Source organism: Nocardioides sp. SYSU D00038, assembly GCF_016924665.1.
Lineage (GTDB): Bacteria > Actinomycetota > Actinomycetes > Propionibacteriales > Nocardioidaceae > Nocardioides.
The window spans coordinates 111,689-168,531 of the sequence record NZ_JAFFJT010000005.1 but is presented as its reverse complement, the minus strand read 5'-3'; the positions used below and the strand labels follow the sequence as shown (position 1 = coordinate 168,531).

The following is a 56,843-nucleotide window of genomic DNA, read 5'->3' as shown; positions in this document are numbered from 1 at the left end:
GTCGCCGGACGGGGCGCCCGGGGAGATGTCCCTGACCAGCGCGGTGCCGGCCGGGGTGCCGTCGGTGCGCCAGAGCTCCTTCCCGTGCGCGGCGGTGGTGGCCTCGAACAGCACCCGCTTCCCCAGCAGGACCGTGCGGAAGGTGCCCATGTCGGGAGGACCGGGGTTGACGTCCTTGACCAGCGACGTGCCGGCGGCCGTGCCGTCGGTGCGCCACAGCTCGTCGCCGTGGACCCCGTCGTCGAGGCGCAGCACGACCAGGCCGTCGCGCACGCGGGTCAGCGCCGTCGGGTCGGCGTACCCACCGTCGGGGTTGACGTCCTCGACGAGCGAGGTCGTGGCCGGCGTGCCGTCGGTGCGCCACAGCTCGGTGCCCTCGGCGACGGTGTAGGCGCGGAAGAGCACCGTGTCGGCGTCCAGGGCGACCATGCCCTGCGGGCCGGAGCTCTGGTCCCCGGGTGCCACGTTCGCGACCAGCGAGGTGGTGGGACCGGTGCCCCGAGTGCGCCACAGCTCGGCACCGTGGGTGCCGTCGTCGGCGGAGAAGTACAGCCAGTCGCCCACGGCCGTCAGGGCCGACGGGTGGCTGCCGACGGCGTTGGGGCTGATGTCGGCGACCTCGTGGGTGCCGGCGGGCGTGCCGTCGGTGACCCACAGCTCCTCGCCGTGCGACGGCGAGGTGGCCGCGAAGTAGACCTTGCTGCCCACTGCCGTGAACCTGCCCGGGTTGCTGCCGGCGGCGCCGGGGCGGACGTCGGCCAGCATCCGGGTGCCGGCCTGGGTGCCGTTGGTGACCCACGGCTCGAAGCCGTGCACCCCGTCGTCGACGTAGAAGACCGTGTACGCCGCCGTGGTGGCCGAGATGTCGCCGGTGAACATGTCGGCGAACGTGCTGAGCGTCTGCGGCACGACGCCGCCGTGGGCCTGGGCGGGGGCAGTGGTCGCGCCCAGGGCGAGCGAGGACAGGGCGACGGCAGCGACGCTGCTGCCGGCGAGGGTGCGCTTCATCGGGACTCCGAGGTGAGGGGCTCGACGTCGAGCCGGTCGTCATTACGTGTCGTAACGTTACGTAACGCAACGATGTCGCGGCAAGGGACGGGCCCGGCTGGTCTAGCGAGGATGAATGCTGAACGACCGGGCTCAGGCCGTGGCGCGCGCCCGCGCCAGCTCGGCCAGCCTGGCGAGCGCCAGCGGGAAGATCTCGGACGGCGGCGTGACCAGCCCGGCGCCGACCTGGCCCACGCCGGCCTCGCGCCCCGCCATCCCGGTGTTGATCTGCGGCAGGATCGCGGTGCGGCAGACCCTGGTCACGTCGATGCCGCTGGGCGTGCCCTGGAAGTCGAGCACGGGCACCGACCAGCGCGGGTTCTCGCCGAGGGTGATCTCGTGCATCCGGCGGGTGGTGGCTAAAGCGTCGGGCACGGTGCCGCCGACGAAGCGGACGATCGCGGGCGCGGTCGCCATCGCGAACCCGCCGATGCCGGCGGTCTCGGTGATGGCGGAGTCGCCGATGTCGGGGTTGGCGTCCTCGGGCCCGTAGTCGCCGAGGAACAGCCCGTCGGCCAGCTGGGCGGGGCCGGTGAACCACTCCTCACCCGTGCCGGCGACCTGGATGCCGAAGTCGGTGCCGTTGCGCGCCATCGCCACGACCATCGTCGAGCCCTCGATGCCGCGGGCGGCGTCGAGGGCGAGCTTGCAGGCCGGCATCGCGAGGTTGAGGAAGAAGTGGTCGTTGCCGCCGACGAAGCGCAGCGCCTCGGCGACGGCGGCGCCGTCGTGGCCGGTGCCAACCATCGCCGGCGCGAGGTCGCGCAGCAGCATCAGCGTGCCGGCCCGGTTGCGATTGTGGGCCTCGTCGCCCATCTGGAGCATCTGGGTCAGGATGCCGGTCACGTCGACGGGCCCGGTGGCGCGCACGGCGGCCTGCAGCAGCGGCCCGAGCACGTCGCCCATCCAGCGCAGCCGCGTGATCACCTCGGGGGAGTAGGCGCCGTAGCGCAGCACCTTCCCGAGGCCCTCGTTGAGCGAGCAGTGGGTGCGCCGGCCGGTCTCGAGGTCCTCCAGGACGAACATCCACATGCTCGGCGTCACGACGCCGGCCATCGGGCCGACGGCGCCGCGGTGGTGGCACGGCTCCAGGCTCACCGTGCGGCCGGACTCGAACAGCGCGACGGCGTCGTCGGGGTCGTCGACCAGCCCCTCGAGCGCGGCCCCGCCCATCAGCGCCCCCCGCAGCGGGCCGGAGGCGCGCGCCCACGCGATCGGCGGCCCCGCGTGCAGGAACTGGCCGGGCTCGAGGCCCAGCGCATTGGCGGCCGGCACCACGTCGACCAGGTGGGCCGTCACGCCGAGCATCGCGGCCAGGGCGCGCTCGTTGGCGTCGCGGCGCAGGGGGTCGGCGGCGACGGTGGCCAGGTCGGCCTCGGTGCCGGGCATCGGCGGGCGCCACTCGACGCGGCTGACGTCGACGGCCTGCCCGGCCACCGCGTCGGCGAACAGGTCGGCGCCCACCGACACGACGGAGGTGGGGGACACGACGGTCATCGGGGGCCTCCGGGGAGCAGCGAGACGGCACGGCGGGTGGCGCCGGCGTTGGACAGGTGGACCTCGGCGCCCGCCTCGACCAGCGCCGCCGCCTGGCGGTCGCGGTCCTGCGGGTCGCCGCCGGTGCCGACCAGGGCCACCACCACCGGCTGGTCGAGTGCCGCCACGGCGGGAGCGAGCAGGGCCGCCGGGTCGGGCTCGGCGCCGTGGCCCAGCACCACGTCGAGAAGGACGACCGCGGTCTCGGGGTCGCGCCCGGCCTCGGCGAGGTGCTCCAGGCGGAGCGTGGGGTCGATCATCGGGTGGGCGCGCCCTGCGGTGTAGGCGTCGTCGCCGAAGTCGACGAAGGTGTGCCCGTCGGACGCCCCGTCCCCGAGCAGGCCCTCGGCGACGATCCGGGCCTCGCTGGCCAGCGTGCCGCCGACGAACAGCCCGCGCAGCAGCTGGCCGCTGGTCGCGGGGGACGCCGACCCGGCGACGGGCCACGCGGGCACCTCGTGGCCGAGAGAGCGCAGCAGCGCCTCGGTCGCCTCGGTGAGGTCGGGGTGGCCGGCGCCGAGCAGGGCCAGGCCGACCGGTGTCGACAGCCCGTCAGCGAAGGCCCGCACCTCGGCCGCCACGTCGTCGGCAGGCGGCTTGGAGACGAGGAGCACCGTCTCGACCGCCGGGTCGGCGTCGAGGCGGCGCAGGGCCTCGAGGGTCGACAGGCCGCGGACCTCCGCGGACAGGTCGTGCCCGCCGACGCCGATCGCGTGGCTGACCCCGACGCCGGCGTGGTCGAGGAGGGCCAGCACCTGCTGGCAGCCGGTGCCGCTGGCCGCGACCAGGCCGACCGGCCCCGGGCGCACCGTGTTGGCGAAGCCCAGGCCCACGCCGCCCAGCACCGCGGTGCCGCAGTCGGGACCCATCACCAGCAGCCCGCGCTCGCTGGCCACCCGCTTGAGGGCGACCTCCTGCTCGACCGGCACGTTGTCGCTGAACACCATCACGTCGTGGCCCGCGTCGAGGGCGTCCATCGCCTCGACCAGGGCGCTGGGCCCGGGCACCGAGACCAGCGCGAGCGCGCCCGGCGCCTCGCGCAGCGCGCGGCCGGTGGTGCGCGCGGGGGCGACCTCCGCCGACCCCGACGTACGGCGGCCCAGGCCGGCCAGTGCCTCGTCGACCGCGGCCAGCGCCCGGTCGAGGGCGCGGTCGGGGTCGCCGGCGTCGTCGGCGAACCGGACCGCGACCACCATGTCGTTGGGGGTGGCGGCGTCGGGCACCTCGAAACCCATCTGCTCGAGCACCTCGACGTTCAGCGGGGTGCACATGGCGACCTGGGCGGCCGCGACCCCCTCGACCCCCTGCACGGTGCGGCTGACCTGGAGCAGCGCGACGGAGTCGGCGTAGGCCCCACCGCGCAGCTCGACGTGGGTGCGGCTCATGCGGCCTCCTCCAGTCCGGCGACGCCGGCACCGGCGCCCAGCGAGAGCAGGGCTCGGCGGGCCCCGGTGAGCAGCCCGGCGCCCGAGGTGTGGCCGACCGCGAGCAGGCGGGCGGTGGCGGCGGTCGCGTCGGCCGTGCCGAGGGCACGCAGCCAGGCCGCGAACTCGTCGAGCACCTCGCCCTGCAGCGCGCAGTCGAGCAGGGTGGCCGAGAGCAGGGTGGTGCGGTGGAGCAGCCCGCGCACCGCGGCGTCGACCTCGGGGGTCGCGACGCCGAGGCCGCGGCAGGCCGCGAGCCAGCCGCAGAGCACGTCGTCGCCCTGCGGGGTCAGCCCGTCGCCCGAACCCACGAGGGCGGCGGCGTCGGGCGGAGTCGCGACGCGGCCGGGGTCACGCAGGTCGCGCCGGTCGGGCACCGCCACCGGGTGCACCCGGCCGACGACCACCGGGTGCTCGTCGAGGTGCAGCACGCCGGCGGCGATCCGGGCCGACGTCACGGGCGGCAGCAGGTCGAGGCGGGTGCGCAGGCCGCACGGCACGGCGGCGGCGTCGCGGGTGAGCACGCCGACGCACCAGCCGGCCAGGCCGACGTAGACCGCCCGGTCGCCGCGGTGGACCACGGGGACGGGTCCGTCGGGAGCACCCCGCAGGGCGTCGAGCACCCGCGGTGGTGCGCTGGCCGGGAAGGGCGCGGCGGGGGTCACGCCCCGACGCTAGCCAAGCCGCCGCGACCTGGCCCATGTGAGGATGTGCCAACAGAACCCGGAGGAGGCTCCAGACCTTGCCAGACCAGCGACCCGGAACCATCGACGCGGCCCATGCGCTGGCACGGGTGGACGCCCTGCACAGCGGGCTCACCCAGATCGTGCTCGAGGGCGGCGACCTCCACGGCATCGCCGCCGAGGTGGCGCGCGTGCTCTCCGTCGGCGTGGTGGTCACCTCGACCGACGGTCGGGAGCGCGCGGCGGCGCTCACCGACGAGCAGCGGGCGCGGCTGCGCGGGGCCGACCTCGTCGACGCGACCGGGCGGCTGCGGGTCGAGCGGGTCACCGGCGGCGGCATCGCCCTCGGCGACGGCGCGCTCCGCACCCTGCGGGTCGCGGCCGGCGGCGTCGACCTGGCCCGGCTGGTCTGCCTGCGCGACGACGGCGCGCTCGGCGACGACGACGTCCACGCCCTCGAGCGGGCGGCCGCCGTCGCGGCGCTGCTGATCACCCGCGAGGAGGCCGTCGCCGCGGTCGAGAACAAGTACCAGGGCGACTTCCTGCGCGACCTGTTCCTGCGGCGGGCGGGCGGCCCGGTCAACGACGAGGACTACGTCGCCGAGCACGCCGACACCTTCGGCTGGGACCTGCACCGCCCGGTCGTCGTGGTCGCGGCCGAGATCGACCCGCCGCTGCCCGAGGAGTCCCCGGTGTCGCGGGCGGTGCGCCGGGGGTGGCAGGAGCGGTTCGCCGCCGCCTGGCGGGTGGTCACCCGCGGCGCCGATCCCGGCGTGCCGTGCGTCGACTTCTCCTCCGAGGTGGTGGCCCTGCTGCCGATCACCGGTGGCGACGGCGAGCCGCACCCCGGGCACGAGGTGGTGCGCCGGGTGGTGATGGCGGTCGCCGGCGACAAGGGTGGCGGGCGGCGCTCGTTCTCGGTGGGGGTGAGCCGGCTGGCGGCCGGGCTCGACGACCTGCCCGAGGCCTACGCCCAGGCCCGCCGCGCGGTGGAGGTCGGACGCCGGGTGCACGGTCGCGGGTCGACGACGTTCTTCGACTCCCTGGGCCTGCACCGGCTGATCGCGCTGATCCCCGAGACCCACGAGCTCCGGGCCTTCTCCCACGACGTGCTCGGCCCGCTGGCCGACACCACCTCGGAGGCCGCCGACCTGCGCGAGACCCTGCAGGTGCTGCTCGACACGAACTTCAACGTCGCGGAGGCCGCGCGGCTGCAGTTCTTCCACTACAACACGATGCGCTACCGGGTCTCCAAGCTCGAGCGGTTGCTGGGCCCCCTCTCCAGCGACCCCCACCTGCGGCTCGACGTCGCCGTGGCGCTGCGGGTGCTGGAGATCACCGGCTGATTGCACGCCGATGACCGTGGCGTTGCCACGGTGCCCGCGAAGCAAGTGGTGCCAGCGGCTCCGGCGTTCCTTCGGCAAACGTCGCCGTGTTGGGTGTCAGATGCGTCTCACTAGGTTGAACCGATCTTGACCACCCGGCGAGGGCCGGGAGAGGGGTGTGTGCACCGTGTCGATGTTCAAGTGGGACGTGGTCGATCCGGGGCCGGGCGAGCCGGTCGCCCCCGACCAGCGCCTAGCCTGGGGCAAGACTGTCGGGATCGGGGCCCAGCACGTGGTCGCGATGTTCGGGGCGACGTTCGTCTTCCCGATCATCATGGGCCTGAACGCCAACCTGGCCATCCTGATGAGCGGCATCGCGACGATCTGCTTCCTGCTGATCGTGCGCGGCAAGGTGCCGAGCTACCTCGGCACCTCGGCCGCGTTCGTCGGCGGCGCCGGCGCCATCTACGCCCAGGAGGGCGGCCCCGCCGACGTCACCGGCGCGATCCTCGTCAGCGGCGTGGTGCTCGGCCTGGTCGGCGTGCTGATCCACGTCGCGGGGCCGCGGTTCGTCAACGCCCTGCTGCCGCCCGTCGTGACCGGTGCGGTCGTGATGATCATCGGCTTCAACCTGGCCGGCGTGGCCACCGACGTCTACATGCCCGCCGACCGCTGGATCGCGATCATCACCATGACCGCCGTCATCCTGATGGCCGTCGGCCTGCGCGGCTTCCTCGGCCGGATCGCGATCTTCCTCGGACTGGTGTTCGGCTACGTGCTGTCGTGGATCTTCGACCTGATCGGGGTCGGCGGGGTCGAGGGCGACCGGGTCAACTGGGACACCGTCAAGCAGGCCGACTGGTTCGGCTTCCCCGACAAGACCGTCGCCGGTCTCGTGGGCAACCAGAACGAGCTCGGCAACATGGCCGAGGTCGGCTGGCACTGGCCGGACTTCTCGCTCACCTTCACGTTGCTCGCGCTGCCCGCCGTCATCGCGCTGGTGGCAGAGAACATGGGGCACGTCAAGGCCGTCTCCGGGATGACCGGCACGGACCTCGACCCCGAGATGGGTCGCGCGGTCGCTGCGGACGGTGTCGGCACCGTGATCGCCACCGCCGTGGGCGGCTCGCCGACCACGACGTACGCCGAGAACATCGGCGTCATGGCAGCCACGCGGGTCTACTCCACGGCCGCCTACTACGTCGCCGCGGTCGTCGCCATCCTGCTCGGGTTCGTGCCCAAGTTCGGGGCGGTCGTCTACGCGACGCCGGGCGGCGTCCTGGCCGGCATCACCCTGGTGCTCTACGGCATGATCGGCCTGCTCGGCGCGAAGATCTGGATCGAGAACCGGGTCAACTTCGCCGACCCGGCCAACCTGGTGCCGGTCGCGGCCGGCCTGATCCTCGGCATCGGCCTCGACACGACCGGCGTCTTCGAGGTGTGGGACGACTTCACCCTCGGCGGCATCGCGCTCGGCACCATCGTCGTCATCGCCGGCTACCACCTGGCTCGGCTCGTGGCGCCCAAGGGTGGGGATGGCACGATGTTGGCCGTGGGCAAGCCGGGGGTGCACGAGGAGCCGTGAAGCCTGCCCCCTTCGACTACCACCGTCCGGGATCGCTGGCCGAGGCGCTGGCGATCCTGGCCGGTGAGCCGGGGGCGAAGGTGCTCGCGGGCGGTCAGAGCCTGGTGCCGCTGCTGTCGATGCGGCTGGCCGCGCCGGCCGCCCTCGTCGACATCAACGGCCTGCCCGACCTCGACGCCGTCACGGTCACCGACGACGGGGTGCGGGTCGGCGCCCTGGCCCGCCACGCCGACGTGCTCGCCTCGACCGCCGCGGCGGAGCGTCAGCCCCTGTTGGGGATGGCGCTCGCCCACGTCGCGCACGCCACCATCCGCAACCGCGGCACCACCGTGGGGTCGCTGGTCCACGCCGACGCGGCCTCCGAGCTGCCGGTGGTGCTGCGGCTGCTGGGCGGCTCGGTCGACGTCGCCTCGGTGGGCGGCACCCGCACCATCGCCGCCGACGACCTCTACCTCGGCCCGCTGGAGAGCTCGGTGGCCCCCGACGAGATCGCGACCTCGGCCTGGTTCCCGGCGCTCGAGCCGGGGGCCGGGGTGGCGTTCGACGAGGTGGCCCGGCGGCACGGCGACTACGCGCTGTGCGGGGTCGCCGCCGTCGTCCGGGTCGAGGGTGACCGGGTGGTGTCGGCGCGGGCCGGGTTCGTGTCGGTGGCCGACCTGCCGACCGTCGTCGACGTCACCGACGCCCTCACGACGGTCGACGCCGCCGCGCTCGCCGACCTCGGCGACGTCGTGCTGCCGCACCTCGACCCGGCCGACGACGTCCACGCCACCGCCGACTACCGCGCCCAGCTGGTGCGGGTGCTGACCGCCCGGGTCGTCGGCACCGCCTACGACCGCGCCCGGGAGAGGGGGACCGCCCGATGAGCGACACCCGCCACGACGTCCGGCTGAGCGTCAACGGCGTGGGCCACGACGTGAGCGTGCCTGCGCGCCGGCTGCTCTCCGACGCGCTGCGCCACGACCTCGGCCTCACCGGCACCCACGTCGGCTGCGAGCACGGCGTCTGCGGCGCCTGCACCGTGCTGCTCGACGGCCGCCCGGTGCGCGCCTGCCTGATGCTCGCCGTCTCCGCGGTGGGCTGCGAGATCACCACCGTCGAGGGGCTGGCCCGCGACGACGGCTCGCTGGGGCCGGTGCAGCAGGCGTTCGCGGAGTGCCACGGCCTCCAGTGCGGCTTCTGCACCCCCGGCTTCCTGACCACGATCACGGCCGGGCTCGCCGACAACCCCACGCCCACCCACGAGGAGTGCCGCGACATGATCGCCGGCAACCTGTGCCGCTGCACCGGCTACCAGAACATCGTGCGGGCCGTCGAGCGCGCCGCCGAGCTGATCGCCGAGGAGGGGGAGGCGTCGTGACGACCAAGCTGATGGGCACGCCCGTGCAGCGGGTCGAGGACCAGCGGTTCCTCCGCGGCCACGGCCGCTACGTCGACGACGTGGCGGTCGACGAGCGCACCCTCCACGCCGCCGTGGTCCGCTCGCCCCACGCGCACGCCCGCATCGTCGACATCGACGTCTCGGCGGTGCTCGACCTCGAGGGCGTCCACGCGGTGTGGACCTACGACGACCTCGCCGGGCTCGCGACGCCGATGGCCGAGCCGCTGCCGCTGCTGATCCCGCACCCGGCGCTGACCCACGGCCGCACCCAGTACGCCCTCGCGCGCGCCGAGGTCAACTACGTCGGCGAGGCGGTGGCCTTCGTGGTCGCCGACGACCGCTACGTCGCCGAGGACGCCGTCGGCCTCGTGCGTGTCGACTACGAGGTGCTGCCCCCGGTGGTCGGCATCGACCGCGCCCGCGCCGCCGATCACCTGGTGCACGACGACGTGCCGGGCAACGTCGGGGCCCGGATGGAGCAGAAGACCGGCGACGTCGAGGCCGCGCTGGCCGCGGCCCCCCACCGCCTCCAGCTCGACCTCACCGTCGAGCGCAGCGCCTGCATGCCGATGGAGGGCCGCGGCACCGTGGCCCGCTGGGACCCCGACACCCACCGGCTCCAGGTCTGGTCGTCGACGCAGACCTCCACGGGCGTCCGCGCCGCGGTCGCGGTGAAGCTCGGGCTCGACCTGGGTCAGGTCGACGTGATCACCCCCGACGTCGGGGGTGGTTTCGGCGTGAAGATCAACCACCCGTGGCCCGAGGAGCTCCTGGTGCCGCTCGCGGCCCGGACGCTGGGGCGCACGGTGAAGTTCACCGAGGACCGTCGCGAGCACTTCATCTCCTCGGCCCACGAGCGCGGCCAGGTGCAGCACATCGAGGTCGGCTTCGACGACGAGGGCCGGCTGCTCGCGCTCGACGTGGAGTTCTGGCACGACCACGGCGCCTACACGCCCTACGGCCTGATCGTCCCGATCATCACCTCGACCCAGCTGCTCGGCCCCTACAAGCCGCAGGTCTACCGGGTGCGGTTCGAGTCGCTCTACACCAACACCGTCATCGTGACGCCCTACCGCGGCGCCGGCCGCCCGCAGGGCTGCTACGCCATGGAGCGCACGATGGACGCGATCGCCGACTTCCTCGACCGCGACCGCGCGGAGGTGCGGGCGGCCAACTTCATCCAGCCCGACGAGTTCCCGTTCGACCAGGGTCTGGTCTTCCAGGACGGCCGCGAGCTCGAGTACGACTCCGGCGACTACCCCGCCTCGCTGGAGAAGCTGAAGGCGCTGGTCGGGTGGGACGACTTCCCGGCGTACCAGGCAGAGATGGCGGCCGCGGGCCGCCGGGTCGGCATCGGCCTGGCCTGCTACGTCGAGGGCACCGGCGTCGGTCCCTACGAGGGCGCTCACGTGCACATCGAGACGTCTGGCAAGGTCAAGGTCGCCACCGGCCTCACCACCCAGGGCCAGGGGCACGCCACCGTCTTCGCGCAGCTGGTCGCCGACGAGCTCGGGGTGCGCATGGAGGACGTCGAGGTCGTGACCGGCGACACCCGGCGGATGCCCTACGCCGTGGGCACCTTCGCCTCGCGCGCCGCGGTGATGAGCGGCTCGGCCATCCACCTCGCCGCCAAGCGGGCCAAGGAGAAGGCGTTGCGCATCGCCGCCGAGGCACTCGAGGTCGACGAGCGCGACCTCGAGATCGTCGACGGGGTGGTGTCGGTGAAGGGCTCGCCCGGCACCTCGATCGACCTCGGCACCGTCTCGGTGCTCTCCAACCCGCTGCGCTACGCCTTCGACGAGGCCTCCAAGGCCGCCACCCAGTTCTCCGTGGGCGACCCCGGCCGGCCGCCGGTGGCCGAGGGCGACGAGCCCGGCCTGGAGGGCAAGGACTTCTACTCCCCGGAGCGCGCGACGTTCGCCTCCGGGATGCACGCGGTGATCGTCGAGACCGACCCGCTCACCGCCGAGATCCGGATCCTCAAGTACGCCGTCGTCCACGACTGCGGCCACCTGATCAACCCGATGATCGTCGAGGGCCAGATCCACGGCGGGGTGGCCCAGGGCGTGGGCGGCGCGCTCTACGAGCGGATGGCCTACGACGAGAGCGGGCAGCTGCTCAACGCCTCGTTCATGGACTTCCTGATGCCCTACGTCACCGAGATCCCCGACGGCATCGACATCGACCACCTCGAGACGCCCTCGCCGCTGAACCCGCTCGGCATCAAGGGCGCCGGCGAGGCCGGGGTGATCCCCTCGGCCGCGGTCTTCGCCGCCGCGATCGAGGACGCCGAGCGGGTGGCCCTGCCCGACCTGACGATCACCGCCATGCCCATCTCGCCGTCCGAGCTGCACGCGCTGCGCCAGCGGCACCCGCAGCCGCGGCCGCACCGACAGGAGCGCTCGTGAAGATCTCCGGGTCCAACACCCTGCCCCACCCGCCGGCCCGGGTCTGGGACGCGCTGCTCGACCCCGCGGTCCTGGTGGCCACGATCCCCGGCTGCTCGCGGCTCGAGTCCACCGGCGAGCACGCCTACGCGATGACGGTGACCGCCGGCGTCGCCGCCATCAAGGGCACCTACGACGGCAGCTGCTCCCTCACCGACCTCCAGCCGCACGAGTCGCTCACCATGCGGCTCACCGGGGCGGGCGCGCCCGGCACGGTCGACGCCACGGTGGACGTCCGTTTCGAGGACCTCGGCGCCGAGGGCACCCGGATCTCCTACGACGCCGATGCGGTCGTCGGCGGCATGGTCGGCGGTGTCGGGCAGCGGATGCTGGCGAGCGTCTCGCGACGGATGGCCGCGGAGTTCTTCGGCAACGTCGGCGACCGGATCGCCGCGCCCGCCGCGTCGGCCGAGCCCCCCGCCTCCGTCACCTCCGCGACGCCCGGCGACCCGCTGGCCCCGGCCGCCGGCGCGGTCTTCACCCCGCCGGCACCGGCGCGGGCCCCGGGCTCCTCGACCGAGTTCCTGCGCGGTGTCGCGGTCGGCGCCGGCCTGGTGGTGCTGGGCGTCGTGGTCGGGTCGCTGTTCGGCCGGCGGCGGTGAGCGACCTCTCGGTCGACTCGACCGCGCGCGAGATGGCCGCCGCCGTCCGCGAGCGGCGGATCTCGGCACGCGAGCTGCTCGAGCTCCACCTGGCCCGGATCGCCGAGCGCAACGGCACGCTGAACGCGATCGTGTCGCTCGACGAGGGCCGGGCCCGCGCCGGGGCGGCCGCCGCCGACGAGTGGCTGGCGCGCCGCGGCGAGCCGGGGGCCCTGCACGGCCTGCCGTTCGCGTTCAAGGACACCCACGCCGTGGCCGGCTGGCGCACGACGTACGGGTCGCCGCTGCTGGCCGACCACGTGCCGGACGCCGACGAGCTCGTCGTCGAGCGGGTGCGCCGGGCCGGCGTGGTCGTGATCGGCAAGACCAACGTGCCCGAGTTCGCCGCGGGCTCGCACACGTTCAACCCCGTCTTCGGCACCACCCGCAACCCGGTCGACCCCACTCGCTCGGCCGGCGGCTCCAGCGGGGGAGCGGCGGCGGCGCTGGCCAGCGGCATGGTGCCGCTCGCCGACGGCTCCGACATGGGCGGCTCGCTGCGCAACCCGGCCGCCTTCTGCGGGGTGGTGGGCCTGCGCCCCTCGCTCGGCCGGGTGCCGGAGTGGCCGCTCTACAACCAGTGGGAGACCACGTCGGTCGCCGGGCCGCTGGCCCGCAACGTCGGCGACCTCGCGCTGCTGCTGTCGGTGCAGGCCGGCCCCGACCCGCGGGCACCGCAGGCGCTCGGCGACCCCGGCTCGACGTTCGCGCCCCCGGTCTCGGGCACGCTCGCGGGGCTGCGGGTCGCGTGGAGCCTCGACCTCGGCGGGGCCTTCGAGGTCGACCACGAGGTCGCCGCGTTGGTCGAGCAGGCCGGCCGGCTGATCGCCCGCCACGGCGCCCGGGTCTTCTCCGCCTGGCCCGACCTTCCGGAGGCCGACGACACCTTCCGCACCCTGCGCGCCTGGCACCTGCACGCCAAGCTCGGCGACCTGCTCGCCGCCCATCCCGACGCGTTCAAGCAGTCGCTGGCCGACAACGTCCGGCTCGGCGAGACGCTGAGCGGGGCCGACGTCGCCCGCGCCTACACCCAGCGCACCGCGCTGTCGGAGCGGATGCGCGAGTTCTTCGGCTCCTACGACCTGCTCGTGCTCCCGGTCACCCAGGTGCCGCCGTTCCCGGCCGAGCAGGAGTGGCCCACCGAGATCAACGGCCGGCCGATGACGACCTACCTCGACTGGATGCGCTCCAACTACCTGATCACCGTCACCGGCTGCCCCTCGCTGGCGGTGCCGGCCGGCCGGACGCCGGGCGGGCTGCCGGTCGGCGTGCAGCTGGTCGGGCCGCACGGCTCCGAGCGCCGGCTGCTGGAGATCGGCGCGGCGTTCGAGGCCGCCCGCGACGCCTGAGCCCGGCGGCCGATCTGGCCCGTTGGTGCTATTCCGGGACCGTCCGGCCAGCCACTAGACAGGGCCTCACCAATCTCGGTTCGAAAGGGAGCCCATGTCCTCGTGTGACCACACCTGCCCGCCCCGGCGTCGCCGCCCGTCGTTCACCACGGTGATCGCGCTGCTGGCGCTGGTCCTCGCCGTCAGCGGCACCAGCTACGCCGCCGGCAAGATCAACGGCAAGAACATCAAGGCGAACTCCATCGCCGGCAAGAAGCTGAAGAACGACACCGTCACCGGTGCGAAGATCAAGGAGAGCACGCTCGGCCAGGTGCCGTCGGCCAAGGTGGCCGACTCGGTCAAGCCGGGCGCCGTCGCGGCGGACGACCTCGCTGCCAACTCGATCGGATCGGCCGCGCTGGGGACGATCACCCAGCGGCAGACGACCCAGTCGGTGGGGGCCAACTCGAGCGAGTTCCAGAGCACCAGCTGCCAGGCCGGCGAGCAGCTGATCTCCGGTGGTGCGTACTGGGAGCTTTCCAGCGGCACCTTCACCGACGCGACCTCCGCCGCGCTCGACCTGGTCTACAGCCACCCCAACAACACCAGCTGGGTGGTCCGTGGCCACAACGGGACCGGCAACAGCCACACCCTGCGCGTCTACGCGCTCTGCCTGGCGCCCTGACCCGCTGACGCTGCACGGCCCGCCTACCGCACGACCGGGAGGCGGGCCGTTCCGCGTCCGGACGCGTCGGGCCGGGGCCCACGGGGGGCGGCGACCAGACCAGCGGCGTTGCCTGGAAATAGGAGAGGGGCCCTTGGGAGTATGAGTCCCAAGGGCCCCTCAGGTGACCGGTACCGGTGACGCTTCCGGTCGACTGCTCCTCGACTCCGGTCCCAGCGGCCTCGTCACCCAACCGCCGCGACGCTGCTCCGGCAAGCCGGCGCCGCGTCGTACGGACCCTCGTCTCCGAGCTGTCCCGCTCTCCCCGAGGGGAGTGCGTGGGAGAAGTTCTATGCCCTGCGATCCCAGCTGCGCAAGGGTTTCCGGGGCTCGTCCGGCGACATTCCCGTGGTTCCACCGGCTCTCCACCGCCGGCCGTCGGTCGTGCACCACGTGGGTCACGCCGTCCACAGGTGGGGCCAGGTTGTGCACACGGAGGCGGCGCCGGTTGTGGACAACGGCGGCCATCGGTCCAGACCACCGCTCGCCGCGCCCTACGATCCCGGGCATGGGCTTCCTGCGCGAGGTGTGGCGGCGGGCGGTGTCCGGCGACGTCCTCACCGACGACGAGCGTGCCGCGGCGACCGCGGAGGGCCTCGAGGTGCTCGCCGAGGGGCTGCCGTGCACCCGGCGGTTGCGCGACTTCCGGGCGCCGGGGAGGAGGTCCGTCCGCCGGGTCACCCGCACCTCCGGCGGGGTGCTCCTCACCCGCAGCCGGCTGGTCGTGTGGGGTGCCGGGGAGCGCCACGTCGACGTCGCCCGCACCGCGCTGCCGCTCGCCGGGCTGACGGCCACCGAGCCGCGCCCCGGCGTCCTCCTGGTCTCCTACGACGCCGCCCGGCTCTTCCCCGACCGCTCGGGCCGGGTCGAGCTCGAGCTGCGCACGCCGGAGGCCGCGCGCGTGGTCGCGGCCGTGACCGGGGGCTGAGCGCAGCACCTGCCGACGGGGCGCAGCACCCTGCCGACGAGGCGCAGCACCTGCCAACGAGGCACGGGGGCGACGGCAACCTCTGCCGTGGTCGGCGCCGTGGCGCGGACGCTTGGATCGAGGCGTGGAGCACGACAGCGCACGCAGCGGCAGGATCCGGGTCGGCATCGACACCGGCGGGACGTTCACCGATGTGGTCGCCCTCGACGAGCGGTCGGGTCGGTTGGTCACGACCAAGACCCCGTCGACGCCGGCCAACCCCGCCGACGGGTTCATGGCCGGCATCGACAAGGTGCTCGGGCTGCTGGGGGTGCCGGCCGGCGACGGCAGCGTGCTCGCCGCGGTCAGCCACGGCACCACCGTCGCGACCAACCAGCTGCTGGAGGGCAAGGTCGACCGGCTCGGCTTCGTGACCACCGAGGGCTACGAGGCGATGCTCGAGATCGCCCGGCAGTCGGTGCCCGACGGCTACGGCAACTCCTACTTCTGGGTCAAGCCCGACCGGATCGTCCCGCGCGACCTGGTCAGGGGCGTCGGCGGCCGGCTCGACTTCACCGGCGCCGAGGTGCGCCCCTTCGACGAGGACGGCGCCCGCGCGGTCGCCCGCTGGTTCCGCGACCGCGGCATCACCACCCTCGGGGTCTGCTTCCTCCACGCCTACGCCAACCCCGAGCACGAGGAGCGGATGCGGGCGGTGCTCGCGGAGGAGCACCCCGACGCGGTGGTCTCGCTGTCGAGCGAGGTGCTGCGCGAGTACCGCGAGTACGAGCGGGCGATGACCACGCTGGTCGACGCCGCGGTCAAGCCCCGGCTCTCGGCGTACGTCTCCAACATCACCAGCCGCCTGACCGCCTACGCCGAGCGCCCGATCCCCTTCTACGTGATGAAGTCCAACGGCGGCGTGCTCAGCGCCGACGAGGTCGTGCACCAGCCGATCACCACCGTGCTGTCGGGGCCGGCGGCGGGCGCCCTCGGTGCCGCGCTGATCGCCCGGGTGGCGGGCTTCGACAAGGTCCTCACCAGCGACGGCGGCGGCACCTCCACCGACGTCAGCGTGGTGATCGACGGCGAGCCCACGCTCACCACCGAAGGCTCGGTGGGCGCCTTCCCGTCGAAGATCCCGATGATCGACGTGGTGACGGTCGGGGCCGGTGGTGGCTCGATCGCCTGGCTCTCGCCCGAGGGCACCCTCAAGGTCGGGCCCCAGTCGGCCGGCGCCGACCCCGGGCCGCTCTGCTACGCCCGGGGCGGCACCGACGTCACCATCACCGACGCCCACGTCGTGCTCGGCCGGATCCCGCCCCACCTGCTGGGCGGGGAGATCCCGCTCGACGTCGACGCCGCGCGCCGCGGCGTCGAGGAGCTGGCCGCCCGGCTCGGGCTGACCCCGGAGGCCTGCGCGACCGGCGTGCTGGAGATCTCGGCCTGGAACCAGGCCAACGCCCTGCGCCAGGTCACGGTCAAGCGCGGCCTCGACGTCCGTGACTTCACGCTGACCACCTTCGGTGGCTCGGGGTCGCTGCTGCTGTGCCGGCTCGTCGATGTGCTGGGCCTGCCCGCGGTGCTGGTGCCGCCCGACCCCGGCAACGTCTCGGCGTTCGGCCTGCTCACGGTCGACGTCAAGAACGACTACGTGCAGACCCACGTGGCGCTGGCCGACGCCCTCGACCCCGCGGTCGTCTCGGGCATCGTCGACGACCTCACCGCCCGCGCCGCGGCGGCGCTGGTGGGCGAGGGGTTCGCGCCGGAGCAGCACCAGTTCGCCCGCACCGCCGACCTGCGCTACTTCGGCCAGGCCTTCGAGGTGCGGGTGCCGGTGCCCGACGGCCTGGTCGACGCCGCTGCGCTCGCCGAGGTCGCCGAGCGGTTCCACGCCGAGCACCGCCGGCTCTACGGCTACGACTTCGCCGGCGACCCCGACCAGCAGGTCGAGTGGGTCAACGTCCGGGTCAGCGGCATCGGCCCGATCCAGCGCCCCGAGATCCGGCGCCACCCCGTCGGCGACGGCTCGCCGCCGACGGTGCGGAGCCGGCGCCCGGTCTGCTTCGACGCCGACGCGGGCTACGTCGACACCCCGGTGCTGTGGCGCCCCGACCTGGCGCCCGGCACGGTCGTCACCGGCCCGGCCGTGATCGAGGAGTTCGGCTCCACCGTGCCGCTGCACCCGGGCTTCACCGCCCGGGTGGACGAGCTCCTCAACATCATCGTGACCCCGGACCCCAGGAGCCAGGCATGAGCACGAGCACGAGCAGGCAGGCCCCCACCCAGTTCCCGTTCGGCCACCTCACCGCCGACGCCGGAGCGAGCGCCGACCCGGTGCTGGTCGAGATCGTGCAGGGGTCGCTGGCGAGCGTGGAGATGGAGGTCGAGACCGCGATCGCCCGCACCAGCCGGAGCCCGATGATCCGCGACGCCCACGACTTCCGCGCCGGCATCCACGACCGGCTGCTGCGCAAGCTCACCGGACGGTCGTACTCCGCGCTGGTCCACCCGGTCGCCCGCGACTTCCCGCTCGAGGAGATGCGCGAGGGCGACGTCTTCTTCCACAACGACGTCTACCGCTCCGAGGGCGGCATCGGGCACCTGCCCGACCTGTGCGTGACGGTGCCGGTCTTCTCGGGCCCGGCCGACCGGCGCCGGGTCGTCGCGTTCGTGCAGGCGTTCGGCCACCACGACGACATCGGCGGCGCGGTGCCGGGCTCGATGCCCTCCCACGCGACCAGCGTCTTCGAGGAGGGGCTGATGGTGCCCCCCATCCGGCTGTGGGACGCCGGCGTGCCCAACCGGGCCGCGCTGTCGATCATGACCCGCAACTCCCGGATGCCCGAGTCGCTCGCGGCCGACCTCGACGCCGAGTGCTCGGCGTGCCTGATGGGCGCCCGCCGGCTCGGCGAGCTCTTCGACCGCTACGGCGTGGAGACGGTCGAGTCGTGCTTCGACGCGATCATCTCGCGCACCACCGAGACCTACCGCCGCGAGATCCTCGCCAAGATCCCGGTCGGCAGCTGGGTCTGGGAGGACTACGCCGAGCACGACGGCGTGGACGAGCCGCGACTGCACGCCCAGCGGATCACCCTGACCCGCACCGCGCCCGACGACCCGGGGGGCGAGCGGCTGGTGCTCGACTTCGACGGCACCTCGCCGCAGGCCAAAGGGCCGATCAACCACTGCGGCGACTACAGCGACGGCGTCTTCCTCAAGAAGTGGCTGGCGCCGATCCTGCGCAACCTCGCCGACACGCCCGAGCGGATGGCCGAGCTCGACGTCAACGAGGGGATCGTGCCCCTCATCGAGATGCGGTTCCCCCCGCCCGGCACGCTGCTGACGCCGGTCTTCCCGGCGCCCACCAACGCCCGGACCTTCGTGATCCTGCGCCTGCTCGGCGTGCTCGCCGGCGTGGTGGCCAAGGCGGTCGACGGCCGGATGCCGGCCGACCAGGAGACGATCCGCTACACCGGCGTCTACGGCGAGGACCTCGACGGCCGGCCGTACCTCATGCGCGAGGTGCTCGGCGGCGGCTCGGGCGGCCGCTACTACGCCGACGGCGAGGACACCATCCACGTGGTGCCCGACTCCCGCAACCTCCCCACGGAGTTCACCGAGGCCAGGTTCCCGTTCCGGGTCGAGTCGCTCTCGCTGGCCGTCGACAGCGGCGGCCCGGGGCAGTTCCGCGGGGGCCTGGGCTACGAGAAGCAGGTGCGGATGCTCAAGGACGCCCACTTCATGTCGATCGCCGACCGGTCGATCCTGGCCTGCTGGGGAGTGCGCGGCGGCCGGGCCGGCACGCCGTTCCAGGTCACCATCGACCCCGGCGGACCCGCCGAGCGCGAGGTCGACGCCCTCGCCGACGCTGAGCCGGTCCGGGCCGGTGAGCTGATCCGGATCCGCACCACGGGCGGCGGCGGCTGGGGCGACCCGCTCGAGCGCGACCCCGCGCTGGTCGTGCGCGACGTCGTGTGGCGCAAGGTCTCCGCGAGCGCGGCCGAGCGCGACTACGGCGTGGTGCTGACCGGCTCGCTCGACGACGACAGCCTGGCCTTCGACGCCGACGCCACCGACGAGCTCCGGTCGCGGCTGGCCGCGACGCGCGGCGAGCCGGCGTTCTTCGATCGCGGGCCCGGCTACGCGCGGCTGGCCGGCGGCGCCACCTCCGCGACCGTCGACGCGGGCTGAGCGGGCCGGACGACGATGGCGTCAGCTCCAGGCGGCGTGGGTGACCGTGCCGATGGTGATGCCGACCAGCGCCAGCACGAGGTAGATCGCCAGCCACCACAGCGGCGGCCGGAGCCGGTTCTCCTTCACCCGGGCGGTCAGGCCCGAGCCGCGACCGACGGGCAGCACGACGTAGAGCACCGGGGCGGCCATCAGCCAGAACAGCACGCCGCACACGATCCAGCCCGCCTCGGCGCTGCCGTCGAAGAGACCGAAGTCCATGAAGTTCCAGCCCAGCGAGCCGAAGAGGCCGACCCACATCAGCGAGAGCAGGTCGGGGGCGCCCAGGCCGATCGCGACCGCGGTGCCGGCGAACGCGGTCAGCATCATCACCGGGATGCCGACCGGCATCATCCACACCCCCTCGGGGCACGGCTGGGCCGAGACGTAGGGCCCGCCGTCGGCGCACGAGCCCCCGACGCCCATCACGTCCCGCATGACCAGGTAGACCCAGGTCATCATCGTCACCAGCAGCACGACCGCACCGACGAGCCACGCGACCCGTCCCACGGGGACCGCCGGGGCGGCCTGGATCTCCACCATGGCCGCACTCTGGCAGAGATCCGGCCGCGATGACGGGCGCGACACGGACCGTCGCGGTGCTCGGCGGCACCGGCAAGACCGGCCGCGCGGTCTGCGCCGCCCTGACCGACCGCGGCGCGGTGGCCCGCCCGCTGTCGCGCCGGCACCGGGAGCACCTGCCCGCCGCGCTGGCCGGCTGCGACGCGGCGTACGTGATCGCCCCCAACATGCACCCCGACGAGCCCGGCCTGGTGGCCGAGGCGTGCGCGGCGCTGGTGGTGACCGGGGTAGGAAGGGTGGTCTACCACTCGGTCGCCGCGCCCTACGCGCCGTCGATGCCCCACCACGTCGGCAAGGCGGTCGCCGAGGACGTCGTGCGCCGCTCCGGGCTGGCCTGGACCGTGCTCCAGCCCGCGCCGTACCTGCAGAACCTCGACCTGACCCGCACCGTCCGGGTGCCCTATCGCGCCGACGCGCAGTTCGGCTTCCTCGACCTCGCCGACCTCGGGCGCGCCGCGGCGACGGTGCTGCTCGACGACGGGCACGTGGGCGCGACGTACGAGCTGGCGTCGCGGCAGGCGACGGTCGCCGTGCTGGCGGCGGAGGCCGGCGTCGGCGTCGAGGTGGTGGGTGCCGGGGAGTGGGCGGTGCGCGAGGGCGCGGACCTCGAGCCGCGGGTGCGCGAGTGGCTGCTGGCGATGTTCGCCCACTACGACGCCCACGGGCTGCCGGTCGGCACCCGGGTGCTCGAGTGGCTGCTGCGCTCGTAGGATTCCGCCGTGCCCGTCGACGTCAGAGCCGCCCTGCCCGCCGACCTGGCCGCCATCGCGGCGATCTGGCACGCCGGGTGGCACGACGGCCACGACGGGCACGTGCCGGAGGCACTGGCCGCGGCCCGCACCGAGGCGTCGTTCCGCGAGCGCGCCGCGGCCCGCCTGCCCGACACCTCGGTCGCCGTCGTCGACGGCGAGGTGGCGGGGTTCGTGGTGGTCGCCGAGGACGAGGTCGAGCAGGTCTACGTCGCCGCCCACCACCGCGGCACCGACGTCGCCCCGGCCGTGCTCGCCGAGGGCGCCCGGCTGGCCCACGACCGGGGCCACGACCGGGCCTGGCTGGCGGTCGCGACCGCGAACGCCCGGGCCCGGCGGTTCTACGAGCGCGAGGGCTGGACCGACGAGGGCCCGTTCGACTATCCCGCGGAGGGCCCCGACGGCCCGATCGTCGTCGCCTGCCACCGCTACGTGCTGACCGCGACCGACTGACCGGTCGCCGGCTCCCGGCCGCTTTGGTGGCGGGCGGCAGCATGGGCGGGTGGACGACGCGCGGCAGGTGCTGGAGGCGGAGCGGGCCCGGACCCTGGCCCGGCTCGCCGACCTGACCGCGGGCTACGACGCCGTGGTCGCCGCCTCGCTCGACACCAACGCCGACGACGAGCACGACCCCGAGGGCGCCACCATCGCCTTCGAGCGCGCCCAGGTGGGTGCCCTGGCCGCGCAGGCGCGCGATCACCTGGTCGAGATCGACGCCGCGCTCGCGCGGGTCGCCGACGGCACCTGGGGCACCTGCGAGCGCTGCGGCCGCCCCATCGCCCCCGGGCGCCTCGAGGCCCGCCCCGTCGCCCGCACCTGCATCGACTGCGCCGCCGCCGGTCGGCCGCGGCGCTGAGGCGGGGGCTCGGGGCGACCGAACCGCGCTTTGCGCCGTTCGTGCGGGTGGTGGGTGCGATCCGGGGGTGCGAATCGCGCCTTTGCGTAGTTCGTGCGGTTGGGGCGCGCTGGCTCCGGGCAGCGGGGGGCGGCCGCGCGCGTAGCAGGCCGAGCCTCGGCGTCAAGGGTTCGCTTCGCCGCTGCGCGCCCTTGACCCCGAGCCTCGTTCGGCCTGCTGGTCGGCGCGCTGCCGGCACGGGCTCCGCCCGCGCCGCCGCTGGCGCGGCCGCCAATGTGCCAGAACCACTCGATTGAGCTGTTCGTGCGGATTGGGGGGTGGCGAATCGACCGGAACCACTCGATTGAGCTGTTCGTGCGGATTGGGGGGTGGCGAATCGACCGGAACCACTCGATTGAGCTGTTCGTGCGGATTGGGGGGTGGCGAATCGACCGGAAGCACTCGATTGAGCTGTTCGTGCGGATTGGGGGGTGGCGAATCGACCGGAAGCACTCGATTGAGCTGTTCGTGCGGATTGGGGGGTGACGAATCGACCGGAACCACTCGATTGAGCTGTTCGTGCGGATCGGGGGCGCGATTCGGTGCCCGAACCACGCCTTTGCGCCGTTCGTGCACCAGCCAGCGACCCCCACCCACACCCCCCGGAACGACGGACCGGGGCCCGGCACCAGTGCGGTGCCGGACCCCGGCCGGGTGGAGCGGGTGGTGCCGGTCAGGTGACCTTGATCTTCACCGTCACCGTGGCGCCGGTGAAGCCGGTGCTCGGCAGGTAGCGCACGACCAGCTTCTTCGTGCCCTTGCCCTGCTTCTTGGGCAGCTGGAGCGACACCTTCCCGCCGGCCAGCGTCCGGGTGCCGACCGACTTGCCGGCGTAGGTCACCTTCACGGCGCCGGTCGGGACCAGCCCGGGCGCGGAGACGGTGACCTTGACGGTCGGCTTCTTGCCGCGCTTGACCTTCTTCGGCGCCTTCACCTTCAGCGTCGCCGTCGCCGGGAGCACCTTGGCCGATGCCGTGGAGGTGGCGGTGCCGGGGGAGTAGCCCGCAGCGGTGCGGGTCTCGGTGACGGTGACGGTCTTGCCGGCGTCGCGCGGCTTGAGCACGTAGCTGGTGCCGGTGCCGACGGCCTTGCCGCCCACCGACCACGCGAACGTGCTCGTGCCCTCGACCGGCCAGGTGGCGGGCGTGATCGTCAGCGTCTGGCCGACCCGGGCCGAGCCGGTGATGGTCGGCGGGGCGGTGGCGACCGGTGCGCCCTGCAGGGCCACGGTGACCGAGGCGGGCGCCTTGGCCGGCAGGTAGTCGGCCTTGCTGCCGGTGACGACGACGCCGATCTTCTTGCCCGCGTCACCGGGCTGGACCACGTAGGTCTCGCCGGTGGCCTGCCAGATCGCCTTGCCGTCCACCTGCCACTGGTAGCTGGTGGAGACGTCGTCCTGCCAGAAATCCGGCGCGACGGCGGTGAGCGTCTGGCCCACGGCCGGGGTGCCGGTGATCGAGGCCGGCGAGGTCGCGGCGACGAACTTGCGCCCCACCTTGAGCACCATCCGGCCCGACGCCTCGTCGGAGTCGACGACCTGGATCACGGTGCCGTTGCCGGCGACCTGGGTGGAGTACCAGCCGCTGATCTGCCAGGTGTCGTCCCAGTAGGCCTCGGGGTCGGTGTCCTCGAAGACCGGCGTGCCGGGGTGGGCGTCGACGTCGTACGACATGCCGCCGTTCGCCTCGGTGGTGAGGTGCAGCCCGTCGGTCTGGTCGACGTCGAACGTCGCGTCGTAGGCGTTGAGCCGGCCGCTCGCGTAGGAGGCGGGGTTGCCGGCGGCGTTGTGCCACAGCTCGTACTCCGGGTTCGCGTCCACCGGGAGCGCCTGCCCGCCACCGGGGTGGGAGCTGGTGTTGTTGTCGGCGTAGCGACCGTTGGCGTACCAGATCAGCAGACCGTCCTGGTAGGGGAACTGGTCGACCTTGTTGGGCGCCGTCACCGGGTAGTCGTGGCTGTACGGGCCCTCGGCCAGGGTGCGGTCGTAGCCGCGGTACTGGCGGTTCTCGGCGACGTAGTAGTGGTCGTAGACGAGCGTGTAGTCCGCGCCGTCCATCACCCGGAAGCCGTCGAGCGTCCAGGTCGGCGCGCCGTCCTCGACGTCGGTGAGCAGGGTGTCGCCGATGGCGATCGTGTCCACCGAGAAGCCGAGCTCGTGGTACGCCGCGTCGTTGTACATCTCGAACTCCACCTTCACCTCGTCCCCGGCCCACTGGGTCAGGTCGGCGGTGAGGTCGGTCCAGGCGTTGTCGCACTCACCGGCGGTGCGGGTGCCGGAGCACCCGGTGATGCCGAAGCCCTCGTTCTGCTGGTTGGGGTCGGTGGTCGTCGAGAGGTTGGTCTCGGTGTAGGTCCAGGTCTGACCGCCGTCGGCCGACACCTTCAGGTAGGCGTAGTCCCAGTCGTCCTCGATCGAGTAGCTGACCCGGGCGGTGAGCGTGGGGTCGTCGGCCGGCACGGTGACGGTCGGGCTGGTCACGGTGGCGACCCGCTCGTCGCCGTTGCCGGAGTAGAAGTAGTGCGTGCCCGGCCCGTCGGGCTCGACGACGTCGATCACCGCGCTGGCCCGGGGGAGCGTGACCGCGACGGCCTGCGCCCCCACGGTGTTGGCGTGGTACGACGGGCCGAGGACGACGTTCTGCGGCGCGTCGCTGCCGTCGACGATCTCGAGGTCGTTGGGGCCGTACCAGCCGAGGAACAGCTTCTCGGTGGCGCCCATGTGGTTGGGCGTGGTGCCGGTGGTGCCCTCGCCGTGGCCCATCCACGAACCCGAGCTCATCAGGTTCCAGAAGCCGGTGGAGTTGTCGCCGTCGACGGTGTCGTAGTAGTCGGGCAGGCCGAGGTCGTGGCCGAACTCGTGGGCGAAGACGCCCAGGCCGCCGTTCTCGGGCTCGGTGGTGTAGTCGCGGATCCACAGGCCGGTGTCACCGATCTCGACACCGCCGTTCTTGTTGCCCTCCGGGCCGACGTCGCCGTTCTGGTTGACCGAGGAGCGGTGCGACCAGATCGCCCACGTGGGAGCCCCGGAGTCCTCGCCCTCGCCGGCGTGGATCGCCTGGAAGTGGTCAATGTAGCCGTCGGCCTCGTTGAAGTCGCCGTCGGCGTCGAAGTCGTAGCGGTCCCAGACGTCGAAGGTCTTGAGGTACTCCGCGATCTCGGCGTCGGACTTGCCGGCTGCTTTCTGGTCCGCGAACCAGGCGTCGGCGCCGTCCTGGATGAACGCGGTCATCGCCTCGCCGGTCTCGTCGCCGATGGGCGGCGTCGCCGGGTCCTCGTCGTCGTCGACGGCGGTCTGGTAGTACGACGCCGGGTGCTCGACCTTCACCCAGTCGGACACGTCGCCCTCGAGGTGGAAGCGCCCGCTCGACATCTCCTTGTAGACGTCGCGGAACGACTCACCGTCCTGGTCGGCCAGGCCGTTGAAGAACATGTCGAGGAAGTGCTGGCGGGAGAAGTCCGCCTCCCAGTACGTCGAGTTGTCGCTCTCGGCGGGCTCCGGGATCTCGTTGTGCAGCGGGCCCGAGGTGTTGTCGGGGAACGCCGGGTTGCCCTCGCCGTCGCCGAACTCGACGAGGAAGGTCAGCAGCTGGGCGGTCTGCGAGACGGGGTAGTCGACCTCGGTGCCGTCGGCGAGACGGATGGCGCGGTCGGGGCCCTTCCCCACGGTCCGGGCCTTGCCGGCCACCAGCTCGTCCACGGCCCGCTGGCGCAGCGCGGTGCGCTTGGCGTGGAGCGGGTCGGGGTGGTTGTCGGGCCTGGCCTGCGGCCCGCTCAACGTCGTGGGTGCGTCGTCGATGTCGGGGGCCGCCTGTGCGGTGCCCTGGACAGCGGTGGCGGCGAGCCCGAGGGCCGCCACCACCCCGACGACGCTGGTGATGCGTCGATTCACGTGGTCCTCCGAGAGAAGATCGAGGCGGGCGCCCGAGTGGTGCCGACTCGACGGACGTCATGGCCCGCAAGGTGCACCTCATCAGAAATCCTGGCGTTGAGGAAGCACCCCGCCGGAGATAGTTGCGACAGGGACCGCCGGGCTACGTCGGCAGCCGCTCCGAGGCCAGCCTGCGGGTCGGCTCCGGCATCCGGGCGCCGTGACGGTCGAGGAAGGTGCGCACGCCGTCGGGGTCGCGGGTCGAGGCGTGGCGCAGGAACACGGCGACCGGCCGGCTCACCAGCGGGTCCTGGTCGCCGGCGAGGGTGGCCGCCACGTCGTAGGCCGCCACGAGGTCGACGTTGCTGCCCTCGGAGACGAAGAACAGCGGCGCGGTGATGGCCGTGCGCCGCCGGAGCGGGTCGGGCGAGACCGACAGCTCGTGCAGCGGGTCGAGGCTCTTGCCGATCAGGTGGCCGCCGACCACCCGCGGCGCGGCCCGGTCGACCATGTCCCACGTCGTCAGCCGGTCGTGGCGGTGCAGGTAGAGGTCGTAGCGGTCCTGGTCACCGATCGCCCGACGCACCTGGAGGTCGAGGATGCAGGCGGCCGCCATCCGGGGCTCGTACGCCGGGTGGTCGAGCAGCCGGTCGACCTCCGCGAGCGGAAGACCGGTGGCCGCCCGGGCAATGTCGAACAGGTCGCCCATCCTGATGCCGGACGCCGGCTCGTCGGGCGACAGCCGACGCCGCAGGGTCGCGAGCTCGGCCGGATCGGCGGCGGCCGCGAGGGCCTCGACCACGGCGGCGGCGGTGGTGTGGTGGGCGGGTTCTGGCATGCCCGCGACTCTAGGGGGCCGGCGCGGGGGTGCGGTTCAGGGCTCGATCAGCCCGGCACGGATGGCGTAGCGCACCAGCTGGGTGCGGTCGCTCATGCCGAGGCGGGCCAGGATGTTGGCGCGGTGGCGCTCCACCGTGCGGGCGCTGATCGTCAGCGCCCGGGCGATCTCGCGGGTCGTCATGCCCTCGGCGACCAGCTTGAGCACCTCGTCCTCGCGCGCGGTCAGCACGGTCTCGGGCACCCGCTCGCCGCGGCGCAGCCGGTCGAGGTAGTCGCGGGCCAGCGCCCCCATCGCGCCGGGGTAGACGAACGCCTCGCCCCGCATCGCGGCCCGGCAGGCGGCGACGAGGTCCTCGTCGGCGACCGACTTGAGCACGTAGCCGCTCGCACCCACCTTGAGCGACTCGAAGAAGAACTGCTCGTTGTCGTGCATCGACAGCATCAGCACCACCGGCGGGTCCCGTCGCCGGCTCAGCTCGCGAGCCGCCTGCAGCCCGGTCATCCGCGGCATCGCGACGTCGAGCACGACCAGGTCGACCTCCACCGCGTCCGGGCCGCGCAGCAGCTCGACCGCCTCGGCCCCGTCGCCGGCCTCGGCGACCACCCGGAGGTCGGGCTCCTGCTCGAGGATCAGCCGCACGCCGCGCCGCACCAGCGCGTGGTCGTCGACCAGCATCACCGAGATCACGGCGCCGCCACCGCGACCGCCACCGGCAGGCCGAGCCGCACCAGCGTGCCGCGTCGGCCGGCCGGCGCCACCTCGAGGCGGCCGCCCACCAGGCGGGCCCGCTCGTCCATGCCGAGCAGCCCGGACCCCGACGAGCCGGGCCGGATGCCCACGCCGTCGTCGCGAACCTCCAGCACCACCTCGCCGCCGACCCGTGCCAGCGTCAGCGACACCTGCGCGGCGAGCGCGTGCCGGGCCACGTTGGTCAGCGCCTCCTGGGCGACCCGGTAGACCACCAGCTCGGCCTCCGGGCGCAGCGGCGGAAGACCCGGCGCGATCGTCTTGCGCACCTGCGGCCCGCCGTGGGCGGAGAGGTCGGAGACCAGCGAGGTCAGCGCGCTGTGCAGCCCGAGCTCGTCGAGCACGCCGGGGCGCAGCCGTCGCGCCACGCGTCGTACGTCGTCGAGCCCGGAGCGGGTGCTCTCGCGCAGCAGCGCCAGCTCGGCGGCCAGCTCGGCCGGCGCCCGGCCCTCGACCTGCTTGAGCCCGAGCAGCACCACGGTGAGCGACTGCCCCACCTCGTCGTGCAGCTCCTGCGCGATCCGGTGCCGCTCGGCCTCCTGCGCCGCGACCGCTCGGGCGTTGCTGGCGCTGCGCTCGGTCTCCAGCCGGTCGAGCATCGCGTTGAACCCCTCTACGAGCCGGCCCGCGGGCCCGGCGACCGCGCCCAGCCGCTGGCCGGGGCGGGTGGGGTCGACGGTGGCCATCTCGCGCACCACCCGGTCGATCGGCCCGATCGTCCCGCGCAGCAGCAGCGCGTTGGTGACCAGCATCAGGCCGAGCCCGACCACCAGCACGACCGCCTCCGAGACCAGGGTCCGGCGCGACACGCTCGCGGGCGAGAGGGCCAGCGCGAGGGTGCCGGCGAGGAAGACGGCGCCGTTGATCAGGCACACCTTCCAGTACAGGGAGAGCGAGCGCGGGTGCACCTCGCCAGCGTGGCCGCTGGGCGTGCGCCCGACAAGGCTGCGGCCCCGTCCAGGCCGGAGATGGGTGCTACCACGCATACCGCCGCACGCCCGCGCGGGCGAGGCTGGAGGCAACGCACCCGAACCGTCGATCCGCCCCCGGAGGAGGACCCGTGGACCAGCACCCCGGCACCCAGGTGTGGGCGGCCACCGGCCCGCTCGTGGTCCTGGTCGTCGCGGTGCTCGGCGTCCTCGGCACGCTGCGCTGGGTGCCCCGGGGCCACCTCGGGGTGCGGCTGCGGCGCGACCGGGTGCGCTCGGTCTCCGGGGAGGGGCTCCAGGTGGGGCTGCCGCTGGTCGACCGCGTCGTGGTCGTGGCCGAGGCGCCCGACCCGGTCGACCTGGTGGTGCGCACCACCACCGCCGACGGCTGCGAGGTGCGCGTCGTCGTCCGCGCCGAGGCCCGGTTGGTCGCGCCGACGCCGATGGAGCGCTACGTCGACGCGCTCGGCGCCGGGCGACTGGCTGCCGAGCAGGTGCTGGCCCGGTGGGTCGCCGGCCACCGGGTGGCCGACCTGCCCGAGGCGCTGCTCGACCAGTGGGCCGAGGTGACGACCGCCGTCGACCGCGAGGCCCGGCTCCGCGGGCTGCGCGTCCTCGACCTCGAGCTGGAGGAGCTCGACGTGCTGCTCGCCGGGCCGGCCCTCCACCGTGGACCCCGCTGACCTCAACGGCGTGCTGCTCGGCGGCACGATCGTGCTCCTCGCCGCGGTCGCGGCCGTCCGGCTCTCCTCACGGGCGGGGCTGCCCAGCCTGCTGGTCTACCTCGCGATCGGACTCGTCATCGGCGAGGCCGGCCTCGGCCTGGAGTTCGAGGACCCCGACCTGACCCAGGTGCTCGGCACCGTGGCCCTGGCCGTGATCCTCGCCGAGGGCGGGTTCACCACCGACTGGAGGGTGATCCGGCCGGTCGCGCCGCTCGCCGGCGTGCTGGCCACCCTGGGGGTCGCGGTGTCGGTGGCGGTCACCTCGGCCGCGGTCCACCTCGTGCTCGACGTCGACCTGCGCACCGCGGTGCTGCTCGGCGCCGTCGCCTCCTCGACCGACGCCGCCGCCGTCTTCGCCGCCCTGCGCACGATGCCGGTCAAGGGGCGGCTGCGGGCCACGGTGGAGGCCGAGTCGGGCTTCAACGACCCGCCGGTGATCATCCTGGTCACCGTCGTGACCTCCGACGCGTGGGGCGCGGCGTCGCCGCTCGGCATCGGGCTCCAGGTCGGCTGGCAGCTGGTCGCCGGGGTCGCGGTCGGCTTCTCCGTGGCGTGGGCCGGCCGCTGGCTGCTGGTGCGCAGCGCGCTGCCCTCGGCCGGGCTCTACCCGATCGCGATGGTCGGCATCGTCTTCCTCGCCTTCGCCGTGGCCGGCACGGCCGCGGCGAGCGGGCTGATGGCCGTCTACGTCGCGGGGCTGACCCTCGGCAACGCCGACCTGCCCCACCGGGGCGCCGCGGCCGGCTTCGTCGAGGGCCTCGCCTGGCTCGCCCAGATCGGCCTGTTCGTGCTGCTCGGCCTGCTGGCGAGCCCGGGCCGCCTGCTCGAGGCGCTGCCGTGGGCGCTGCTGGTCGGCGGGGTGCTCACCCTGGTCGCGCGGCCGCTGTCGGTGGCGATCAGCGCGACGCCGTTCGGCGTGCCGTGGCGCGAGCAGGCGTTCATCAGCTGGGCCGGGCTGCGCGGGGCCGTGCCGATCGTGCTCGCGACGATCCCGATGAGCGTCGGGCTCCCGTCGGCCACCCGGGTCTTCGACGTCGTCTTCCTGCTCGTCGTGGTGTTCACGCTGGTGCAGGGTCCGACCCTGCCCTGGGTCGCCCGCCGTACGGGCGCGACCGCGGCCGCCCAGCCGCTCGGGCTGGCCGTCGAGTCCGCGCCCCTCGACGAGCTGGGTGCCAGCCTGCTCCAGTTCCGGGTGCCCCACGACTCGCGGCTGGCGGGCGTCGAGATCTCCGAGCTGCGGCTGCCCGCCGGCGCCGCGGTCTCGCTGGTGGTGCGCCACGGCGAGGCCAGCGTGCCGTCGCCGACCACCGAGCTGCGCCCGGGCGACCAGGTCCTGGTCGTGGCCCCCCGCGGCGACCGCGCTGCCATCGAACGCCGGATCCGGGCGGTGAGCGACTCCGGCCGGCTCGCCGGCTGGTACGCCGAACCGCCGACCGGGGCCGCCTCCTAGCTCCCCGGTCGGGAGCCGGGGTGTGCGGTCCGGGCCGGGCGGGTACGGGAGTGGCATGTCGAACACACATTCGAACGACGACCGCCCGCTCGGCGCCGCCCGTGACGACGACGCGACCGACGGCTCCCTGGAGAAGGACCCCGAGCAGTGGGTCACCGGCGACGAGCCGATGACCGGGGCCCAGCGCAGCTACCTCGACACCCTGGCCCGCGAGGCGGGCGAGGAGCTCTCGCCCGAGCTGACCAAGGCCGAGGCGTCCGAGCACATCGAGCGCCTCCAGGCCGCCACCGGCCGCGGCGCCGAGGGGAGCTGACCGCTCGTCGCCCCCGCCGGCGCAGGCTGGCAACACTTGCCGTGCCCGAGGGCGCCCGATCGTCGCTGCCGACGGTGCTGCACCGTCGGCCGCGCGCCTAGGTTCGGGGCATGAGGGTCCTGCTCGCGCTCGGCGGCAACGCCATGACGAACGACGAGGGCCGGGCGCGCCCCGAGGACCAGATCGCGGCCGCCCACGTCGCCGCCGAGTCGGTGGCCGACCTCGTCGCCGGTGGCCACGACGTGGTGGTGACCCACGGCAACGGCCCGCAGGTCGGCAACCTGCTGGTCAAGAACGAGGTGGCTGCGGCCGTCGTGCCGCCGGTGCCGCTCGACTGGTGCGGCGCGCAGACCCAGGCCACCCTCGGCTTCGTCCTGATGAACGCCCTCGACCACGCCCTGGCCGCCCGCTCGGTCGAGCGCCGTACCGCCGCCCTGGTGACGCGCACCCTGGTCGCCGCCGACGACCCCGGCTTCACCCGGCCCAGCAAGCCGATCGGCCGCTACCTCCCCGCCGACGAGGCGCGCGTGCTCGTCGACCACGGCGAGACCTGGGAGGACCGCGGCGACAAGGGCTGGCGTCGCGTCGTCGCCTCCCCGGAGCCGCTCGAGATCGTCGACGCCCCGGCGATCGCGGCACTCGTCGACGCCGGCTTCGTCGTCGTCGCCAACGGCGGTGGCGGGATCCCGGTCGTCCGCGACGAGGGCCGGCTGCGCGGGGTGGAGGCCGTCATCGACAAGGACCTCGGCGCCGCCGTGCTGGCCCGTACCGTCGAGGCCGAGGTGCTGCTGATCGCCACCGACGTGCCCGCGGCGATCCTCGACTTCGGGAAGCCCGACGCGAGACCGGTCGGCACGGTCACCGTGTCGCAGATGCGCGCCCACGCCGCCGAGGGTCACTTCGCGAGCGGCTCGATGGGCCCCAAGGTCGACGCCGCCTGCCGGTTCGTCGAGCGGGGCGGTGCCCGCTCCGTGATCACCCGCCTCGACCACATCACCGACGCCGTCGCCGGGTCCGCCGGCACCGTCGTCACACCCGACTGACCCACCCACCGCCCTACCGAAAGGTCCCCCATGCCCGACGCCATCGAGGTTCGCAAGGTCCCGATCCACTCCGTCGCCGACGCCTCCGAGCTGGAGAAGCTGATCGACGACGGCGTCATGCAGGCCGACCGGGTGATCGCCATCATCGGCAAGACCGAGGGCAACGGCGGCGTCAACGACTACACCCGGATCATCGCCGACCGCGCGTTCCGCGAGGTGCTGGTGGCCAAGGGCGCCGACCCGGCCAAGGTGAAGGAGGTGCCGATCGTCTGGTCCGGCGGCACCGACGGCGTGATCAGCCCCCACGCCACCGTGTTCGCCACCGTGCCGCCGGAGGACGTGGTGCCGTCCGACGAGCCGCGGCTGACCGTCGGCTTCGCGATGAGCGAGCAGCTGCTGCCCGAGGACATCGGCCGCACCGCGATGGTCTCCAAGGTCGCCGACGCCGTGAAGGTCGCGATGGAGCGGGCCGGCATCTCCGACCCCGCCGACGTCCACTACGTGCAGACCAAGACGCCCCTGCTGACGATCCACACGATCCGCGATGCCAAGTCGCGCGGCAAGACCGTCTGGACCGAGCACACCCACGAGTCCATGGACCTCTCCAACGGCTGCACCGCCCTTGGCATCGCCGTCGCCCTCGGCGAGATCGAGATGCCCACCGACGCCGACGTGATGCACAACCGCGACCTCTACTCCTCGGTCGCCTCCTGCTCCTCCGGCGTCGAGCTCGACCAGGCGCAGGTGGTCGTGGTCGGCAACGCCCCCGGCGTCGGCGGCCGCTACCGGATCGGCCACTCGGTGATGCAGGACGCCCTCGACCAGGACGGCATCTGGGCCGCGATCAAAGACGCCGGCCTCGACCTCCCCGACCGTCCCCGCACCAGCGACCTCGACGGCCGCCTGGTCAACGTGTTCCTCAAGTGCGAGGCCTCCCAGGACGGCCAGGTGCGCGGCCGCCGCAACGCGATGCTCGACGACTCCGACGTCCACTGGCACCGCCAGATCAAGGCCGCCGTCGGTGGCGTCACCGCCGCCGTCACCGGCGACCCCGCCGTCTTCGTCTCCGTCTCCGCCGCCCACCAGGGCCCCGACGGCGGTGGCCCGGTCGCCGCCATCGTCGACCTCGGCTGACCGACGGGTCTCGCCGAGCCGTCGTTAATTGACGCCGGGTCGGCGTAACCCGGCGTCAACAAGCGCCGGGTCGGCGCTACCCCGACCGGCACCCGGTGGGGACGGAGGGCGTTCGGCCGGCGGGGGTTTCGAGACAGTCGCTAGCGCGACTTCCTCAACCACCGCTGGTTGAGGAGGGACGAAGTCCCGTCTCGAAACCCGGTGAGACGGCAGCCCTCCAGGTGGGACGGGGGGTGGCCCGGTTGCCGGGGGTTGCGAGACAGTCGCTAGCGCGACTTCCTCAACCACCGCTGGTTGAGGAGGGACGAAGTCCCGTCTCGAAACCCGGTGAGACGGCAGCGCTCCAGCTGGGACGGGGGCGGTCCGGCTGCGGGGGTTTCGAGACGGCCGCTGGCGCGACTTCCTCAACCTTCGGTGCTCACCGCCGGTTGAGAAGGGACGATGGCCCGTCCCAAGACCCGGTGAGGCAGGAGCCCTCCGGTGGGTTCGGTCGGGAGCGGGCGTGTCACGACCTCCACATCCACTCCATCTCCCTCGCGACGGCCTCGCGCAGGGGCGCCCCGGCGAGCTCCTGCACGACGTGGAGGGCGAGGTCGATGCCGGCGGAGACGCCTGCAGAGGTCCACAGCCGCTCGCCGGACCGCACGAAGCGCGGTCCGCGCTCCACGACGGTGGTGGGGGAGAGCGCGGCGAGCTCGTCGAAGGCGGTGTGGTGGGTGGTGGCGTGGCGCCGCTCGAGCAGCCCGGCGTCCGCGAGCAGGAGTGAGCCCGTGCAGACCGAGAGCATCGTCTCGACCTCGCCGGCGCGCTCGCGCAGCCAGGCGCGGAGGCGGTCGTCGAAGAGGAGTGCGCGCGTGCCCGCCCCGCCGGGGACGACGACGAGGTCGGTGGGCGGGCAGTCATCGAGGGTGTGGTCGGGTACGACGGTGAAGCCGCCCCGGCCCACCGCGGGGCCCGGGCGGAGGCCGACCGAGAGCACCGTGAACGGGCGCGGCTGGCCACCGAGGTCGCCGGCGACGTTGAAGACCTCGTAGGGGCCGGCGTAGTCGAGCACCTCCATGTCGTCGAAGGCGAGGAGGGCAACGGTGCGGGTGGTCATGCCACCCATTGTCGGGGGGCCGGGCCGGGTTGCGGGTCAGCCCGCCTTGCGCCGGTGCCCGGCGTCGGCGTGGCGCGGCGCCACCGAGCGACACCACATCTCGGCGATCTGGTCGACGCACGACTCGTCGAGCCGGTACAGCACCAACGAGAAGATCATCGCGGTGCCGAGCGCGGTGCGGGCGGTGACGTAGTCGAGCTCGGGGTCGACCTCGCCGCGCGCGAGGCCGCGCTCCCAGATCGGCTTCATGTAGGCGTCGCTCGAGCCGCCCACCGACTCCTGGAACGCCTTGTTGGCGCGGTCCTCGGCGATGGCGTGCCCGATCTGCGGGCCGAGCACGGCCCGGATCGCGGGGGTGTTGACGGTGGGGATCAGGCCGTGCGCGACGGCCTTGATGTCACCGAGCAGCGAACCGGTGTCGACCGGGTCGAGGGGGATCGAGGAGCGTGCGTTGAGCGCGAACACCACCTCGTCGCGGTTCCCGAAGCGACGGTAGACGGTCGGCTTGCCGACGCCCGCCCGCTCGGCGATCGCCTCCATGGTCAGCGCGTCGTAGCCCACCTCCTCGATCAGCTCGCCGGCGGCGTCGAGAATGCGCTGCTCGATCTGCGGGTCACGTGGACGTGCCACGTCTGCCCCCTTCCTCCCGAGACCTCGGTGTCGTCTCCGTCCGCCCCCCGTGCACCGCGTCCCCCACCTTCTTACCCGGTGCTGCACAGGAGGTCGTACGTCGACGACCGGTCGCGGGCGGCAGGTTCCTGCCGCCCGTCCTCTCCCTGCCGCGGACGCGGCCGTACGGCCGGGCCACCAGGGCCCGGCCGTACGGGGAGAGGTGCTGCTGGGTCACGCCTTCTTGACCTTCTTGGGGGCCGAGTAGCGGACGGCGCCCTCGTGCCCGGCGAGCGAGCCGGTGACGCGGACCTTGATCTTCTTGCCCTTGTCCTTGGACTTGAGCTTGTAGGTCTTGCCGTTGGCGCCCGCGATCGGCTTGCCGTTGCGCAGCCACTTGTAGGTCAGCTTGGTGCCGGCCTCCCAGGCGCCGGGGTTGGCCCGCAGCTTCTTGCCGACCTTGACCTTGCCGCCGCCGACGACCTTGGTGGTGGGCTTGCCGGCCGAGACGGTGAAGTAGCGCTTGACGTCGAGGCTGAACAGCGTGGGCTTGGTCTGCACCAGGCCGCGGTAGAGCGCCTTGCCGCCGAAGCCGACGAGGGCCCGGGTCGAGCTGCCCTGCGGGCCGGGCTGGACGTCCTTGACCGGAAGGGTGCCGGCGCCGTAACCGTTGGAGATCCACGGCTCCGCGCCGAGGTTGTTCACGGCGCCGAAGGCGACGTGGCGGCCGACGGCGGACAGGCCGGCGATGCTGGAGTCGGCGTTGCCCGGCGCGATGTCCTTGACCAGGCGGGTGCCGGCAGCGGTGCCGTTGGAGGTCCACAGCTCCTGGCCGCTCGTGGGGTGGTCGGCGACGAAGTAGGCCTGACCGGCCGCGTCGACGATCTGCTTCGGCGAGGAGTCACCGGGGCCGGGGAAGATGTCCTTGACCGGGGTCGTCGCCGAGCCGTTGGTGACGTAGAGCTCGAAGCCGGTGTTCCCGGCCTCCACGCTCATGAAGGCCCGGGTGCCGACCTTGGTGATGTTCTGGATGGCCGAGTCCTGGGGGTTGAAGTCCTTGGCGATCACGGTCCCGGCCTCGGTGCCGTTGCTGCGCCACAGCTCGGTGCCCTTGATGCCGTCGTTGGCGACGAAGACCACGAGGCCGTTGGCGAGGTGGGTCAGCTGGGCGGGGTTGCTGCCGAAACCGTCGTTGATGTCCTTGACCAGGGAGACGTCGTTGACGCCGTCGGTCTTGTAGAGCTCGACGTTGTTGCCGCTCACGCCGGCGGCCAGCATCGCCCGGTTGCCGGTGGTGCCGACGATGTCGGTGACCTCGGTGTCGATGCCGCCGGCGCTGAGGTCCTCGACCATGCTCGTCGTCGCCGCGGTGCCGGCGCTGCGCCACAGCTCGACGCCGTGGTCGCCGTCGTCGGCGGTGAAGAGGAGCTGGCCGCCCGCCGCGGTGAGCTGCTCGGGGTTGGAGGAGCCGCCGGCCCGGATGTCCTCGACCAGCTTGGTGCCGGCCTGGGTGCCGTCGGTGACGTAGAGCTCACGGCCCGTGCCGGTGGTGAAGGCCGAGAAGTAGACCTTGTTGCCGACCGTGGTGAAGCCCTCCGGAGAGCTCGGGTTCGGCCCGGCGAAGACGTCCTTGAGCTGGAAGGTGCCGGCGGCGGTGCCGTCGGTGACCCACGGCTCGGTGCCGCCCAGCACGCCCTCGGCGGCGAAGACGACCTTGGTGCCGACCGCGGCGACGCCGGCGAGCGGGTCCTGGCTGGTGAAGGTGGCGCCCTGGACCAGGGGAGCGTTGCCGTGGGCCTGGGCCGGGGCGGCACCGAGGCCGAGGGCCAGGGCGGACACGCCCAGGGCGACGACGGCGGCGCCGGTGGTGGTCTTGCGGGACAGGGTGTTCATGGGAGCTTCCTTCGGTGGCTGAGGGTGGCTCGTCGTTGAGCCGGGGTTACGTGTCGTTACGTTACGGAACGCTACGGAACGGAATCAATCCCCTTTTCAACTGGACCAGACCAGCCGGCCCCGTCCCGCCGTGTCGGACCCGGGTGGTCGAATGGCGTCGTGACCACCTCGACGCCCGTCCGCCACCGGCTGGTGCGACCGCGGGCCGACGTCGTCGTCCCGGCCCTGGACGCCCACCAGCAGCGCGTGGTCGACCACGCGGCCGGGCCGCTGCTGGTGCTGGCCGGGCCCGGCACCGGCAAGACCACCACGTTGGTCGAGGCGATCGTGCGCCGCGTCGAGGAGGGGGTCGACCCCGAGCAGGTGCTGGCGCTGACCTTCTCCCGCAAGGCCGCCGAGCAGCTGCGAGACCGGGTCATGGCACGCCTCGGCCGCACCACCGCGGGCGGCATCGGGTCGACGTTCCACTCCTTCGCCTACGGCCTGATCCGCCGCTACGCACCCGCCGAGCTCTACGAGGCGCCCCTGCGGCTGCTCAGCGCACCGGAGCAGGACGTCGTGCTGCGCGAGCTGCTGCGCGACCACCCGGAGTCGGTCAGCTGGCCCGAGCAGCTCGACCACGCGATCGGCACCCGCGGTTTCGTCCGCGAGGTCCACGCCGTGCTGTCGCGAGCCCGCGAGAAGGGCCTCGACGGCCAGCAGCTGCGGGCCCTGGGCGAGGCCGAGCGGCTGCCGGAGTACGTCGCCGCGGGGCTCTTCCTCGACCAGTACCTCGACAACCTCGACAGCCAGGGCGCCACCGACTACGCCGACCTGATCCGTCGCGCCACCATCGAGGCCGACGCCCACCGCGAGGAGCTCCGGGCGGCGTACCGGTGGGTCTTCGTCGACGAGTACCAGGACACCGACCCCGGCCAGGTCGCGCTGCTCCGGGTGCTGGCCGGCGACGGCCGCAACCTGGTGGCGGTCGGCGACCCCCACCAGTCCATCTACGCCTTCCGGGGTGCCGACGTGCGCGGCATCCTGGAGTTCCCGACGTCGTTCCCCCGGGTCGGCGGCGCACCGGCGGAAGCCGTGGTGCTGCGTACGACGCGCCGGTTCGGTCCGGCCCTGCTCCGGGCCTCCCAGCGGGTCGCGGGCCGGATCCCGCTGCCCGGCACCATCGACGAGCGCGCCCGCGAGCTGTTCCTCGCCCCCCAGGCCCGCGAGGACGGCGACCCCGGCCGGGTCGAGGTGCTCACCTTCGACACCGAGCGCGCCGAGGCCGAGCACCTCGCCGACCTGCTCCGCCGCGCCCACCTCGAGGACGGCATCGGCTGGTCGGAGATGGCCGTGCTGGTGCGCTCGGGGCGCACCACGATCCCCGGGCTGCGCAGGTCGCTGGCGGCCGCCGGGGTGCCCGTCGAGGTGGCCTCCGACGACACCCCGCTGGTCGCCGAGCCGGCCGTGCGCACGCTGGTCGACGCCCTGGAGGCGGTGCTCCACCTCGACACCACCGACCCCCAGGCCGACGGCTACGTCGACGCCACCCGGGCCCACGCGATGCTGCAGTCCCCGCTGGCCGGGCTCGACGCCGCCGACGTGCGGGTGCTGGCCCGGCGGCTGCGGGCTCGCGAGAAGGCGGTCGCCGAGGCCGACGGCCGCACTCCCCGCTCCTCGCCGGAGCTGCTCCGCGCCGCGCTGCTCGACGCGACGGTCTTCGACGACCTCGACGACGCCGACGACCCCGGCGTACGCCGGGCCGCCGCCCTCGCCCGGTTGCTCCGCGACGTCCACGCCGCCGTCGCCGAGGGCGCCAGCTCCGAGGAGGCGCTCTGGGCGCTGTGGTCGGGCACCTCGTGGCCGGCCCGGCTCCAGGCCGCGGTCGAGCGCGGGGGGTCGGGGGTCCGCGCCGCCCACCGCGACCTCGACGCCGTGGTGGCGCTCTTCGAGGAGGCCGCCCGGGTCGAGGACCGCCGCGGCCACACCGGGCTCGAGAGCTTCCTCGCCACCCTGGTCGCCCAGCAGATCCCGGCCGACACCCTGGCCGACCAGGGCATCCGCGGCGAGGCGGTGCGGATGCTCACCGCCCACCGCTCCAAGGGCCTGGAGTGGCGGCTCGTCGTCGTCGCCCACGTGCAGGAGGAGGGCTGGCCCGACCTGCGGCGCCGCGCCACCCTGCTGCAGGCCGACCGGATCGGGTCCGACGGGCTGGTGCCGCCCACGACCTCCCGTGAGCTGCTGGCCGACGAGCGCCGGCTCTTCTACGTCGCCTGCACCCGCGCCCGCGAGCGGCTGGTCGTCACGGCGGTGGCGTCCAGCGACGACGAGGGCGAGCAGGCCTCCCGGTTCGTCGGCGAGCTCGGCGTCACCGTCGACCACCGTGCCGGCCGGCCGCGGCGCCCGCTGTCGCTGCCGGGTCTGGTGGCCGAGCTGCGCCGCACGGTCGCCGACGACGGGATGCCCCTGACGCTGCGCCGCGCAGCCGCCCACCGGCTCGCCCGCCTTGTGGTCGAGCACCGCGAGGGCCGGGCCTGGGTGCCGGCGGCCGACCCGGCGACCTGGTGGGGCACCCGCGGGTGGAGCTCCGCACCCGCCCCGCTGCGCCCGGCCGACGAGCCGGTGCGGCTCACCGCGAGTGCGCTGACGAGCCTCGAGCAGTGCCCGGCCAAGTGGTTCCTGGAGTCCGAGGCCGGGGGCGAGCGTGCCTCGACCCAGGCCCAGGGCTTCGGCAACGTCGTCCACGCCCTCGCCGACCGGATCGCTCGCGAGGAGCTCGCCGGCGAGGCCGCGGAGCCCGACGTCGAGCGGCTGATGACGCACGTCGACGAGGTGTGGGAGCAGATCCCGTTCCGCACGCCGTGGTCGAGCGCGCGCGAGCGCGAGGAGGTGCGCCGGGCGCTGGCCCGCTTCCTCGCCTGGCACGGCCGGCCCGACGCCCGGCAGGTGCTGGCCACCGAGCAGCCGATCCGCGCCGAGGTGCCGCTGCCGGGCGGCCAGGTCGTCGCCCTCCACGGCTACGCCGACCGGCTCGAGCTCGACGCCGACGGCCGGGTCGTGGTGATCGACCTCAAGACCAGCAAGTACTTCCCCACCAACGACGAGATCGCGGTCCACCCCCAGCTGGGGCTCTACCAGCTCGCGGTCGAGCACGGCGCCGTCGACGACCTGGTGCCCGGCGCCCAGCCCGGCGGGGCCGAGCTGTGGCAGCTGCGCCACGACCTGCGCGCCAAGCTGCGGGTGCAGCAGCAGCCGCCCCAGGAGCCCGACGAGGAGGGCCTGCGGCCGATCGAGCGCCAGCTGGTCGCCGCCGTGGAAGCGGTGCGCGAGGAGCGGTTCCCGGCCCGGCCCGGCGGGCACTGCGACCACTGCGACTTCGTCTCGCTCTGCCCCGCCAAGCACTCCGGGACGGTGCTGTCGTGAGCGCCCCGCTGACGATCTCGTCGCCGGCCGAGCTGCGGGCGGTGATGGGCACCGACTACGAGGTCAGCGACGAGCAGTGGGAGGCGGTCGCCGCCCCGCTCGAGCCGGCGGTCGTGATCGCCGGGGCCGGCTCGGGCAAGACCTCGCTGATGGCCGCCCGGGTCGTCTACCTCGTCGCCACCGGGCAGGTCACCCCCGACCAGGTCCTCGGCCTCACCTTCACCACCAAGGCCGCCGCCGAGCTCGCCTCCCGGATCCGCGGCGCGCTCGAGGCGGCCGGCCACGGCCGCGACGCGCGGCCGGCCGACCGCGACGCCGACGGCGGGGACGACGAGCCGCTCGAGCCGACCGTCGCGACCTACAACGCCTACGCCTCCTCGCTGCTCTCCGAGCACGGGCTGCGGATCGGTCACGAGCCCGACACCCGGGTGATGGCCGACGCCTCGCGCTACCAGCTCGCCGCCCGGGCCGTGGAGCGGCACACCGGCCGGGTCGCGCTGCTCTCCGACAGCCCGCGCCACGTCATCGACTACCTCCTCGGGCTCGACGCGGCGCTCAGCGAGCACCTCTGCACCGTCGAGCAGCTGCGGGCGTTCGACGCGCGCGAGTGGCCCCGCTTCGAGGCCGGGCTCGCCGACGCCGGCAAGGAGCTGCGCGAGAAGGTCACCCTCGCCTTCGCCCGCCGGGCCGAGGCGCTGGGCCTGGTCGAGGACTACCGACGGCTCAAGGCCTCGCTCGGGCTGATGGACTTCTCCGACCAGATCGCGCTGGCTGCCCGGCTCGCCGAGGAGCACCCGGTCGTGGGCGAGGTGGAGCGGGGCAAGTACCGCATCGTCCTGCTCGACGAGTACCAGGACACCTCGGTCGGGCAGGCCCGGATGCTGCGGCGGCTGTTCCCCGGCGGCCACCCCGTCACCGCCGTCGGCGACCCCAACCAGGCGATCTACGGCTGGCGCGGCGCCTCGGTCTCCAACATCCTGCGCTTCGAGGAGGACTTCCCCCGCGCCGACGGCCGGCCGGTCGACACCTTCCACCTCACGATCAACCGGCGCTCCGACGCCCGGATCCTCCAGGTCGCCAACGCGCTCGCCGCCCCGCTCTACCAGCAGTTCCCCCAGGTGGCCCCGCTCCGACCCGGGAACGACCGGGTGGGAGCGGTGCGCACCGCCGTCCACGAGACCTACGCCGACGAGCTGGTGTGGCTCGCCGAGCAGGTGCAGGCCGCCCACGCCGCCATGCCCGAGCCGCGGTGGCGCGAGATCGGCGTGCTGGTGCGCGACAACCGCCACGCCGCCGACGTCTTCGACGCGCTCACCGCGCAGGGCGTGCCGGTCGAGATCGTGGGCCTCAAGGGGCTGCTGCGGCTGCCCGAGGTGGCCGAGGTGCTGGCCACGCTCACGCTGGTCGGCGACCTCACCGCCAACGCCGAGCTGCTGACGCTGCTGAGCGGGCCGCGCTGGGCGGTCGGACCGCGCGACCTGGCACTGCTCGGCCAGCGCGCCAGCGAGCTCGCCGGCGCCCGGCGGGCCCGCGGCGAGCGGTTGCCGCTCTCCGACGAGCTGGCCCTGGCGGTCGCGGGCGCCGACCCGATCGAGGTGCCGGCCCTCTGCGACGCCCTCGACGACCCCGGCGACCTCGGCTACTCCGAGGTGGCCCGGCAGCGGTTCGCGCTGCTCTCCCAGGAGCTGCGCCAGCTGCGCGCCCACGCCGGGGAGCCGCTGCTGGAGCTGGTGCGCCGGATCATCGACACCTGCGGCATCGACGTCGAGCTGGCGTCGTCGGTGAGCGAGGCCGCCCGGGCCCGCCGCGAGAACCTCGACCTGTTCGTCAAGGCGGTCGCGGAGTTCCAGGCCATCGACGGCGCGGTGACCCTGCCCGCGCTGCTCGCGTGGTTGGAGGCCGAGGACGAGCTCGGCAACGGCCTCGACGTCGCCACGCCCTCGGAGAGCGAGTCGGTCAAGCTGCTCACCGTCCACCGCGCCAAGGGCCTGGAGTGGGACGTCGTCTTCCTGGCCGGGGTGTGCGAGGAGAAGTTCCCCTACACCCGCAGCCGGGGGCTGTGGCCCCAGCGGCTCGAGCTGCTGCCCACCCCGCTGCGCGGCGACGCGCGCGACCTGCCGGCGCTGGTCTCGCCCGACAAGGACGGCATGAAGCGGCTCCAGGAGGACACCCGGGCCCACGAGGCCGTGGAGGAGCTCCGGCTCGGCTACGTCGCCTTCACCCGGGCCCGCCACCAGCTGGTCGTGTCGTCGTACGTCTGGGCCGAGGAGCGCAAGACGCCGCTCGGGCCGTCGCCGTACCAGTGCACCGTGCGAGAGGTCGTCGAGTCGTGGGGCGAGAAGCCCGAGGCCTGGCACGACAAGCCGGAGAAGGGGACGCCCAACCCGCTGCGCGCCGGCACCCGTGAGTTCGCCTGGCCGGTCACCGAGCACACCGCCGAGGCGCTGCGCCGGATCGCGGCGGTCGAGCTGGTCGAGGACGCCGCCGCGGCGCTCGCCGAGGGCGCCCCCGACCCCGCCGCCGAGCTCGACCTGGTCGACCTCGCGACGGTCGAGGCCTGGGACGCCGAGCTAGACCGGCTGCTCGAGGAGGCCCGCCGCGACCGGGCCGGTGAGGTCGAGGTGCCGCTGCCGAGCAGCCTGTCGGCCACCGGCCTGTCCCGGCTGCGCGACGACCCCGAGGGCTTCGCCCGCGACCTGGCGCGGCCGATGCCGCGGCGGCCCTCCCCGGCGGCGCGCTTCGGCACCCGGTTCCACGCCTGGGTCGAGGCCAGGTTCGGCCAGCAGGACCTCTTCGACTACGGCGACCTGCCCGGCCGCGCCGACGCCGGCATCGACGACGAGGCCGACCTCGCCGAGCTGGTCGCGGCGTTCGAGGCCGGCCCCTTCGGTGACCGCCGTCCCCACGCGGTCGAGGCGGCGTTCGGGCTGGTCCTCGACGGGCAGGTGGTGCGCGGCCGGATCGACGCGGTCTTCGCCGAGCCCGACGGCCACTGGCTCGTCGTCGACTGGAAGACCAACCAGCGCGAGACCGCCGACCCGCTCCAGCTCGCGGTCTACCGCCTCGCCTGGGCCGAGCTCCAGGGGGTGCCGGCCGACCGGGTGCGGGCGGCGTTCCACTACGTGCGCAGCGGCCGCACGGTCGAGCCCACCGACCTGCCCGACCGCGAGGAGCTCAGCCGGCTGCTGCGCTGGTGAGGCCCGCGAGCGCCCGGCGCACGCCGAGCGCGGCGGTCCGCCCCGCCCGGTTGGCGCCGATCGTGCTGGCCGACGGCCCGTAGCCCACCAGCTGCACCCGCGGGTCGGCGACCGCGGTCGTGCCGTCGAGCTGGATGCCGCCGTACGGCGTGCGCAGCCCGAGCCCGGCGAGGTGGCGCACCGCGGGCCGGAACCCGGTGGCCCACACGATCGCCTGGACCGTCTCGAACCGGCCGTCGGCCCAGCGCACCCCGTCGGGCTCGATCGAGGCGAACATCGGCTGCCGGTCGTAGGCGCCGAGGGCCTCGGCCGCCCGCTCCTGCTCGCGCAGCGCCAGCCCGGTCACGCTGACCACGCTGCGGGGCGGCAGGCCCCGCCGCACCCGCTCCTCGACCTGCGCCACCACGGCCCGCCCGAGCTCGGGGGTGAACTCCTCGGTGCGCCACACGGGCGGCCGCCGGGTCACCCAGAGGGTGTCGGTGACCAGGGCGATCTCGCCGAGCAGCTGCACGGCCGAGGCCCCACCGCCGACGACCACCGTGCGCCGGCCGCGGAACCGCTCGGCGCCGGGGTAGTCGTGGGTGTGCCACTGCTCGCCCGCGAACGTCTCGACGCCGGGGTAGCGGGGCAGCCACGGCTGGCTCCAGGTGCCGGTCGCGTTGACCAGGGTGCGGGTGGTCCAGCGCCGGTCGCCCGCCTCGACCACGAGGAGTCCGTCGACGTCGACGACCCGGTCGACGCGCACCGGCCGGACGACGGGCAGGTCGTGCTCGGCCTCGTAGCGGGCGAAGTACGCCGGCACCACCTCGTTCGCGCGCCCGGACCCGTGCGGGGGGTCGGAACCGGGGAGCGCAGCGACGCCGTGGACGTCGGCCATCGTGAGGGAGTCCCAGCGGTGCTGCCAGGCCCCGCCGGGAGCGGCGTCGGCGTCGAGCACGACGTGGCGCAGGCCCAGCCGTGCCAGGTGGTACGACGCCGACAGGCCGGCCTGTCCGGCGCCGATGACCAGGGAGTCCAGCACCGGGTCCTCCACGACGGCGGCCTCCACGTCGTCCTCCACGAGGGGAGAACGCCGTGCCGGTGCGGGTTATGCCGAGGTGCCGGCCGCCAGCGCGATCTCGACCATCTCGCCGAACGTCTGCTCCCGCTCCTGCGCCGTGGTCTCCTCGCCGGTGACGATGTGGTCGGAGACCGTGCAGATGGCCAGCGCCCGGCGGCCGAAGCCGGCTGCGATCGTGTAGAGCGCGCTGGCCTCCATCTCGATCGCCAGCACCCCGAAGTCGACCATCCGCCGGGTCAGCTCGGGCCGGGCGGCGTAGAAGGAGTCGCCGCTGAAGATCAGGCCGACGTGCACGTCGTCGCGGTCCGGGGCCGACCGGTGGGCGGCGTCGGAGGCCGCGCGCAGCAGGCCGAAGTCGGCGATCGGGGCGTAGTCGAGCCCCTCGAACCGGATCGAGTTCATCGAGGAGTCGGTGCACGCCGCCTGCGCGATCACGATGTCGCGCACGGCGAGCCGCTCGGTGAGCGCCCCGCAGCTGCCGACCCTGATGATCGACTGCACGTCGTACTCGCGGAACAGCTCGGTCGCGTAGATGGCGCACGAGGGCTGGCCCATGCCGGAGCCCTGCACCGAGACCCGGTGGCCCTGCCAGGTGCCGGTGTAGCCGTACATACCGCGCACCTCGGTGTAGCACCGCGCGTCGGTCAGGAAGGTCTCGGCGATCCAGCGCGCCCGCAGCGGGTCGCCGGGCATCAGCACCAGGGGCGCGACGTCGCCGGGGGCGGCGCCGATGTGGGTGCTCATCAGCCGAGCTGCCCGCGGTAGTTCGGGAGCCGGAACGCCCGGCCGTAGTTGCGCGCGCCGGCGAAGTCGGTGTCGTTGTTGCCGACGTTGGCGATGATCGTGAACCCCTGCTCGATGAACGACGCGCGGCACCGGGTCTTGCCGCCCACCTTGCCCTCGCCCTGCTCGCGGAAGCAGAGCCGGCCGATGTCGTAGCCGGCGCGCGTCAGCTCGCGGACCGTGCGCGGACGCATCCGGGGGAGCCGGGCGGTGTTGAACACCAGCGTGACGCCGAGCCGGCGGGCCCGCTGGGTCCACGCCTTCACCCTCGGGATGGGGCGGCCCTTGGCGTAGTAGGTCATCAGCGTGCTGTTGTCGATGTCGAGGTTGATCGCCAGTCGGGCCTCGGGGTCCGCCTCGGCGACCCGGGCGTCGAGCCAGGTGCCGGCGCCGCGCATCACCCGGTTGACGTCGGCGAGCCACTGCTTCTTGGTCGGCACCGCCTTGCGTGGGGCAGCAGGCAGGTCGGCAGGCAGCGCAGCGACCGGGCCGGGGGCGACCGGGAGCGAGACGGCGAGACAGGTCAGCAGGGCGAGGAGGACGCGGCGCACCGGACCAGTGTGCGGCACCGGGTCGGGCGACGACGAGTCGCCGCCCCGCCGGTCGCTAGCCTCGTCGGGTGTCCTACCCGCACCAGCGCCTGGCCGCCCACCCCCACGACCGGGCCGCGCTGCGGCGCCACGACGCAGCGTGGCTCGAGGAGCGCTGGGCCGACGCCTCGACGCGGGTGCTCGTGGTCTCCGGCACCCGGGTGCGGCCGCGGGACGGCGCGCTCGACTGGGTCGCGCCGGCCGACGCGCCCGACGGGCTGCGGGTGCTGCTCGGCGAGCACGACGGCCGCACCTGGTTCGCTGTCGTGACCGGTGCCGAGGAGGCCGCGGCCGCCCGCGAGGAGTGGGTGCCGTTGCGCGGGCTGCTGCCCCACCTGGGCGACGACACCCTGGCCAGCGCGCCGCTGGTCTTCCACGCCCTCGGCCTCGCGGAGTGGCTCTTCGTCACCCGCTACTGCCCCCGCTGCGGCGAGCCCCTGACTCCGGCCGCGTCCGGCCACGAGCTGCGCTGCGCCAACGGCCACACCCAGTTCCCGCGCACCGACCCGGCCGTGATCATGCTCGTCACCCACGGCGAGCCCGGCACCGACGACGAAATGTGCCTGCTCGGGCGCCAGCCGGTCTGGCCCGCGGGCCGTTACTCGACGCTCGCCGGCTTCTGCGAGCCGGGGGAGACCCTCGAGGACGCCGTGCGCCGCGAGGTGCTCGAGGAGACCGGGGTGGTCGTGGGCGAGGTCGACTACTTCGGCAACCAGCCGTGGCCGCTCCCGGCCAGCCTCATGCTCGGCTTCGTCGGGCGGGCGACCACCACCGAGATCTCCGTCGACCAGGACGAGCTCGACGACGCCCAGTGGTTCACGCGGGCGCAGCTGCGCGCCGGGGCCGAGGACGGCAGCCTGGTGCTGCCGGGCGGCGTCTCGATCAGCCGGTCGCTGGTCGAGCACTGGTACGGCGGCCCGCTGTCGGGCTCGTGGTGAGCGAGCAACGAGCTCATCACGAGCGATGGTGGTCGAGCGAGCGGTGCGACCGAGCCTGCGAGGTCGCGACCCGCGCGTCGAGACCCTCGTGGTGAGCGCGCGGCTCAGGAGGCCAGGGCGGCCAGCTTCTCCTTGACCTGGGCCAGCGAGGGGTTGGTCTGCGCGGTGCCGTCGGCGTACACGAGCGTGGGCACCGTCTGGTTGCCGTCGTTGGCCGACTCCACGATCCGGGCGGCCTCCGGGTGCTGTTCGATGTCCACGGTCTCGTAGGTGATGCCCTCGCGGTCGAGCTGGCTCCTGAGCCGGTGGCAGTAGCCGCACCAGGGGGTGGTGTACATCGTGAACGTGCTCATCTCGGGCTGTCGCCTCCGGCCTCTAGGGTGGTTGCACCCGATACAACCACCCGCCACCCGGAGCTTGTTCCCCACCTCATGACCCCCGACGCCCTCCTCGACGCCCTCGACCCCGAGCAGCGCCGCGTGGCCGAGGCCGTGCGCGGGCCGGTGCGGGTGCTGGCCGGCGCGGGCACCGGCAAGACCCGGGCGATCACCCACCGGATCGCCTACGGGGTGGCCACCGGCGTCTACCAGCCCACCGAGGTGCTGGCCGTCACCTTCACCACCCGCGCCGCGGGCGAGATGCGCCAGCGGCTGCGGGCGCTGGGAGCGGGTCCGGTGCAGGCCCGCACCTTCCACTCCGCCGCGCTGCGCCAGCTGCGCTACTTCTGGCCCCACGTCCACGGCACCGAGCTGCCCACCCTGGTCGAGTCCAAGATCGGCCTGCTCGCCACCGCCGCCCGCCGGCAGCGGATCACCGCCGACCAGGCGCTGCTGCGCGACCTCGCCTCCGAGGTCGAGTGGGCCAAGGTCAGCAACGTGCTGCCCGACGACTACGCCCGGGTCGCCACGGCCCGCGGTCGTCAGGTCACCGGCCACGACCCCGACACCGTGGGCCGGATCTTCGGCAGCTACGAGGAGGTCAAGCGCGGCCAGGGCCGGATGGACATGGAGGACGTGCTGCTGCTGACCGCCGGCGTGCTGGCCGACGACGAGCGGGTGGCCGCTCAGGTGCGGCGCCAGTACAAGTGGTTCGTCGTCGACGAGTTCCAGGACGTCTCGCCGCTGCAGTCGGCGCTGCTCGACCTGTGGCTGGGCGGGCGCGACGAGCTGTGCGTGGTCGGCGACCCCGCCCAGACCATCTACTCCTTCGCCGGCGCCAACGCCGACTACCTGCGCGACTTCCCGCAGCGCTACCCCGGCACCACCTCCATCGAGCTGGTGCGCAACTACCGCTCGACCCCGGAGATCGTCACCACGGCGAACGCGCTGCTGGCCGGCACGGTGAGCAAGGGCGTCGAGCTGCGCTCCCAGCAGCCGTCCGGCCCGGCGGTGCGGTTCGACCCGCGCCCCGACGAGGTCGCCGAGGCGGCCGCGGTCGCGACCCGGATCGCGGCGCTGCGCGACGAGGGCCGGTCGCTGGGTGAGATGGCGGTGCTGTTCCGCATCAACGCCCAGTCCGAGTCGTTCGAGGAGGCGCTGGCCGAGCGCGGCATCCCCTACGTCGTCCGCGGGGCGGCCCGGTTCTTCGACCGCGCCGAGGTGCGCGAGGCGGTCACCCGGATCCGCGGCGCCGCCCGGGGGGAGGGGGGCGACCTCCTCGAGACCGTGCGCGGCACCCTCGCCGGCATGGGCTGGTCGGCCGAGCCGCCCGCGGCCCGCGGGCAGACCCGCGACCGCTGGGAGTCGTGGCAGGCGCTGGTCGACCAGGCGGTGGAGTTCGCGGCCGCCGGCGGCGACCTCGACGGCTTCGTCGCCGAGCTCGACCGCCGGGCCGCCGAGCAGCACGCGCCGGTAGCCGACGGCGTCACGCTCGCCACCGCCCACGCCGCCAAGGGGCTGGAGTGGGACGTGGTGTTCGTCTGCGGCCTCCAGGACGGCACCCTGCCGATCACCTACGCCGACACCCCGGCCGCGGTCGAGGAGGAGCGCCGGCTCCTCTACGTCGCGATGACCCGCGCCCGCCACGAGCTCTCGCTGTCGTGGGCGCTGGCCCGCAACCCCGGCGGTCGAGGCGGTCGCAAGCCGTCACGCTTCCTCGAGCCGCTGCTGCCCGAGTCGGCCCGCCCGCGGCCGACGTCGTCGCGCAGCGGGCGGGCGCTGAGCTGTCGCGAGTGCGGTCGGCCGCTGGCCGGGGCCCAGGAGAAGAAGCGCGGGCGCTGCTCGGACTGCCCGGCCTCCTACGACGAGGAGCTGTTCGAGCGGCTGCGCGAGTGGCGCAAGGAGCGGGCGGCCGACGAGTCGGTGCCGGCGTTCGTCGTCTTCACCGACGCGACGCTGCAGCTGATCGCCGAGGTCAAGCCGCGCACGCCCACCGAGCTGCTGCGCATCAGCGGCATCGGCCGCTCCAAGCTCGAGCGCTACGGCGAGGCCGTCCTCGACCTCGTCGGCTGAGCCTGAGCCGTCGTGAGGGGCTCGGCGGCAGGTTGAAAAAGAAACTTCAGAAATAGTCAATAAATGGTTTGCCCATGACACACGACAGCCGATAGTTTCTGCTCACCGATCCACGACAGCGCACCACGGGACTGACGACCCCGGCGCCCGACGCAACGAAGGAGGTGGCCTCGATGACCACGATGCTCATGACCCAGATCCCCCTGGCTCAGATTCCGGCGACGACCTCGCCCGACTTCGGCATGCCCATCTGCGGCCACGCCTTCCCGACGTCCGTGCGCGTGCTCGAGCCGGCCACCCAGTGGCTCGCTCGCGACCGCAAGGCCGCTTCCGTCAAGGGAGACATGGGTTTCGCCCCGGCCTACGACGCGGGTCCCTCCGCCTGGAGACCACCGACCGGTTGACACACAACCACTCGGCAGCCTCCAGGCCGCGGACCCGAAACCCGGGATCCGCGGCCTTTTCGTTTCTCAGCACCAACCCCGCACGACCTGCGACCAGCTGAACCAAGGAGGTGAACAACGAACATGACCATCAACATCCTCGACCGTGTCGATGGGACTGCCGAGCTGGGCCTGCCCTTCCTGCACGACCAGGCGGACCGGGTGGACGACGCACTGCTGCCCTGCCGGGTGAACAACCCCGAGCTGTGGTTCGCCGAGCTCCCCAGCGACGTGGAGTACGCCAAGGCGCTCTGCGTGGACTGCCCGGTCCGGACCCTGTGCCTCGACGGCGCCCTCGAGCGCCGCGAGCCGTGGGGGGTCTGGGGCGGTGAGCTCTTCCTCCAGGGAGTGGTGATCCCCCGCAAGCGCCCTCGTGGGCGTCCGCGCAAGAACGAGGCGGCCGCCTGAGCGGCGCCCATCACGAAAGCCGAGACAACTGCCGTGCACAACCTTCAGATCCGGAGCACCGAGATGAATCTTCTCCACGAGAACCTGGCCCGCGCACAACAGGCCGAGCGCCTGGGAGAGGCGCAGAACCTTAGGCGGGGCCACCAGCTGGCCCGCGCCCGCCGGCTCAGCCGCCGGGCCGAGCGTGCCGCGCAGCAGGCGCGCCTCGCGCTCGCCCGCGCGCTGTAGCCCGCACCCCGGAGCCGGGTCCGACCCACGTGGGTCGGGCCCGGCTCCGTCGTCCACCCGCCGCCCTCCCGACCGGCGTAGCGTGGCGTCCGTGACGACCTGCGACTTCTGCGGCCGGGTCGAGGAGGACGAGGCCAGCACCCTGACCTGGACCGTCGCGGTCGAGCGCGGCCGGCGCCGGACGTTCTGCGACACCTGCTCGCGCGAGCACCTGCGCTCGATGGAGGGCAAGCTCGACAGCGAGTGGTGGTGACCGGGCTCAGCCGGCGAGCTGGTCCCACGCGCACCCGCAGTGGGGGTGCCGCGGCCAGGTGCGGCGGGACAGGGCCAGCGACGGCTCGACCGCCACGGTGGTCGACCAGGTGACCGGTCGCTCGCCCGCGGCCAGCCGGGCGAGGTCGTAGGCGGCCCAGGTCAGGGCCAGCCGGGTCAGCGCGGGGTCGCCCGGGAAGTGCGGGCCCCGGGAGGCGCGGGCGACCTGGTCGACGACCAGTCCCCGGCGCGGGTCGCGCTCGGCCAGTCGGGCGTCGACGCAGCGCAGGCACGCGGTGACACCCGGGACGACGTAGGGGCCCACCAGCACGCCCCGGGGCGTGCCCTGGAGCACCAAGTGGTCGGTGCCGGCGCGCATCAGGGCGTCGAGGTCGTCGCGCACGGCCGGACCCGGCCGGGCGACCACCACCAGCCGCGCCGGGCCGTCGTCGTCGACGGTCAGCCCGCACTCGCCCAGCGCGGCGGCGAGCTCGCGGCGCACCGGGTCGGCGGCGTCGAGGGCCACCCGGACGCCGCTGGGGACCGGGAGGTCGCGCACCAGCCCGGCGGCGCGCAGCGCGTCGAGGGCGCGGAGCGCCGCGAGCGAGGCGGTGTCGGGGGCCCGGCCGGCGGTCAGGTCGGCGACCAGCCGGCGCACGTCGGGGTGGTCGGGCAGCACGGCGCGCAGCGGCGGGTCGACGCCGAGCTGGAGGTGGTCGGCGTCGCGGCGGACCAGGACCAGGCCGGGCAGCAGCTGGAGCACCCGCACAGCATTCCCCGGCGACGGTGCCGGCCGCGGATGTCGTCCACAGCCCCGGGACAGCAGACGACGGTGCCCCCGGACTCCGGGGGCACCGTCGTGAGCTTGTGGGCTGCGGCCTGTGGTCAGGCCTTGCCGAGGATGCGGTTGAGGTTGGTGCCGCACACGGGGCACACGGCCTTGGCCATGCGGGTGCCCTTGTCGTTCACCTTGACCTCGCCCTCGGCCTCGCGCTTCTCCTTGCACTTCACGCAGTAGAACTCGCCGCTCCAGGTCTCCGCCATGACGGCCTCCTTGCCTATCTTCACTTCGGTCGCCGCGGCGGGAATGGTTGGGGAAGCCCGCCGGAGGCCGGGGACGTGCGTCTCCGAGCCGAGTCGACCCTACGGCACACCCGTCCCAGCACGAAGTAGGCGCCCCGCCGCGGCGACCGGGGTGTCGCGGGGTGGAGTGCGTCACGGCGCCGCCGGCGGGCCCGGCGTAGGTTGCCCCCATGGCCGACCTGACCCACCTGCGCCTCGACCGACCCGCGCCCGGCGTGGCCCTGCTGACCCTCGACAACCCCGACCTGCGCAACGCGATGTCGGACGAGATGACCGCCTCCTGGGGGGCCGCGGTGGCCGAGCTGGCCGCCGACCCCTCGGTGCGGGCGGTGGTGGTGACGGGGGAGGGGTCGGCGTTCTGCTCCGGCGGCAACACCTCGTGGATCGCCTCCGAGCCCGACGCCGGCGTCGACCGGCTGCGCAGCCGGATGCTGCCCTTCTACCGGACCTGGCTGGCGATCCGGCAGCTCGAGGTGCCGACGATCGCGGCGGTCAACGGCCCCGCGATCGGCGCGGGGCTCTGCCTGGCGCTGGCCTGCGACCTCCGCTACGCCGCTGCCGGCGCCCGGCTGGGTGCGCCGTTCGTCAAGCTCGGCATGCACCCCGGGATGGCGGCCACGTACCTGCTCCCCGAGGTGGTCGGCCCCGCCCACGCCCGCGACCTCCTGCTCACCGGCCGCCTGGTCGACGCCGACGAGGCACTGGGGCTCGGGCTGGTCTCGCGGGTGCTCGAGCCGGAGGGGTTCCTCGACGAGGTGCTCGGGATCGCCGCCGGCATCGCCGCCACCGCCCCGATCCCGAGCCGCCTGACCAAGCTGGCACTGCTCGACGGCGGTCATGCCGACTTCGCCGCCGGCCTGCAGTGGGAGGCGATGGCCCAGCCGCTGACGCTGGCGACCGCCGACCTGCAGGAGGGGATCCGGGCCGCGCAGGAGAAGCGCCCGCCGCGGTTCACCGGCGCCTGAGCGGCCGCCGTCGCGACGGTCCCGGTCGGCAGGGACGTGAAGAGGCCCCCGCACCCGCACACCGGACACTTGCCTTCCCCTTGCGAGTGTCCTGCCGCGGGCCCGGGGGCCTCGTCTGGCCGCAACGCTAGGAGGCGCCCCGGCGAGGGTCAATCCGCGGCTGTCCACCCCTGTGGACAAACCTGTGGAGAGGCCGCGGGTGCGTGTGGAGAACCCGCCGACGCCGGTGGACGACACGCCAACGGAACCCGACCGGGCTGTGGACTCCGTGCGGCCGGGGGCCGCGGACCCGGCGCTGACCTGCGACGACGGTTGTCCACGGCCTGTGGACGGAAAATAGTTGGCCGGCGGTCTGGGAGGATCCGGGGCATGGCCGACACGACACGCTACGAGGGCGAGCCGTACGACGCCGGTCCGGTCGCCGCGCTGCGCCGGATCGCGTTCCTGCTCGAGCGGGGCCGCGAGGACACCTACAAGGTCAAGGCGTTCCGCGGCGCCGCCGCGACCATCCTCCCGATGCCGACCGACGAGGTGGCCGCGGCCGTCGAGCACGGCACCCTGGCGAAGCTGCCCGGCATCGGGGCGAGCTCGGCGGAGGTGATCACCGAGGCGGTGCGCGGCGTCGTGCCACGGCGGCTGGCCCGGCTCGAGCAGGAGCACGGTGGCCCGCTGACCGAGGGCGGCCACGACCTGCGGGCCCGGCTCCGCGGCGACCTGCACTCCCACTCCGACTGGTCCGACGGCGGCTCGCCGATCGAGGAGATGGCGTTCACCGCCATCGAGCTGGGCCACGAGTACCAGGTGCTCACCGACCACTCGCCCCGACTCACCGTCGCCCACGGGCTGAGCGCCGAGCGGCTGGCCCGCCAGCTCGACGTCGTCGACGCGGTCAACGAGCACCTGGCCGGCGCCGGCTTCACGCTGCTCAAGGGGATCGAGGTCGACATCCTCGACGACGGCTCGCTCGACCAGACCGACGAGCTGCTGGCCCGGCTCGACGTCCGGGTGGCGAGCGTGCACTCCAAGCTGAAGATGGAGCGCGACGCGATGACCCGCCGGATGGTCGCCGCGGTGCGCAACCCGTTCACCAACGTGCTGGGCCACTGCACCGGCCGCCTGGTCACCGGCGGTCGCGGCACCCGGCCGCCGTCACAGTTCGACGCCCGCGCGGTCTTCGAGGCCTGCGCCGAGAACGACGTGGCCGTCGAGATCAACTCGCGGCCCGAGCGCCGCGATCCGCCCACCCAGCTGCTCGAGCTGGCGCGCGACATCGGCTGCCTGTTCTCCATCGACTCCGACGCCCACGCCCCAGGCCAGCTCGACTTCCTGGTCTACGGCGCCGAGCGGGCCGAGGCGGCCGGGATCGATCCCGACCGGATCGTCACCACCTGGCCCCGTGACCGGCTGCTCGCCTGGGCCGATCCACAGGCGGCGCGCGGTTGAGCCGTTCCGGGGGCGGCGCGGGCTAGATTCCTTGCCATGGCGACCCCGGAGGACGAGCCGCGGGTCGAGGTCCGCCGCTCGGCCCGCCGGCGACGCACGGTCTCGGCCTACCGTGACGGCGACCGCATCGTCGTGCTCGTGCCGGCCTCGCTGACCCGGGCCGAGGAGGCGGAGTGGGTGCGCACCATGGTGGCCAGGGTGCAGCGCTCGGAGCGCCGGGTGGCGCCGTCCGACGACGCGCTCATGCAGCGCGCCCGCGACCTCAGCGACCGCTGGCTCGGCGGGCTCGCGACGCCGAGCTCGGTGCGGTGGGTGGACAACCAGCGGTCGCGCTGGGGGTCGTGCACGCCCGGCGACCGCACGATCCGGCTGTCCTCGCGACTGCAGGGGATGCCGGCGTGGGTGATCGACTACGTCCTGGTGCACGAGCTGGCCCACCTGCTCGAGCCCGGCCACGACGCGGCGTTCTGGGCGTGGGTCAACCGCTACCCCAAGGCGGAGCGGGCCCGCGGCTACCTGCTGGGCTGGTCGACGGCCGCCCGGCTCGAGCTGCCCCCCGGCGAGGACGACGACGCGGTCGACGGCTGACGCGAGGCGGCCAGCGCCACCAGCTCGACCAGGTCGGCGGCGTCGGTGGGCAGCTCGTCCAGCGGCCACCAGCGCAGGTCGGTGGACTCCTCGCTGACCACGGGCGTCGCGCCCGGCGGTGCGACCGCGACGAACCGCACGTCGAGGTGGGTGTAGGCGGCGCCCTCCGGGGTGCGACCGCAGAACGGCACCTCGTGCTCGCTGAGCTGCACCGGCACCGGGTCGACGACCAGGCCGGCGATACCGGACTCCTCGGTGGCCTCGCGAAGCGCCGCGCGGGCGAGGGTCGCGTCGTCGTCCTCGCAGTGGCCGCCGAGCTGGAACCAGGCGCCCGCCCGGCGGTGCAGGGTCAGCAGGGTCCGGCTCCGGGTGGAGTCGAGGAGCAGGGTGCTGGCGGTGAGGTGGTGCGGCGCGCACGACCGGCGTACGGCGTCGGGGCGGGCGTCGAGCCAGTCGACGTAGCGGCGACGCAGCCGCTCCTGCTCGGGCGTGGGCGCCGGCCAGCCGCCGAGGACGGCCCGGGCGTCGGTCGCGAGCGTCACTCCCCGGCTGACTCGTCGTCCGTGGTCGGCTCGTCGCCGTCGAGCAGCTTGCGCAGCTCGGCGTCGAAGTCCTCCTCGCTCAGCCGCTCCGGCGCGGCGGCGTCCTCGCGGAACCCGAGCGGGTCGTCGAGGTCGGCCGCGCTGGGCAGCAGGTCGGGGTGCATCCAGACGCCGTCACGGGCCTCGGTGCCCTGACGGGTGCGCAGGGAGCCCCACAGGGTGGAGGCGTCGCGCAGCCGGCGCGGGCGCAGCTCGAGCCCGACCAGGGTGGCGAAGGTCTGCTCGGCGGGTCCGCCCGCGGCGCGGCGGCGACGGAACGCCTCCTGCAGCCGGCCGGCGGTCGGCATTCGCTCCTGGGTGGCCTGGCCGACCACCTCGTCGACCCAGCCCTCCACCAGCGCGAGGGTGACCTCGAGCCGCTCGAGCGCGGCCCGCTGGGCCGGCGACTCGGGCAGCTCGAACATGCCGCCCTCGAGCAGCTGCTTCATCGCCTCGGGGTCGGTGGGGTCGAGGCCGCGCATCTGCTCCTCGACCCGCTGCTGGATGGCCTCGAGGTTGACCTCGACGCCCTGCGCGTACGCCGTGACCGCGCCGACGACGTGCTCGCGCAGCCACGGGACGCCGGCGAACAGGCGCTGGTGGGCGGCCTCGCGGAGCGCGAGGTAGAGGCGGACGTCGTCCTCGGAGACGTCGAGCCCGGCCGCGAACTCCGCGACGTTGGCCGGCAGCAGCACCGCGCGGCCGGCCGGCGCGAGCGGGATGCCGATGTCGGAGACACTGAGCACCTCGCCGGCCAGGGTGCCGAGGCCGGAGCCGACCTGCGAGGCCAGCAGCGCCCCGATCGCCTTGCCCATGATCCCGAGCAGGGGGCCGGCCTGGGCCCGCGCCTCCTCCGGCAGCGCCGAGCTCATCGTGGTGACCGACTGCGCCGCGACCGGCTCGACCAGCACCTTCCAGACGTCGGTGGTGCCCACGACCCACTCCGCGCGGCTCCAGGCCGCGGTGGTCGTCACGCCGGAGGGGAAGCCGGTGGTCTCGTCGAGCCAGTGGTCGGCGAGCCGGAGCGCGTCGGCGACCGCGGCGTGCTGGGCGGCGGTGGGGCTCGGATCGGGCGACTGCGCGACGGTCTTGCGCGCGATGTCGAGGGCGACGTCCCAGTTCAGTGGTCCGTCGTAGGGCTGGAGCAGCGACTGGAGCTGGCCGAAGAGCTGGCCCAGGTCGGGCATGCCGGCGGCGCCGCCCTTGAAGAACTGCTCGAAGGGGGTGCCACCGAAGGGGTTGTTCGCGTCGTCGTTGCCGCCCGAGCCCGGCTTGGCGGAGTCGTCGTCCATGCCTCCACGGTACGCCGTGGCGGCAACGCCGGGCGCGGACCGCGGCCGGTCGTGGGTGGGACCTTCAGGGCGAGCCCACCCACTCCTCGCTGCCGTCGGCGAACCACTGGTGCTTCCAGATCGGCACCTCGGCCTTGAGGGTGTCGATCAGGTCGCGCGAGGCGTCGAACGCCGTGCCGCGGTGGGCCGAGGTGGTGGCGACCACCACGGCCAGGTCGCCGATCGCGAGCCGGCCGGTGCGGTGCACGGCCGCGACCTGCACGTCGTGGCGCTCGGCCACCCGGGTCGCGACCTCGGTGAGCCGCGCCAGCGCGCTGGGGTGGGCGCTGTAGTCGAGCCCCGAGACCCCCTTGCCGCCGTCGTGGTCGCGCACCCGGCCGACGAAGATCGTGAGCCCACCGGCGGCGTCGTCGTCGAGCGCCGCGACCACCTCGGTCACGTCGAGCGGCTGCTCGCGCAGCCCGACCAGGCGCACCCGGGGATCGGCGGCGGTGTCGTCCATGCGCCACACCGTAGGCGTGGCGCCCACGGCCGCGCACCTGCGGTGCCTACCGTGGGTGGCATGGAGGTCCTGCTCTGGCTCGTGCCGCCCGCCGTGGTGACGGCGGTCGCGGCGGCCTGGGCGGGCTGGGCCGGACGCGCCGCCCGCGCCGAGGTCGACCGCGACGAGGCGCTGCGCCGGGTCGGTGCCGCGCTGGCCCGCGACCGCACCGTGCGGCGTACGTCGGCCGGCGAGCCGCAGCCCCGGTCGACCGGGGTCGCGGCGGAGCGCACGGTCCCCACTCCGGTGCCCCGGCCGGAGCCGGCGTGCGAGGCCCCGGCCACCCCCGTGGTCGAGCAGGTCGAGGGCGAGGAGGCCCCGCGCCGGCGTGCGTCCTGAGCCCTCGTCCGCCGTCTTGGGCAGGAATGAGAGGGTGACGCCATGAGTCAGCGCGTGCTCGCCGCCGTCGTGGCGGTGCCGCTCTTCGTCGCGCTGCTCGTGCTGACCCTGCTGGTCCCGAT

53 protein-coding genes (2 of these 53 running past the window's edge) are annotated in these 56,843 nt (G+C 74.1%); 32 read left to right on the top strand and 21 right to left on the bottom strand.

Translation table 11 applies throughout. The features are described from left to right. From JT721_RS01715 to JT721_RS21540, 4 genes are all read right to left on the bottom strand, one after another. Positions 1 to 1,008, bottom strand: partial view of an ELWxxDGT repeat protein gene (locus JT721_RS01715; RefSeq protein WP_205471154.1) — the 5' portion only. Its footprint begins 654 nt before the window's first position; 1,008 of the gene's 1,662 nt are visible here — the first part of the coding sequence; it begins with the start codon at positions 1,006 to 1,008; its stop codon lies off the left edge, out of view. A 132-nt stretch (positions 1,009 to 1,140) separates the two neighbouring features. Continuing rightward, positions 1,141 to 2,544, bottom strand: a complete 1,404-nt coding sequence (locus JT721_RS01710) for a DUF1116 domain-containing protein (RefSeq protein ID WP_205471153.1) — start codon at positions 2,542 to 2,544, stop codon at positions 1,141 to 1,143. Further along, positions 2,541 to 3,968, bottom strand: coding sequence for an FdrA family protein (locus JT721_RS01705; protein ID WP_205471152.1), 1,428 nt, complete (start codon positions 3,966 to 3,968; stop codon positions 2,541 to 2,543). Before JT721_RS01705 ends, JT721_RS01710 begins: the two co-directional genes overlap by 4 nt. Continuing rightward, positions 3,965 to 4,672: a DUF2877 domain-containing protein gene (locus tag JT721_RS21540; RefSeq protein WP_205471151.1), complete on the bottom strand. Its 708-nt coding sequence runs from the start codon at positions 4,670 to 4,672 to the stop codon at positions 3,965 to 3,967. The genes JT721_RS01705 and JT721_RS21540 overlap by 4 nt, the downstream gene beginning before the upstream one ends. Positions 4,673 to 4,800: 128 nt before the next feature. On the opposite strand from JT721_RS21540, the gene JT721_RS01695 reads away from it, so the two are divergent. The 11 genes from JT721_RS01695 to JT721_RS01645 all read left to right on the top strand — a co-directional run bounded on the left by JT721_RS01695 (position 4,801) and on the right by JT721_RS01645 (position 19,222). Beyond that, complete coding sequence (locus JT721_RS01695; protein WP_205471150.1) at positions 4,801 to 6,036, top strand: CdaR family transcriptional regulator; 1,236 nt, start codon at positions 4,801 to 4,803, stop codon at positions 6,034 to 6,036. A gap of 172 nt (positions 6,037 to 6,208) precedes the next feature. Further along, positions 6,209 to 7,600 (top strand): uracil-xanthine permease family protein, encoded by a 1,392-nt coding sequence (locus tag JT721_RS01690; protein ID WP_205471267.1) that lies wholly within the window; start codon positions 6,209 to 6,211, stop codon positions 7,598 to 7,600. Then, a complete protein-coding gene (locus tag JT721_RS01685; RefSeq protein ID WP_205471149.1) occupies positions 7,597 to 8,466 on the top strand; it encodes a xanthine dehydrogenase family protein subunit M in 870 nt (289 codons plus the stop codon). Before JT721_RS01690 ends, JT721_RS01685 begins: the two co-directional genes overlap by 4 nt. After that, positions 8,463 to 8,960: a (2Fe-2S)-binding protein gene (locus JT721_RS01680; protein WP_205471148.1), complete on the top strand. Its 498-nt coding sequence runs from the start codon at positions 8,463 to 8,465 to the stop codon at positions 8,958 to 8,960. The genes JT721_RS01685 and JT721_RS01680 overlap by 4 nt, the downstream gene beginning before the upstream one ends. Beyond that, a complete protein-coding gene (gene cutA, locus JT721_RS01675) occupies positions 8,957 to 11,389 on the top strand; it encodes an aerobic carbon-monoxide dehydrogenase large subunit (RefSeq protein WP_205471147.1) in 2,433 nt (810 codons plus the stop codon). The genes JT721_RS01680 and cutA overlap by 4 nt, the downstream gene beginning before the upstream one ends. Next, entirely contained in the window at positions 11,386 to 12,030 is a 645-nt protein-coding gene (locus JT721_RS01670) for a carbon monoxide dehydrogenase subunit G (protein ID WP_205471146.1), read from the top strand. Before cutA ends, JT721_RS01670 begins: the two co-directional genes overlap by 4 nt. Next, entirely contained in the window at positions 12,027 to 13,418 is a 1,392-nt protein-coding gene (locus tag JT721_RS01665; RefSeq protein ID WP_205471145.1) for an amidase, read from the top strand. The genes JT721_RS01670 and JT721_RS01665 overlap by 4 nt, the downstream gene beginning before the upstream one ends. Positions 13,419 to 13,512: 94 nt before the next feature. After that, a complete protein-coding gene (locus JT721_RS01660; RefSeq protein WP_205471144.1) occupies positions 13,513 to 14,082 on the top strand; it encodes a hypothetical protein in 570 nt (189 codons plus the stop codon). Between the two features lie 547 nt (positions 14,083 to 14,629). Then, positions 14,630 to 15,049, top strand: a complete 420-nt coding sequence (locus tag JT721_RS01655) for a hypothetical protein (RefSeq protein ID WP_205471143.1) — start codon at positions 14,630 to 14,632, stop codon at positions 15,047 to 15,049. 124 nt (positions 15,050 to 15,173) lie between these two features. After that, a complete protein-coding gene (locus JT721_RS01650) occupies positions 15,174 to 17,285 on the top strand; it encodes a hydantoinase/oxoprolinase family protein (RefSeq protein WP_307827828.1) in 2,112 nt (703 codons plus the stop codon). Beyond that, a complete protein-coding gene (locus JT721_RS01645) occupies positions 17,282 to 19,222 on the top strand; it encodes a hydantoinase B/oxoprolinase family protein (protein WP_205471142.1) in 1,941 nt (646 codons plus the stop codon). Before JT721_RS01650 ends, JT721_RS01645 begins: the two co-directional genes overlap by 4 nt. Before the next feature lie 21 nt (positions 19,223 to 19,243). Here JT721_RS01645 and JT721_RS01640 read toward each other — a convergent pair whose 3' ends face one another. After that, a complete protein-coding gene (locus tag JT721_RS01640; protein WP_205471141.1) occupies positions 19,244 to 19,804 on the bottom strand; it encodes a hypothetical protein in 561 nt (186 codons plus the stop codon). Positions 19,805 to 19,833: 29 nt separating this feature from the next. Here JT721_RS01640 and JT721_RS01635 point away from each other — a divergent pair, with 29 nt between their 5' ends. Genes JT721_RS01635 through JT721_RS01625 form a run of 3 tightly spaced genes read left to right on the top strand, consistent with a single transcriptional unit; the run spans position 19,834 to position 21,448 of the window. Further along, a complete protein-coding gene (locus JT721_RS01635) occupies positions 19,834 to 20,553 on the top strand; it encodes an SDR family oxidoreductase (RefSeq protein WP_205471140.1) in 720 nt (239 codons plus the stop codon). Positions 20,554 to 20,562: 9 nt separating this feature from the next. Then, entirely contained in the window at positions 20,563 to 21,045 is a 483-nt protein-coding gene (locus tag JT721_RS01630; protein WP_205471139.1) for a GNAT family N-acetyltransferase, read from the top strand. Between the two features lie 49 nt (positions 21,046 to 21,094). Beyond that, a complete protein-coding gene (locus tag JT721_RS01625) occupies positions 21,095 to 21,448 on the top strand; it encodes a TraR/DksA C4-type zinc finger protein (protein ID WP_205471138.1) in 354 nt (117 codons plus the stop codon). Positions 21,449 to 22,160: 712 nt separating this feature from the next. Here JT721_RS01625 and JT721_RS01620 read toward each other — a convergent pair. The 4 genes from JT721_RS01620 to JT721_RS01605 form a co-directional block, all read right to left on the bottom strand. Continuing rightward, positions 22,161 to 25,376 carry an immune inhibitor A domain-containing protein gene (locus JT721_RS01620; RefSeq protein WP_205471137.1) on the bottom strand — a complete coding sequence of 1,072 codons (3,216 nt, stop codon included), beginning with the start codon at positions 25,374 to 25,376 and terminating at the stop codon, positions 22,161 to 22,163. A gap of 142 nt (positions 25,377 to 25,518) precedes the next feature. Beyond that, positions 25,519 to 26,193, bottom strand: a complete 675-nt coding sequence (locus tag JT721_RS01615) for a DNA alkylation repair protein (RefSeq protein ID WP_205471136.1) — start codon at positions 26,191 to 26,193, stop codon at positions 25,519 to 25,521. A 36-nt stretch (positions 26,194 to 26,229) separates the two neighbouring features. Beyond that, positions 26,230 to 26,883 (bottom strand): response regulator transcription factor, encoded by a 654-nt coding sequence (locus JT721_RS01610; RefSeq protein WP_307827825.1) that lies wholly within the window; start codon positions 26,881 to 26,883, stop codon positions 26,230 to 26,232. After that, the gene (locus JT721_RS01605) at positions 26,880 to 27,851 is read right to left on the bottom strand and encodes a sensor histidine kinase (RefSeq protein WP_307827823.1); all 972 of its coding nucleotides are present in this window, start codon (positions 27,849 to 27,851) and stop codon (positions 26,880 to 26,882) included. Before JT721_RS01605 ends, JT721_RS01610 begins: the two co-directional genes overlap by 4 nt. A 152-nt stretch (positions 27,852 to 28,003) precedes the next feature. Here JT721_RS01605 and JT721_RS01600 point away from each other — a divergent pair, with 152 nt between their 5' ends. The 5 genes from JT721_RS01600 to JT721_RS01580 all read left to right on the top strand — a co-directional run bounded on the left by JT721_RS01600 (position 28,004) and on the right by JT721_RS01580 (position 32,537). Continuing rightward, the gene (locus JT721_RS01600) at positions 28,004 to 28,555 is read left to right on the top strand and encodes a hypothetical protein (RefSeq protein ID WP_205471134.1); all 552 of its coding nucleotides are present in this window, start codon (positions 28,004 to 28,006) and stop codon (positions 28,553 to 28,555) included. After that, the gene (locus JT721_RS01595; RefSeq protein ID WP_205471133.1) at positions 28,542 to 30,047 is read left to right on the top strand and encodes a potassium/proton antiporter; all 1,506 of its coding nucleotides are present in this window, start codon (positions 28,542 to 28,544) and stop codon (positions 30,045 to 30,047) included. Before JT721_RS01600 ends, JT721_RS01595 begins: the two co-directional genes overlap by 14 nt. Positions 30,048 to 30,102: 55 nt before the next feature. Continuing rightward, positions 30,103 to 30,360, top strand: a complete 258-nt coding sequence (locus tag JT721_RS01590) for a DUF3072 domain-containing protein (protein ID WP_205471132.1) — start codon at positions 30,103 to 30,105, stop codon at positions 30,358 to 30,360. 110 nt (positions 30,361 to 30,470) lie between these two features. Further along, entirely contained in the window at positions 30,471 to 31,403 is a 933-nt protein-coding gene (locus JT721_RS01585; RefSeq protein WP_205471131.1) for a carbamate kinase, read from the top strand. 30 nt (positions 31,404 to 31,433) lie between these two features. After that, positions 31,434 to 32,537, top strand: a complete 1,104-nt coding sequence (locus JT721_RS01580) for a ring-opening amidohydrolase (RefSeq protein ID WP_205471130.1) — start codon at positions 31,434 to 31,436, stop codon at positions 32,535 to 32,537. Positions 32,538 to 33,042: 505 nt separating this feature from the next. On the opposite strand, the gene JT721_RS01575 is transcribed toward JT721_RS01580, so the two are convergent. The 3 genes from JT721_RS01575 to JT721_RS01565 form a co-directional block, all read right to left on the bottom strand. Beyond that, the gene (locus JT721_RS01575; RefSeq protein WP_205471129.1) at positions 33,043 to 33,636 is read right to left on the bottom strand and encodes a DJ-1/PfpI family protein; all 594 of its coding nucleotides are present in this window, start codon (positions 33,634 to 33,636) and stop codon (positions 33,043 to 33,045) included. 36 nt (positions 33,637 to 33,672) lie between these two features. After that, positions 33,673 to 34,266 (bottom strand): TetR/AcrR family transcriptional regulator, encoded by a 594-nt coding sequence (locus tag JT721_RS01570; protein ID WP_205471128.1) that lies wholly within the window; start codon positions 34,264 to 34,266, stop codon positions 33,673 to 33,675. 213 nt (positions 34,267 to 34,479) lie between these two features. After that, positions 34,480 to 36,138: an ELWxxDGT repeat protein gene (locus JT721_RS01565; RefSeq protein ID WP_205471127.1), complete on the bottom strand. Its 1,659-nt coding sequence runs from the start codon at positions 36,136 to 36,138 to the stop codon at positions 34,480 to 34,482. Positions 36,139 to 36,297: 159 nt separating this feature from the next. On the opposite strand from JT721_RS01565, the gene JT721_RS21175 reads away from it, so the two are divergent. Together JT721_RS21175 and JT721_RS01555 are read left to right on the top strand one after the other, a co-directional pair. Beyond that, positions 36,298 to 39,540: an ATP-dependent DNA helicase gene (locus JT721_RS21175; protein WP_205471126.1), complete on the top strand. Its 3,243-nt coding sequence runs from the start codon at positions 36,298 to 36,300 to the stop codon at positions 39,538 to 39,540. Then, positions 39,537 to 42,737 carry an ATP-dependent DNA helicase gene (locus JT721_RS01555; RefSeq protein WP_307827817.1) on the top strand — a complete coding sequence of 1,067 codons (3,201 nt, stop codon included), beginning with the start codon at positions 39,537 to 39,539 and terminating at the stop codon, positions 42,735 to 42,737. Before JT721_RS21175 ends, JT721_RS01555 begins: the two co-directional genes overlap by 4 nt. Here JT721_RS01555 and JT721_RS01550 read toward each other — a convergent pair. Genes JT721_RS01550 through JT721_RS21535 form a run of 3 tightly spaced genes read right to left on the bottom strand, consistent with a single transcriptional unit; the run spans position 42,715 to position 45,131 of the window. Continuing rightward, positions 42,715 to 43,797, bottom strand: coding sequence for an NAD(P)-binding domain-containing protein (locus JT721_RS01550; RefSeq protein ID WP_307827815.1), 1,083 nt, complete (start codon positions 43,795 to 43,797; stop codon positions 42,715 to 42,717). The genes JT721_RS01555 and JT721_RS01550 overlap by 23 nt on opposite strands. A 27-nt stretch (positions 43,798 to 43,824) precedes the next feature. Beyond that, complete coding sequence (deoD, locus tag JT721_RS01545; protein ID WP_205471125.1) at positions 43,825 to 44,541, bottom strand: purine-nucleoside phosphorylase; 717 nt, start codon at positions 44,539 to 44,541, stop codon at positions 43,825 to 43,827. Next, a complete protein-coding gene (locus JT721_RS21535; protein ID WP_205471124.1) occupies positions 44,541 to 45,131 on the bottom strand; it encodes an HAD family acid phosphatase in 591 nt (196 codons plus the stop codon). Before JT721_RS21535 ends, deoD begins: the two co-directional genes overlap by 1 nt. Before the next feature lie 68 nt (positions 45,132 to 45,199). On the opposite strand from JT721_RS21535, the gene nudC reads away from it, so the two are divergent. Next, entirely contained in the window at positions 45,200 to 46,108 is a 909-nt protein-coding gene (gene nudC / locus JT721_RS01535; protein ID WP_205471123.1) for an NAD(+) diphosphatase, read from the top strand. Between the two features lie 104 nt (positions 46,109 to 46,212). Here the strand turns inward: nudC and JT721_RS01530 are convergent, their stop codons facing one another. Continuing rightward, positions 46,213 to 46,461, bottom strand: a complete 249-nt coding sequence (locus JT721_RS01530) for a mycoredoxin (protein WP_205471122.1) — start codon at positions 46,459 to 46,461, stop codon at positions 46,213 to 46,215. A 78-nt stretch (positions 46,462 to 46,539) separates the two neighbouring features. Between JT721_RS01530 and JT721_RS01525 the strand changes: the two genes are divergently transcribed. The 5 genes from JT721_RS01525 to JT721_RS01505 all read left to right on the top strand — a co-directional run bounded on the left by JT721_RS01525 (position 46,540) and on the right by JT721_RS01505 (position 49,890). Next, a complete protein-coding gene (locus JT721_RS01525) occupies positions 46,540 to 48,558 on the top strand; it encodes an ATP-dependent helicase (RefSeq protein ID WP_205471121.1) in 2,019 nt (672 codons plus the stop codon). Positions 48,559 to 48,731: 173 nt separating this feature from the next. Then, a complete protein-coding gene (locus JT721_RS01520; protein ID WP_205471120.1) occupies positions 48,732 to 48,962 on the top strand; it encodes a hypothetical protein in 231 nt (76 codons plus the stop codon). Between the two features lie 123 nt (positions 48,963 to 49,085). Continuing rightward, complete coding sequence (locus tag JT721_RS01515; protein WP_205471119.1) at positions 49,086 to 49,409, top strand: WhiB family transcriptional regulator; 324 nt, start codon at positions 49,086 to 49,088, stop codon at positions 49,407 to 49,409. A 33-nt stretch (positions 49,410 to 49,442) separates the two neighbouring features. Further along, the gene (locus JT721_RS01510; protein ID WP_205471118.1) at positions 49,443 to 49,637 is read left to right on the top strand and encodes a hypothetical protein; all 195 of its coding nucleotides are present in this window, start codon (positions 49,443 to 49,445) and stop codon (positions 49,635 to 49,637) included. Between the two features lie 91 nt (positions 49,638 to 49,728). Continuing rightward, positions 49,729 to 49,890, top strand: coding sequence for a hypothetical protein (locus JT721_RS01505; protein WP_205471117.1), 162 nt, complete (start codon positions 49,729 to 49,731; stop codon positions 49,888 to 49,890). A gap of 6 nt (positions 49,891 to 49,896) precedes the next feature. Here the strand turns inward: JT721_RS01505 and JT721_RS01500 are convergent, their stop codons facing one another. Both JT721_RS01500 and JT721_RS01495 read right to left on the bottom strand, forming a co-directional pair. Continuing rightward, positions 49,897 to 50,652, bottom strand: coding sequence for a TOMM precursor leader peptide-binding protein (locus JT721_RS01500; RefSeq protein WP_205471116.1), 756 nt, complete (start codon positions 50,650 to 50,652; stop codon positions 49,897 to 49,899). 122 nt (positions 50,653 to 50,774) lie between these two features. After that, on the bottom strand, positions 50,775 to 50,933 hold the full coding sequence (locus JT721_RS01495; protein ID WP_011754982.1) for a DUF5679 domain-containing protein: 159 nt from the start codon (positions 50,931 to 50,933) through the stop codon (positions 50,775 to 50,777). 209 nt (positions 50,934 to 51,142) lie between these two features. On the opposite strand from JT721_RS01495, the gene JT721_RS01490 reads away from it, so the two are divergent. The 3 genes from JT721_RS01490 to JT721_RS01480 all read left to right on the top strand — a co-directional run bounded on the left by JT721_RS01490 (position 51,143) and on the right by JT721_RS01480 (position 53,968). Continuing rightward, complete coding sequence (locus JT721_RS01490) at positions 51,143 to 51,937, top strand: enoyl-CoA hydratase/isomerase family protein (protein ID WP_205471115.1); 795 nt, start codon at positions 51,143 to 51,145, stop codon at positions 51,935 to 51,937. 369 nt (positions 51,938 to 52,306) lie between these two features. Beyond that, complete coding sequence (locus JT721_RS01485; protein WP_205471114.1) at positions 52,307 to 53,380, top strand: PHP domain-containing protein; 1,074 nt, start codon at positions 52,307 to 52,309, stop codon at positions 53,378 to 53,380. Between the two features lie 36 nt (positions 53,381 to 53,416). Further along, the gene (locus JT721_RS01480; RefSeq protein ID WP_205471113.1) at positions 53,417 to 53,968 is read left to right on the top strand and encodes a M48 family metallopeptidase; all 552 of its coding nucleotides are present in this window, start codon (positions 53,417 to 53,419) and stop codon (positions 53,966 to 53,968) included. Here JT721_RS01480 and JT721_RS01475 read toward each other — a convergent pair. The 3 genes from JT721_RS01475 to JT721_RS01465 all read right to left on the bottom strand — a co-directional run bounded on the left by JT721_RS01475 (position 53,893) and on the right by JT721_RS01465 (position 56,343). Next, complete coding sequence (locus JT721_RS01475) at positions 53,893 to 54,510, bottom strand: NUDIX hydrolase (protein WP_205471112.1); 618 nt, start codon at positions 54,508 to 54,510, stop codon at positions 53,893 to 53,895. The two genes, JT721_RS01480 and JT721_RS01475, sit on opposite strands and share 76 nt — an antisense overlap. Beyond that, positions 54,507 to 55,841 (bottom strand): zinc-dependent metalloprotease, encoded by a 1,335-nt coding sequence (locus JT721_RS01470; RefSeq protein WP_205471111.1) that lies wholly within the window; start codon positions 55,839 to 55,841, stop codon positions 54,507 to 54,509. Before JT721_RS01470 ends, JT721_RS01475 begins: the two co-directional genes overlap by 4 nt. A gap of 64 nt (positions 55,842 to 55,905) precedes the next feature. Further along, positions 55,906 to 56,343 (bottom strand): molybdenum cofactor biosynthesis protein MoaE, encoded by a 438-nt coding sequence (locus tag JT721_RS01465; RefSeq protein WP_205471110.1) that lies wholly within the window; start codon positions 56,341 to 56,343, stop codon positions 55,906 to 55,908. A gap of 60 nt (positions 56,344 to 56,403) precedes the next feature. On the opposite strand from JT721_RS01465, the gene JT721_RS01460 reads away from it, so the two are divergent. Both JT721_RS01460 and JT721_RS01455 read left to right on the top strand, forming a co-directional pair. Then, positions 56,404 to 56,721, top strand: coding sequence for a hypothetical protein (locus JT721_RS01460; RefSeq protein ID WP_205471109.1), 318 nt, complete (start codon positions 56,404 to 56,406; stop codon positions 56,719 to 56,721). Positions 56,722 to 56,763: 42 nt separating this feature from the next. Then, positions 56,764 to 56,843, top strand: the beginning of a protein-coding gene (locus tag JT721_RS01455; RefSeq protein ID WP_205471108.1) for a PDZ domain-containing protein. The gene runs 973 nt beyond the window's last position; only the first 80 of its 1,053 coding nucleotides appear in the window; its start codon is at positions 56,764 to 56,766; the stop codon falls past the right edge of the window.

Coding starts and splice junctions, on each gene's coding strand:
- JT721_RS01485 (WP_205471114.1), top strand. CDS start 52,307: ATGGCCGACACGACACGCTACGAGGGCGAGCCGTACGACGCCGGTCCG.
- JT721_RS01480 (WP_205471113.1), top strand. CDS start 53,417: ATGGCGACCCCGGAGGACGAGCCGCGGGTCGAGGTCCGCCGCTCGGCC.
- JT721_RS01705 (WP_205471152.1), bottom strand. CDS start 3,968: ATGAGCCGCACCCACGTCGAGCTGCGCGGTGGGGCCTACGCCGACTCC.
- JT721_RS01660 (WP_205471144.1), top strand. CDS start 13,513: ATGTCCTCGTGTGACCACACCTGCCCGCCCCGGCGTCGCCGCCCGTCG.
- JT721_RS01530 (WP_205471122.1), bottom strand. CDS start 46,461: ATGAGCACGTTCACGATGTACACCACCCCCTGGTGCGGCTACTGCCAC.
- JT721_RS01590 (WP_205471132.1), top strand. CDS start 30,103: ATGTCGAACACACATTCGAACGACGACCGCCCGCTCGGCGCCGCCCGT.
- JT721_RS01515 (WP_205471119.1), top strand. CDS start 49,086: ATGACCATCAACATCCTCGACCGTGTCGATGGGACTGCCGAGCTGGGC.
- JT721_RS01710 (WP_205471153.1), bottom strand. CDS start 2,544: ATGACCGTCGTGTCCCCCACCTCCGTCGTGTCGGTGGGCGCCGACCTG.
- JT721_RS01490 (WP_205471115.1), top strand. CDS start 51,143: ATGGCCGACCTGACCCACCTGCGCCTCGACCGACCCGCGCCCGGCGTG.
- JT721_RS01645 (WP_205471142.1), top strand. CDS start 17,282: ATGAGCACGAGCACGAGCAGGCAGGCCCCCACCCAGTTCCCGTTCGGC.
- JT721_RS01465 (WP_205471110.1), bottom strand. CDS start 56,343: ATGGACGACACCGCCGCCGATCCCCGGGTGCGCCTGGTCGGGCTGCGC.
- JT721_RS01460 (WP_205471109.1), top strand. CDS start 56,404: ATGGAGGTCCTGCTCTGGCTCGTGCCGCCCGCCGTGGTGACGGCGGTC.
- JT721_RS01470 (WP_205471111.1), bottom strand. CDS start 55,841: ATGGACGACGACTCCGCCAAGCCGGGCTCGGGCGGCAACGACGACGCG.
- JT721_RS01585 (WP_205471131.1), top strand. CDS start 30,471: ATGAGGGTCCTGCTCGCGCTCGGCGGCAACGCCATGACGAACGACGAG.
- JT721_RS01690 (WP_205471267.1), top strand. CDS start 6,209: ATGTTCAAGTGGGACGTGGTCGATCCGGGGCCGGGCGAGCCGGTCGCC.
- JT721_RS01580 (WP_205471130.1), top strand. CDS start 31,434: ATGCCCGACGCCATCGAGGTTCGCAAGGTCCCGATCCACTCCGTCGCC.
- JT721_RS01495 (WP_011754982.1), bottom strand. CDS start 50,933: ATGGCGGAGACCTGGAGCGGCGAGTTCTACTGCGTGAAGTGCAAGGAG.
- JT721_RS01635 (WP_205471140.1), top strand. CDS start 19,834: ATGACGGGCGCGACACGGACCGTCGCGGTGCTCGGCGGCACCGGCAAG.
- JT721_RS01575 (WP_205471129.1), bottom strand. CDS start 33,636: ATGACCACCCGCACCGTTGCCCTCCTCGCCTTCGACGACATGGAGGTG.
- JT721_RS01680 (WP_205471148.1), top strand. CDS start 8,463: ATGAGCGACACCCGCCACGACGTCCGGCTGAGCGTCAACGGCGTGGGC.
- JT721_RS01520 (WP_205471120.1), top strand. CDS start 48,732: ATGACCACGATGCTCATGACCCAGATCCCCCTGGCTCAGATTCCGGCG.
- JT721_RS01655 (WP_205471143.1), top strand. CDS start 14,630: ATGGGCTTCCTGCGCGAGGTGTGGCGGCGGGCGGTGTCCGGCGACGTC.
- JT721_RS01565 (WP_205471127.1), bottom strand. CDS start 36,138: ATGAACACCCTGTCCCGCAAGACCACCACCGGCGCCGCCGTCGTCGCC.
- JT721_RS01525 (WP_205471121.1), top strand. CDS start 46,540: ATGACCCCCGACGCCCTCCTCGACGCCCTCGACCCCGAGCAGCGCCGC.
- deoD (WP_205471125.1), bottom strand. CDS start 44,541: ATGAGCACCCACATCGGCGCCGCCCCCGGCGACGTCGCGCCCCTGGTG.
- JT721_RS01615 (WP_205471136.1), bottom strand. CDS start 26,193: ATGCCAGAACCCGCCCACCACACCACCGCCGCCGCCGTGGTCGAGGCC.
- JT721_RS01640 (WP_205471141.1), bottom strand. CDS start 19,804: ATGGTGGAGATCCAGGCCGCCCCGGCGGTCCCCGTGGGACGGGTCGCG.